Source organism: Pseudonocardia sp. D17 (genome assembly GCF_036984265.1).
Lineage (GTDB): Bacteria > Actinomycetota > Actinomycetes > Mycobacteriales > Pseudonocardiaceae > Pseudonocardia > Pseudonocardia benzenivorans.
Genome location: NZ_BPRG01000217.1, coordinates 285,068 through 341,534, shown reverse-complemented (window position 1 = coordinate 341,534; position 56,467 = coordinate 285,068). Strand labels below are relative to the sequence as shown.

Annotated in this window: 58 protein-coding genes (2 of these 58 cut by a window edge); 28 read left to right on the top strand and 30 right to left on the bottom strand. The window is 73.9% G+C overall.

The features are described 5' to 3' along the window. Positions 1-85, top strand: the 3' end of a protein-coding gene (locus PSD17_RS31100) for an MSMEG_0568 family radical SAM protein (RefSeq protein ID WP_339125952.1). The gene continues 1,142 nt to the left of window position 1, outside the view; only the last 85 of its 1,227 coding nucleotides appear in the window; the start codon falls outside the window, past its left edge; its stop codon occupies positions 83-85. Positions 86-152: 67 nt separating this feature from the next. Here the strand turns inward: PSD17_RS31100 and glmS are convergent, their stop codons facing one another. Both glmS and PSD17_RS31090 read right to left on the bottom strand, forming a co-directional pair. Further along, positions 153-1,988 (bottom strand): glutamine--fructose-6-phosphate transaminase (isomerizing), encoded by a 1,836-nt coding sequence (gene glmS, locus PSD17_RS31095; RefSeq protein WP_013677150.1) that lies wholly within the window; start codon positions 1,986-1,988, stop codon positions 153-155. Between the two features lie 9 nt (positions 1,989-1,997). Next, a complete protein-coding gene (locus PSD17_RS31090) occupies positions 1,998-2,372 on the bottom strand; it encodes a hypothetical protein (protein ID WP_428835525.1) in 375 nt (124 codons plus the stop codon). A 461-nt stretch (positions 2,373-2,833) separates the two neighbouring features. Here PSD17_RS31090 and PSD17_RS31085 point away from each other — a divergent pair, with 461 nt between their 5' ends. After that, positions 2,834-3,532 carry a DUF559 domain-containing protein gene (locus PSD17_RS31085; RefSeq protein WP_339125951.1) on the top strand — a complete coding sequence of 233 codons (699 nt, stop codon included), beginning with the start codon at positions 2,834-2,836 and terminating at the stop codon, positions 3,530-3,532. Positions 3,533-3,729: 197 nt separating this feature from the next. Here PSD17_RS31085 and PSD17_RS31080 read toward each other — a convergent pair whose 3' ends face one another. Beyond that, a complete protein-coding gene (locus PSD17_RS31080; RefSeq protein WP_132975756.1) occupies positions 3,730-7,545 on the bottom strand; it encodes an ABC transporter ATP-binding protein in 3,816 nt (1,271 codons plus the stop codon). A 243-nt stretch (positions 7,546-7,788) separates the two neighbouring features. On the opposite strand from PSD17_RS31080, the gene PSD17_RS31075 reads away from it, so the two are divergent. The 6 genes from PSD17_RS31075 (at position 7,789) to PSD17_RS31050 (ending at position 16,241) form a co-directional block, all read left to right on the top strand. Continuing rightward, positions 7,789-9,348 (top strand): long-chain-fatty-acid--CoA ligase, encoded by a 1,560-nt coding sequence (locus PSD17_RS31075; RefSeq protein WP_013677154.1) that lies wholly within the window; start codon positions 7,789-7,791, stop codon positions 9,346-9,348. A gap of 64 nt (positions 9,349-9,412) precedes the next feature. Next, positions 9,413-10,237 carry a DUF427 domain-containing protein gene (locus PSD17_RS31070; RefSeq protein ID WP_013677155.1) on the top strand — a complete coding sequence of 275 codons (825 nt, stop codon included), beginning with the start codon at positions 9,413-9,415 and terminating at the stop codon, positions 10,235-10,237. A 60-nt stretch (positions 10,238-10,297) separates the two neighbouring features. Beyond that, a complete protein-coding gene (locus PSD17_RS31065) occupies positions 10,298-11,329 on the top strand; it encodes an LLM class F420-dependent oxidoreductase (protein WP_041762390.1) in 1,032 nt (343 codons plus the stop codon). Positions 11,330-11,342: 13 nt separating this feature from the next. Continuing rightward, positions 11,343-11,960, top strand: coding sequence for a histidine phosphatase family protein (locus PSD17_RS31060; protein ID WP_013677157.1), 618 nt, complete (start codon positions 11,343-11,345; stop codon positions 11,958-11,960). A gap of 274 nt (positions 11,961-12,234) precedes the next feature. Next, positions 12,235-15,969 (top strand): multifunctional oxoglutarate decarboxylase/oxoglutarate dehydrogenase thiamine pyrophosphate-binding subunit/dihydrolipoyllysine-residue succinyltransferase subunit, encoded by a 3,735-nt coding sequence (locus PSD17_RS31055; RefSeq protein ID WP_445261045.1) that lies wholly within the window; start codon positions 12,235-12,237, stop codon positions 15,967-15,969. A gap of 101 nt (positions 15,970-16,070) precedes the next feature. Continuing rightward, on the top strand, positions 16,071-16,241 hold the full coding sequence (locus PSD17_RS31050) for a DUF6104 family protein (RefSeq protein ID WP_013677159.1): 171 nt from the start codon (positions 16,071-16,073) through the stop codon (positions 16,239-16,241). Between the two features lie 51 nt (positions 16,242-16,292). Here PSD17_RS31050 and PSD17_RS31045 read toward each other — a convergent pair whose 3' ends face one another. The 7 genes from PSD17_RS31045 to PSD17_RS31015 form a co-directional block, all read right to left on the bottom strand. Next, complete coding sequence (locus PSD17_RS31045) at positions 16,293-16,706, bottom strand: hypothetical protein (RefSeq protein WP_013677160.1); 414 nt, start codon at positions 16,704-16,706, stop codon at positions 16,293-16,295. Beyond that, a complete protein-coding gene (locus PSD17_RS31040; protein WP_339126005.1) occupies positions 16,703-19,579 on the bottom strand; it encodes an FtsK/SpoIIIE domain-containing protein in 2,877 nt (958 codons plus the stop codon). The genes PSD17_RS31045 and PSD17_RS31040 overlap by 4 nt, the downstream gene beginning before the upstream one ends. A gap of 13 nt (positions 19,580-19,592) precedes the next feature. Next, on the bottom strand, positions 19,593-19,841 hold the full coding sequence (locus PSD17_RS31035; protein WP_013677162.1) for a hypothetical protein: 249 nt from the start codon (positions 19,839-19,841) through the stop codon (positions 19,593-19,595). Between the two features lie 30 nt (positions 19,842-19,871). Next, positions 19,872-20,132 (bottom strand): hypothetical protein, encoded by a 261-nt coding sequence (locus tag PSD17_RS31030; protein ID WP_013677163.1) that lies wholly within the window; start codon positions 20,130-20,132, stop codon positions 19,872-19,874. Positions 20,133-20,342: 210 nt separating this feature from the next. Beyond that, positions 20,343-21,002, bottom strand: coding sequence for a DUF5134 domain-containing protein (locus tag PSD17_RS31025; RefSeq protein ID WP_013677164.1), 660 nt, complete (start codon positions 21,000-21,002; stop codon positions 20,343-20,345). Positions 21,003-21,176: 174 nt separating this feature from the next. Further along, positions 21,177-22,745 carry a multicopper oxidase family protein gene (locus PSD17_RS31020; protein WP_339125949.1) on the bottom strand — a complete coding sequence of 523 codons (1,569 nt, stop codon included), beginning with the start codon at positions 22,743-22,745 and terminating at the stop codon, positions 21,177-21,179. Beyond that, entirely contained in the window at positions 22,742-23,182 is a 441-nt protein-coding gene (locus PSD17_RS31015; protein WP_049803507.1) for a hypothetical protein, read from the bottom strand. Before PSD17_RS31015 ends, PSD17_RS31020 begins: the two co-directional genes overlap by 4 nt. A gap of 98 nt (positions 23,183-23,280) precedes the next feature. Here PSD17_RS31015 and PSD17_RS31010 point away from each other — a divergent pair, with 98 nt between their 5' ends. Both PSD17_RS31010 and PSD17_RS31005 read left to right on the top strand, forming a co-directional pair. After that, the gene (locus PSD17_RS31010; RefSeq protein ID WP_103380005.1) at positions 23,281-23,619 is read left to right on the top strand and encodes a PadR family transcriptional regulator; all 339 of its coding nucleotides are present in this window, start codon (positions 23,281-23,283) and stop codon (positions 23,617-23,619) included. Continuing rightward, complete coding sequence (locus tag PSD17_RS31005) at positions 23,601-24,263, top strand: permease prefix domain 1-containing protein (RefSeq protein WP_339125948.1); 663 nt, start codon at positions 23,601-23,603, stop codon at positions 24,261-24,263. Before PSD17_RS31010 ends, PSD17_RS31005 begins: the two co-directional genes overlap by 19 nt. 49 nt (positions 24,264-24,312) lie before the next feature. On the opposite strand, the gene PSD17_RS31000 is transcribed toward PSD17_RS31005, so the two are convergent. Together PSD17_RS31000 and PSD17_RS30995 are read right to left on the bottom strand one after the other, a co-directional pair. Further along, on the bottom strand, positions 24,313-25,512 hold the full coding sequence (locus PSD17_RS31000) for an LLM class flavin-dependent oxidoreductase (RefSeq protein ID WP_013677169.1): 1,200 nt from the start codon (positions 25,510-25,512) through the stop codon (positions 24,313-24,315). A gap of 29 nt (positions 25,513-25,541) precedes the next feature. Beyond that, positions 25,542-26,612 carry a helix-turn-helix domain-containing protein gene (locus PSD17_RS30995; protein WP_013677170.1) on the bottom strand — a complete coding sequence of 357 codons (1,071 nt, stop codon included), beginning with the start codon at positions 26,610-26,612 and terminating at the stop codon, positions 25,542-25,544. Between the two features lie 175 nt (positions 26,613-26,787). On the opposite strand from PSD17_RS30995, the gene PSD17_RS30990 reads away from it, so the two are divergent. Then, positions 26,788-27,711 (top strand): SDR family oxidoreductase, encoded by a 924-nt coding sequence (locus PSD17_RS30990; RefSeq protein ID WP_339125947.1) that lies wholly within the window; start codon positions 26,788-26,790, stop codon positions 27,709-27,711. Here PSD17_RS30990 and PSD17_RS30985 read toward each other — a convergent pair. The 8 genes from PSD17_RS30985 to PSD17_RS30950 all read right to left on the bottom strand — a co-directional run bounded on the left by PSD17_RS30985 (position 27,702) and on the right by PSD17_RS30950 (position 37,028). Continuing rightward, positions 27,702-28,124, bottom strand: a complete 423-nt coding sequence (locus tag PSD17_RS30985) for a PadR family transcriptional regulator (RefSeq protein WP_234027998.1) — start codon at positions 28,122-28,124, stop codon at positions 27,702-27,704. The genes PSD17_RS30990 and PSD17_RS30985 overlap by 10 nt on opposite strands. A 146-nt stretch (positions 28,125-28,270) precedes the next feature. Beyond that, complete coding sequence (locus PSD17_RS30980; RefSeq protein ID WP_013677173.1) at positions 28,271-29,191, bottom strand: ABC transporter substrate-binding protein; 921 nt, start codon at positions 29,189-29,191, stop codon at positions 28,271-28,273. Between the two features lie 33 nt (positions 29,192-29,224). Next, on the bottom strand, positions 29,225-29,941 hold the full coding sequence (locus tag PSD17_RS30975) for an ABC transporter permease (RefSeq protein ID WP_013677174.1): 717 nt from the start codon (positions 29,939-29,941) through the stop codon (positions 29,225-29,227). Continuing rightward, on the bottom strand, positions 29,938-30,600 hold the full coding sequence (locus PSD17_RS30970) for an ABC transporter permease (RefSeq protein WP_013677175.1): 663 nt from the start codon (positions 30,598-30,600) through the stop codon (positions 29,938-29,940). Before PSD17_RS30970 ends, PSD17_RS30975 begins: the two co-directional genes overlap by 4 nt. Positions 30,601-30,611: 11 nt before the next feature. Continuing rightward, positions 30,612-31,694, bottom strand: coding sequence for an ABC transporter ATP-binding protein (locus PSD17_RS30965; RefSeq protein WP_013677176.1), 1,083 nt, complete (start codon positions 31,692-31,694; stop codon positions 30,612-30,614). A 144-nt stretch (positions 31,695-31,838) separates the two neighbouring features. Continuing rightward, positions 31,839-34,616, bottom strand: a complete 2,778-nt coding sequence (locus PSD17_RS30960; RefSeq protein WP_339125946.1) for a putative bifunctional diguanylate cyclase/phosphodiesterase — start codon at positions 34,614-34,616, stop codon at positions 31,839-31,841. A 219-nt stretch (positions 34,617-34,835) separates the two neighbouring features. Further along, the gene (locus tag PSD17_RS30955; protein WP_339125945.1) at positions 34,836-35,999 is read right to left on the bottom strand and encodes an NAD(P)-dependent malic enzyme; all 1,164 of its coding nucleotides are present in this window, start codon (positions 35,997-35,999) and stop codon (positions 34,836-34,838) included. Between the two features lie 240 nt (positions 36,000-36,239). Continuing rightward, on the bottom strand, positions 36,240-37,028 hold the full coding sequence (locus tag PSD17_RS30950) for an alpha/beta fold hydrolase (protein WP_013677179.1): 789 nt from the start codon (positions 37,026-37,028) through the stop codon (positions 36,240-36,242). A gap of 95 nt (positions 37,029-37,123) precedes the next feature. On the opposite strand from PSD17_RS30950, the gene PSD17_RS30945 reads away from it, so the two are divergent. Continuing rightward, positions 37,124-37,498, top strand: coding sequence for a VOC family protein (locus tag PSD17_RS30945; protein ID WP_013677180.1), 375 nt, complete (start codon positions 37,124-37,126; stop codon positions 37,496-37,498). A gap of 4 nt (positions 37,499-37,502) precedes the next feature. On the opposite strand, the gene PSD17_RS30940 is transcribed toward PSD17_RS30945, so the two are convergent. Continuing rightward, positions 37,503-37,847, bottom strand: coding sequence for a putative quinol monooxygenase (locus PSD17_RS30940; RefSeq protein ID WP_013677181.1), 345 nt, complete (start codon positions 37,845-37,847; stop codon positions 37,503-37,505). A gap of 185 nt (positions 37,848-38,032) precedes the next feature. Here PSD17_RS30940 and PSD17_RS30935 point away from each other — a divergent pair, with 185 nt between their 5' ends. From PSD17_RS30935 to PSD17_RS30920, 4 genes are all read left to right on the top strand, one after another. Continuing rightward, entirely contained in the window at positions 38,033-38,425 is a 393-nt protein-coding gene (locus PSD17_RS30935) for a hypothetical protein (protein WP_013677182.1), read from the top strand. Continuing rightward, positions 38,422-38,595: a hypothetical protein gene (locus PSD17_RS30930; protein WP_013677183.1), complete on the top strand. Its 174-nt coding sequence runs from the start codon at positions 38,422-38,424 to the stop codon at positions 38,593-38,595. The genes PSD17_RS30935 and PSD17_RS30930 overlap by 4 nt, the downstream gene beginning before the upstream one ends. Positions 38,596-38,674: 79 nt before the next feature. Further along, entirely contained in the window at positions 38,675-39,349 is a 675-nt protein-coding gene (locus PSD17_RS30925; RefSeq protein WP_103380068.1) for a response regulator, read from the top strand. 221 nt (positions 39,350-39,570) lie between these two features. After that, positions 39,571-41,049 (top strand): HAMP domain-containing sensor histidine kinase, encoded by a 1,479-nt coding sequence (locus tag PSD17_RS30920; protein WP_339125944.1) that lies wholly within the window; start codon positions 39,571-39,573, stop codon positions 41,047-41,049. On the opposite strand, the gene PSD17_RS30915 is transcribed toward PSD17_RS30920, so the two are convergent. Further along, positions 41,024-41,353, bottom strand: coding sequence for a S26 family signal peptidase (locus tag PSD17_RS30915; protein ID WP_013677186.1), 330 nt, complete (start codon positions 41,351-41,353; stop codon positions 41,024-41,026). The two genes, PSD17_RS30920 and PSD17_RS30915, sit on opposite strands and share 26 nt — an antisense overlap. A gap of 98 nt (positions 41,354-41,451) precedes the next feature. Here PSD17_RS30915 and sodN point away from each other — a divergent pair, with 98 nt between their 5' ends. The 5 genes from sodN to PSD17_RS30890 all read left to right on the top strand — a co-directional run bounded on the left by sodN (position 41,452) and on the right by PSD17_RS30890 (position 45,517). Then, positions 41,452-41,865, top strand: a complete 414-nt coding sequence (gene sodN, locus PSD17_RS30910; RefSeq protein ID WP_013677187.1) for a superoxide dismutase, Ni — start codon at positions 41,452-41,454, stop codon at positions 41,863-41,865. 941 nt (positions 41,866-42,806) lie between these two features. After that, a complete protein-coding gene (locus PSD17_RS30905; protein ID WP_013677188.1) occupies positions 42,807-43,565 on the top strand; it encodes an RluA family pseudouridine synthase in 759 nt (252 codons plus the stop codon). Between the two features lie 90 nt (positions 43,566-43,655). Then, a complete protein-coding gene (locus PSD17_RS30900) occupies positions 43,656-44,147 on the top strand; it encodes a pyridoxamine 5'-phosphate oxidase family protein (protein WP_339125943.1) in 492 nt (163 codons plus the stop codon). A gap of 59 nt (positions 44,148-44,206) precedes the next feature. Further along, positions 44,207-44,881, top strand: a complete 675-nt coding sequence (locus PSD17_RS30895; RefSeq protein WP_103380069.1) for an SAM-dependent methyltransferase — start codon at positions 44,207-44,209, stop codon at positions 44,879-44,881. Between the two features lie 27 nt (positions 44,882-44,908). Beyond that, on the top strand, positions 44,909-45,517 hold the full coding sequence (locus PSD17_RS30890) for an acid phosphatase (RefSeq protein WP_013677191.1): 609 nt from the start codon (positions 44,909-44,911) through the stop codon (positions 45,515-45,517). A gap of 15 nt (positions 45,518-45,532) precedes the next feature. On the opposite strand, the gene PSD17_RS30885 is transcribed toward PSD17_RS30890, so the two are convergent. Continuing rightward, positions 45,533-46,063, bottom strand: a complete 531-nt coding sequence (locus PSD17_RS30885; RefSeq protein ID WP_339125942.1) for a L,D-transpeptidase — start codon at positions 46,061-46,063, stop codon at positions 45,533-45,535. A gap of 121 nt (positions 46,064-46,184) precedes the next feature. On the opposite strand from PSD17_RS30885, the gene PSD17_RS30880 reads away from it, so the two are divergent. Continuing rightward, positions 46,185-46,733 (top strand): GNAT family N-acetyltransferase, encoded by a 549-nt coding sequence (locus tag PSD17_RS30880; RefSeq protein ID WP_013677193.1) that lies wholly within the window; start codon positions 46,185-46,187, stop codon positions 46,731-46,733. Here the strand turns inward: PSD17_RS30880 and PSD17_RS30875 are convergent. Next, positions 46,678-47,118 (bottom strand): hypothetical protein, encoded by a 441-nt coding sequence (locus PSD17_RS30875; protein WP_013677194.1) that lies wholly within the window; start codon positions 47,116-47,118, stop codon positions 46,678-46,680. The genes PSD17_RS30880 and PSD17_RS30875 overlap by 56 nt on opposite strands. Before the next feature lie 33 nt (positions 47,119-47,151). Here PSD17_RS30875 and PSD17_RS30870 point away from each other — a divergent pair, with 33 nt between their 5' ends. After that, positions 47,152-48,081, top strand: coding sequence for a diacylglycerol/lipid kinase family protein (locus PSD17_RS30870; RefSeq protein ID WP_013677195.1), 930 nt, complete (start codon positions 47,152-47,154; stop codon positions 48,079-48,081). Between the two features lie 416 nt (positions 48,082-48,497). Further along, the gene (locus tag PSD17_RS30865) at positions 48,498-48,749 is read left to right on the top strand and encodes a WhiB family transcriptional regulator (protein WP_013677196.1); all 252 of its coding nucleotides are present in this window, start codon (positions 48,498-48,500) and stop codon (positions 48,747-48,749) included. A gap of 236 nt (positions 48,750-48,985) precedes the next feature. On the opposite strand, the gene PSD17_RS30860 is transcribed toward PSD17_RS30865, so the two are convergent. Then, on the bottom strand, positions 48,986-50,485 hold the full coding sequence (locus PSD17_RS30860; protein ID WP_013677197.1) for a sensor histidine kinase: 1,500 nt from the start codon (positions 50,483-50,485) through the stop codon (positions 48,986-48,988). A 105-nt stretch (positions 50,486-50,590) separates the two neighbouring features. Here PSD17_RS30860 and PSD17_RS35495 point away from each other — a divergent pair, with 105 nt between their 5' ends. Further along, a complete protein-coding gene (locus tag PSD17_RS35495; RefSeq protein ID WP_103380071.1) occupies positions 50,591-50,665 on the top strand; it encodes a 50S ribosomal protein bL37 in 75 nt (24 codons plus the stop codon). A gap of 76 nt (positions 50,666-50,741) precedes the next feature. On the opposite strand, the gene rsrA is transcribed toward PSD17_RS35495, so the two are convergent. Together rsrA and PSD17_RS30850 are read right to left on the bottom strand one after the other, a co-directional pair. Then, positions 50,742-51,086 carry a mycothiol system anti-sigma-R factor gene (rsrA, locus tag PSD17_RS30855; protein WP_013677198.1) on the bottom strand — a complete coding sequence of 115 codons (345 nt, stop codon included), beginning with the start codon at positions 51,084-51,086 and terminating at the stop codon, positions 50,742-50,744. Beyond that, entirely contained in the window at positions 51,083-51,763 is a 681-nt protein-coding gene (locus tag PSD17_RS30850; protein WP_041762412.1) for a sigma-70 family RNA polymerase sigma factor, read from the bottom strand. Before PSD17_RS30850 ends, rsrA begins: the two co-directional genes overlap by 4 nt. Before the next feature lie 192 nt (positions 51,764-51,955). On the opposite strand from PSD17_RS30850, the gene ybaK reads away from it, so the two are divergent. Further along, complete coding sequence (gene ybaK / locus PSD17_RS30845; protein ID WP_339125940.1) at positions 51,956-52,432, top strand: Cys-tRNA(Pro) deacylase; 477 nt, start codon at positions 51,956-51,958, stop codon at positions 52,430-52,432. A gap of 38 nt (positions 52,433-52,470) precedes the next feature. On the opposite strand, the gene PSD17_RS30840 is transcribed toward ybaK, so the two are convergent. The 3 genes from PSD17_RS30840 to PSD17_RS30830 are packed head-to-tail and all read right to left on the bottom strand — an operon-like array spanning position 52,471 to position 54,272. Beyond that, complete coding sequence (locus PSD17_RS30840; RefSeq protein ID WP_013677201.1) at positions 52,471-52,785, bottom strand: YbjQ family protein; 315 nt, start codon at positions 52,783-52,785, stop codon at positions 52,471-52,473. Positions 52,786-52,827: 42 nt separating this feature from the next. Next, a complete protein-coding gene (locus PSD17_RS30835; protein WP_339125938.1) occupies positions 52,828-53,463 on the bottom strand; it encodes an alpha/beta hydrolase family protein in 636 nt (211 codons plus the stop codon). Beyond that, entirely contained in the window at positions 53,460-54,272 is an 813-nt protein-coding gene (locus tag PSD17_RS30830; protein WP_013677203.1) for an SOS response-associated peptidase, read from the bottom strand. The genes PSD17_RS30835 and PSD17_RS30830 overlap by 4 nt, the downstream gene beginning before the upstream one ends. Before the next feature lie 41 nt (positions 54,273-54,313). On the opposite strand from PSD17_RS30830, the gene aroA reads away from it, so the two are divergent. Further along, positions 54,314-55,579, top strand: coding sequence for a 3-phosphoshikimate 1-carboxyvinyltransferase (gene aroA, locus PSD17_RS30825; RefSeq protein WP_173400068.1), 1,266 nt, complete (start codon positions 54,314-54,316; stop codon positions 55,577-55,579). Positions 55,580-55,586: 7 nt separating this feature from the next. Next, on the top strand, positions 55,587-56,467 hold the 5' portion of the coding sequence (gene rsgA / locus PSD17_RS30820; protein WP_339125935.1) for a ribosome small subunit-dependent GTPase A. Its footprint extends 121 nt past the window's final position; only the first 881 of its 1,002 coding nucleotides appear in the window; the start codon lies at positions 55,587-55,589; its stop codon lies beyond the right edge, outside the window.

Sequence of the window (56,467 nt, the reverse complement as noted above, 5' to 3'; positions counted from 1 at the left end):
GCCCGCGTGTGGCTCGTTCGGCGCTCCCGCGGGAGGCGCGGCGTCGGCCCCGCTGCTGCAGATCGGCAAGCGGCCCGGCGCCTGAGCCACGCCGCACCACGAACGAGGGGCGGGTCCGCGACCGCGGGCCCGCCCCGTTCCATTCCGGACCGCTACTCGACGGTGACGCTCTTCGCCAGGTTGCGCGGCCGGTCGACGTCGCGGTCGAGCGCCACGGCCGCGTGATAGGCCAGCAGCTGCAGCGGGACCGACATCAGGATCGGGTCCAGCTCCGGCTCGTTGGCGGGGATGACGATCGTCCTGTCGGCGAGCTCCGCCGCGAGCTCCCGGTGCGCGACCGCGTAGATCGGGCCGCGCCGGGCCCGGATCTCGGCGAGCGTCGAGGTGTTCTTGTCGAGCAGGTCGTCGTCCGGCACGACGGCGACCGTCGGCAGCTCGGGGCTCACCAGCGCCAGCGGGCCGTGCTTGAGCTCGGCCGAGGCGTACCCCTCGGCGTGGACGTAGGAGATCTCCTTGAGCTTCTGCGCGCCCTCGCGGGCCACCGGGAAGCCCCGGCGGCGGCCGATGAACAGCACGCTGTCGCGCGTCGCGATCTCCTTGGCGACCGCCTCGATCGCGCCCGTGTCCCGCTCCGCGTCGAGGATCTCGGTGATCTGCGCCGGCAGCTTCGCCAACCCGGCGAGGATGCGCGCACCCTCGGTCGGCGAGAGGTCACGGATGCGGCCGAGGTGCAGGGCCAGCAGTGCGAACGCGGCGACCGTCGAGGTGAACGACTTCGTCGCCGCGACCGACATCTCCGCACCCGCGTGCAGGTAGATGCCCCCGTCGACCTGGCGCGCGATCGTCGAGCCGACGACGTTGATCACGCCGATGACCTTGCCGCCCTTGCGCTGGATCTCCTGCACCGCGGCCAGGGTGTCGCTGGTCTCGCCGGACTGGCTGACCGCGACGTAGAGGCTGTCGGGCTCGACGACCGGATTGCGGTAGCGGAACTCCGACGCCGACTCGGACGATGCCGGCACCCGCGCCAGGTCCTCGATGAGCTGGGCGCCGAGGTCGCCGGCGTAGCAGGCCGACCCGCAGCCGAGGATCTTCACCCGCTTGAACTCACGGGCCTCGCGGACCGTCAGGTTGAGACCGCCGAGGTGGGCGGTGGAGAAACGCTCGTCCAGCCTGCCCGACAGCGTCCGCTCGATCGACCGCGGCTGCTCCTCGATCTCCTTGATCAGGAAGTGCGCGTGGTCGCCGATCTCGGCGCCGATGATGTCCCAGTCGATCGTCGACGGGCTCTTGGCCGTCGAGCGGTCGTCGATGGTGAAGGTGCGGTAGCCGGTCGCGGTGATCGTCGCGAGCTCGCCGTCGTCGAGGTAGACGACCTGACGGGTGTAGCCGACGAGCGCCGCCGCGTCGGACGCGACGAACATCTCCTTCTCCCCGACCCCCAGCAGCACCGGCGAGCCGTTGCGCGCCACGACGATCCGGTCCGGGTGCTCGGTGTCGAGCACCGCGAGCCCGTAGGCCCCGACGACCTGCAGCAGCGCCAGCCGGACCGCCTGCTCCAGGGTCTGCGCGCCCGCGGTGAACGCCGCGGCGATCAGGTGCGCGACGGCCTCGGTGTCGGTCTGGGACGTGAACTCCACGCCGTCGGCCGCCAGCTTCGCGCGCAGCTCCTCGGCGTTCTCGATGATGCCGTTGTGCACGACCGCGATCCGGCCCGTCGCGTCGGTGTGCGGGTGCGCGTTCTCGGCGTTGGGCTCACCGTGGGTCGCCCAGCGGGTGTGCCCGATTCCCGGCGCGCCCTTGAAGCGGGCGGGCAGGTCGTTCGCGAGGTCGGCAACCCTGCCGCTCACCTTGCGCACCTTCAGCGCGCCGCGGTGCAGCACCGCGAGCCCGGCCGAGTCGTACCCGCGGTACTCCAGCCGGCCCAGGCCCTCCAGCAGGATCGGGGCCGCGTCCTGCGCCCCGACGTATCCGACGATCCCGCACACAGGCGGCTCCTATCCGTAGACGATGCGTCGCAACTGGCGGGCGGACAGCGCCGGCGGCACCACCCGGCGGACGGCCAGCTCGGCGCCCACCCGCTCGAAGATGCGATCGTTGGTCATCCCCCGACGTTGCAGCTCGCCGTGCCGACGCCGCACGAAGTGCTCCGTCGACTCGCCGAAGTAGCCGAGCATCTCGGCCACCACGCGCCCCGCCTCCCCTTCCGACAGCGGCGTGCTCCGCACCAGATGCTCGACGAGCTCACGGTGGGCATCGAGTTCTCCGGCGGGCACGGAGCCCGATCGTGCCCGGCCGACGTCCGACACGCCAGAATCCTGCCCGAAATCGGGCAGGATCGCGCCGCTGCGCGCGTCGAACCGGCCGTTCACCGGGTCGAGGGTCTCACGCGCGCTCCCGCCCAGGGCCGCGGGGTGGCCGGGCCCCCTGCGTTCTCCGACGACGCCCCGGCTGTCCCCTGACCGACGATCACCGCTCTGCACCGCGCGCTCCGAGACGAGCCCGCCGGGCGCCGTGCCCCTCTCAGGTGATCGGCGAACCAGGGACATGAGCGCCCCCGAGTGCGCCGGCGTCCCGCGAATTCCGGCTCGTCCGACGATGCGCAAGCGCGAACGTCTGCCCGAGACGGGCTTCCCATCTGCCACCGTTCGTCACGATGCACCGATGCCGATCGACGATCTGCTGCGGCGCCAAGGCGGGCTCGTCTCCGACGCGCAGGCGCGGGAGATACGGTGTCGCGCCGCGGACGTTGCAGCAACGGGCCCGATCCGCGGGATGGGCGAGGCTGCACCCGGGTGTGTACCTCGCGGCGGGTCATCGGCTCACCGACGAGGTGCGCGTTCGAGCGGCCTGGCTCTGGGCGGGTCCCGACGCCACCGTCTCGGGGCCCGCGGCCGCGTACTGGCTCGGGATGCTGCCGTCGGCTCCGGACCCCGTGGAGCTGACCGTGCCCGCCCGGACGAAGCCGCGAGCACAGCCCGGCGTGCGGATCCGGCGACGCGACCTCAGCCAGCTGGACCGCATCGGCCAGCGCGGCATCTGGCTCACCGGCGCCGCGCTGACCGTCCTCGACACAGCGGTCACGCTTCCCGACGGTGCGGCGTTCCTCGACCGGGCGCTGCAGCGACACATCAGCTTCGCGGCTCTGCACCACGCTCATTGCCGAGCGATCGGACGACGGGGATCACCGAGAGCCGGGAAGCTACTCACCGCGGCTGCCGACCGGGCAGGCTCGGTCGCAGAGCGCTTGCTGGTCAGGTTGCTGCGGGAGGCGGGGATGCGCGGCTGGCGGGTCGACCATCCGTTCCAGGAGTTCCGGATCGACATCGCGTTCCCGGCCCGCCGGCTGGCGATCGAGGTCGACGGCTGGGCCTGGCACGTCGACCCGGCTCGCTTCCGGGCCGACCGCCGCAAGGGCAACGCATTGGTCACGCAGGGCTGGACGCTCCTCCGCTTCACCTGGCACGACCTCACGACGGACCCCCAGGCCGTGCTCGCCACCATCCACGCCGCGCTCGCCCGTGCCGCGTGACGTTGATCGAGGTGCACGGGACATCGGCGCACCAGGATGCGCTCGAGTCCCGCAGATGGTGATCACCCCGGCGCCGAACGGCCCCGCCGGCACCGCCGGGGCACCCAAGGTCGTGACGCCGAGGCGCCGGCGGGGCAGGGTGCGCTCCCGACTTTGCGCCCGCAGGACGTCCGGCAGGGCGAGGAGGGCGGTCCGGGTCAGGCGGAGCGGGCGGCGGGGCGGTCGTCGGGGGTGGGCTCGTCGGGCGCGGCGGGCTCCAGCTCGCCCGCGGCCCAGAGGGCGGCGTAGCGCCCACCCGCAGCGAGCAGCTCGGCGTGTGTGCCCTGCTCGACGACGCGGCCACCGTCGAGGACGACGATCCGGTCGGCGCGGGCGGCGGTGGCCAGCCGGTGGGCGACGACGAAGGCGGTGCGCCGCGAGGTCAGGTGGTCGCCCGCGGCGAGGACCGCGGCCTCGGTGGCGGGGTCGAGGGCGGCGGTTGCCTCGTCGAACACGAGGATGTCGGGGTCGACCAGCTCGGCCCGGGCCAGCGCGACGAGCTGGCGCTGCCCCGCCGAGAGCCCCTGCCCGCGTTCCCCGACTGGGTGCCGGAACCCGCCGGGCAACGATCTGACCAGCGGCAACGCTCCGACGGCCCGGGCGGCGCGTTCGATCCGGGCCGGCGAGGCGTCGGGCCGGCCGTAGGCGATGTTGGCGGCGATGTCGCCGGTGAACAGGTGCGGCTCCTGGGGTACGACGCCCAGGTGCTGCCGGTAGTCCGTCAGCGGGAAGCGGCGCACGTCGACGCCGTCGACGAGCACGGCGCCGGCGCCGACGTCGTAGAACCGGCTGATCAGCTTCACCAGCGTCGACTTCCCGGCACCGGTGGCCCCGACCAGTGCGACGGTCTCCCCCGGCTCGACGGTGAGGGAGATTCCGACGACGGCGGGGTCGGCGGCCGCGTCGTAGCGGAAGCAGACGTCGCGCAGCTCGACCCGGCCGCGCAGCCGGGCCGGGACCGCCACCGCGGGTCCGACGCGCTCGTCGGGTCGGGCGGGGACGGAGGTCGGGGTGCGCAGCAGCTCCGAGATGCGGGTGAGCCCGACGCGGGCCTGCTGGTACCCGTCGAACACCTGCGAGAGCTGCTGGACCGGGGTGAAGAACATGCCCAGGTACAGCAGGAAGGCGGTGAGGACGCCGGGGGTGAGGTCGCCCGCGGCGACCCGGGCCGCGCCGACGCCCAGGACGAGGGCCTGCGCGATGTCGGACAGGTAGGCGACGCCCGGGAAGTAGGTCGCGATGTAGCGCTGGGCGCGCATCCGGGTGCGGCGGTAGGCGTCGCTGCGGGCACCGAAGGCCCGGGCGCTGTGCTCCTCGCGCACGAACGCCTGCGCGACCCGCACCCCGGACACGTTCTCCTGCATGTCGGCGTTGACGGCGCTGACCTTCTCCCGGGCCTCGGCGTAGGCGCGGGACGAGAGGCGTCGGAACACGACGGTGGCGGCGGCCAGCAGCGGCACGACCGAGAGCGCGACCAGGGCCAGCTGGGCGTCGGTGACGAGCAGCGCGACGGCCACGCCCACCACCGTCAGCAGGCTGACGACGGCCTGCACGAGCCCGGTCTGCAGGAACGTCGACAAGGCGTCGACGTCGGTGGTCATCCGGGTCATGATCCGGCCGGACAGCTCGCGCTCGTAGTAGTCGAGCCCGAGCCGCTGCAGGTGCGCGTAGCTGCGGACGCGCAGCGAGTACAGCAGGCTCTCGCCGGTCCGCGAGGTCACGACCGTCTCGGCCGCGACGACGAGCCAGCTGACCGCGACCAACCCGATCCCGAGCAGCGTCGCGACGACGATGGCGCGCCCGGACCCGCCGGTGATCCCGGAGTCGACGGCGTAGCGGGCGATGCTCGGGAACGCCAGCGAGCTCAGCGCGTCGAGCGCCACGAGGACCAGGCCCAGCGCGAGCAGGCCCCGGACGGGACGCAGGATGCGGCCGAGGCGGGCACCGTCGAGCGGCGAGGTGGGGTCGGTGTCGCCGAGCCGGGGCTCGTCGGTGGCGGGCGGCAGGGCCTCCACCCGCTCGAGGAGCTCGGGCGTCGCCGGGATTCCCCCGACGAGCGCGCTTGCGCCCGCGCTGCCGCGCACCCCGCCGCTCGACGCCGCGGCCGCCCGCACCGCACGGGCCGACCCGGCCCGGTCCTCGACGACGTCCGGCCAGAGCTCCGGGGTGACGCCGTCGGCGGTCGCCGCGGGCAGGGCCCCTCGGACCGCCTCCGGGGCCGGCGCGTCGGGAACAGCGGGACCGTCGAGATCTGCACCGTCGAGATCAGCACCGTCGAGATCAGCACCGTCGAGGTTTGGGCCGTCGGCGGCGAGCAGCGTCCGGAACAGCGGGCAGCGCGCCATGAGCTCGGCCTCGGTGCCGACGTCGACGACGCGCCCCTCGTCGAGCACCGCGATCCGGTCGGCCAGCGCCAGCGTCGACCGGCGGTGGGCGACGAGCAGCGTCGTGCGGTCCGCGGTCAGCGAGCGCAGCGTCGAGTGGATCGCGGCCTCGGTGGCGGTGTCGACGGCCGACGTCGCGTCGTCGAGCACCAGCACCCGGGGGTCGGTGAGCATCGCGCGGGCCAGCGCGATCCGCTGCCGCTGCCCGCCCGACAGCGTCAGCCCACGCTCGCCGACGAGGGTGTCGTATCCCTCGGGGAGCGCCTCGACGAACCCGGCGACCTGCGCGGCCTCGGCCGCGGCCCGGATCTCGGCCTCGGTGGCGTCGGGGCGACCGTAGCCGATGTTGGCCCGGATGGTGTCGGAGAACAGGAACGCCTCCTCGAACACCACCCCGAGCTCGGAGCGCAGGTCGGCCAGCCGCAGCCGGCGCAGGTCGACCCCGCCGAGGCGCAACGCGCCCACCTGGGGGTCGTAGAACCGCGGCAGGAGCAGTGCGACCGTGGACTTCCCGGACCCCGCCCCGCCGACGAGCGCCATGGTCTCGCCGGGCTGCACGTGCAGGGACACGCCGTCGAGCACCGGGTCGCGGCGGGTGTAGCCGAACACGACCTCGTCGAGCTCGATGTCCAGCGGCCCCGCGGGCAGCGACGCCGGCTCGTCGGGGTCGGTGACCTCGGAGGTGGCGTCGACGAGGTCGTACACCCGCTCGACGCCGGCCCGCGCGAGCTGCGCGGACACGATCAGGGAGCCCACCAGCCGGGCCGGCCCGACCAGCTGTGCGACGTAGGTGGTGAACGCCAGGAACGTGCCGATGGTGATCGACCCGCCCAGCGCGAGCGCCCCGCCGAGCCCGACGACCGCGACCTGGCCGAGGGTGGGCAGGGCGAGCAGCGTCGGGTTGAGCCGCGCGGTCATCCGCGCCGAGCGCATCCGCTCGGCGAACAGCCGCCGCGAGATCCGTTCCAGCGTGCGGACCTCGCGCTCCTCCTGCCCGAACCCCTTGACGACGCGCACGCCCGTGACGGTCTCCTCGACCTGCTGCGCCACGTCGGCGGCGCGCTGCTGGGCCGACCACGTGGCCGGGAACAGCACCCGCCGCGTGCGGTTGGTGACCAGCGCCGCGAGCGGCAGCATGATCAGCGCGACCACGGTGAGCAGCGGGGACAGCCACAGCATCGCGCCGATGGAGACGACCACGAGCACGACCGTCCCGGCGCTGAGCGGGACGATCTGCAGCAGGCTCTGCACGAGCTGCAGGTCGGTGATCGCCCGCGAGACGACCTGCCCGGTGCGCAGCTGGTCCTGCCGCTGCCCGTCGAGCCGCTGGACGGCCGCGAACACCTGGCGGCGCAGGTCGTGCTGCACGTCGAGTGCCATGCGGCCGGCCAGGTAGCGCCGCGCGAACGACGCACCGAACCGGACCGTGGCCAGCGACAGGACCGCAACGACGACGGGGACCAGCACGTCGGTGATGCCGCGGACCGCGTCGTCGATCGCGACGCGCGCGAGCAGCGGCCCCGCCGCATCGAGGCTCACGCCCAGCACGGACGCGACGAGCGCCCCGATCGTCACCCCGCGGTGACGCATGCAGGCGCCACCGAGCTTGCGGATCCAGCCGGTGCGCCCGTCCGTCGTTCCGTCCGCGGGTGCCTCCGCGGTGCGCGCTGCCGGTGCCACACGATCAGGCTATGCCCGCTCCCCGACATCCCGCCGACGTGCATCCACAGCCGTCCCGCGGTGCACGATCCGTGCCGATCGTCCCGTTCCGGTGATCGTCGGTGAGTACTAGCGTGGCGTGGGACACACCATCGCCGGACCCGGGAGCGCTCGATGACGCCGCACTTCCCCGACATCCCCTCGCTGCTCGCGCACTGGGCCACCGAGCGGGCCGACGACGAGGTCGTCCGGTTCGACGGTCGCACCTGGACGTGGCGGGAGCTGCAGGAGCGTGTGCACCGGCTCGCGGGTGCGCTGCGCGCGGCGGGTGTCGGCCCCGGCGACCGGATCGCGGTGCTCGACCTCAACCACCCGTCCTGCCTGGAGCTCACGCTGGCGTGCGCGCAGATCGGCGCGGCGAACGCCGTCGTCAACTTCCGGCTGGCACCGCCCGAGATCGTCTACGTGATCAACGACGCCGAGGCGAAGCTGCTGTTCGTCGGCCCCGAGTTCGCGGCGGCCGCGGAGTCGCTTCGCGAGAAGGTGCCGACGGTCGAGCGGCTGGTCCGCATCGGGGGCGCCGACGACGAGTACGAGGCGCTGCTCGCCGCGCACGACCCCGACCCGGAGGTCCACCCGGTCGCGCCGGACGACTGCTTCGTCCAGCTCTACACCTCCGGGACGACGGGCTTCCCCAAGGGCGCCATGCTCACCCACCGCGGGATGCTCGCGCACGCCGCGAACGTCCTGGCCGAGGTGCCGATGGAGGCCGGCGCCGTCGTGCAGGTCGCGATGCCGCTGTTCCATGTCGGCGGGACGAGCTACTCCTTCGTCGCGATGACCGCCGGGGCGCGGATGGTGATCATGCGCATCCCCGACCCGGCGGGCGTCCTCGACATGTTCGTCGCCGAGCGCATCACCCACACCTTCCTGGTGCCGGCGCTCATGGCCGCGCTCGCCGCCGTCCCGGACGCCGCCGACCGCGACTACTCGTCGCTGAAGATCCTCTCCTACGGCGCCTCGCCGATCCCGCTGCCCGTGCTGCGGGCCTGCGTCGCGCTGTTCCCGGGCACGTTGCAGCAGGTGTACGGGATGACCGAGGCGTGCGGCGTCGTCACCACGCTCGGGCCGGCCGATCACGAGAACCCCGACGTCGCGCACCGGCTCGTCTCCGCGGGCACGCCGATCCCGGGCGTGGAGATCGAGATCCGCGATCCCGCCACCGGCGACCGGGTGCCGACGGGCGAGCCCGGCGAGGTGTGGGTGCGCACCGAGCAGCTCATGGCCGGCTACTGGCGCAAGCCCGACGCGACCGCGGCCGCCATCACCGACGACGGCTGGCTGCGCTCCGGCGACGGCGGTCACGTCGACGCCGACGGGTACGTCTACGTCACCGACCGGATCAAGGACATGATCATCTCCGGGGGCGAGAACATCTACCCCGCCGAGATCGAACGCGTCCTCGCCGAGCACCCCGACGTGGGCGACGTCGCGGTCATCGGGGTGCCCGACGACCGGTGGGGCGAGGTCGGCAAGGCGGTCGTCGTCGCCGCGCCGGGCGCGACCGTCGACGAGGAGTCGCTGCTCGCCTACTGCCGCGAGCACCTGGCGTCGTTCAAGTGCCCCAAGTCGGTCGACGTCGTCGCGGAGCTGCCGCGCAACCCGACGGGCAAGGTGCTGAAGAAGGACCTCCGGGCGCCGTACTGGGAGGGCCGCGAGCGCCAGACCGTCTGACCCCGGGCGTCGGCACCCACGTCACCCGTCATCACCCGACCCGACCCAGCGGACGGAGGCCGTCATGGCCCTGCGCGTCGGAGACCATCTCGCCGCGAGCCTGCCCGCGCTGCGCCACGAGCCGATCGCCCGCCGGGTACGGGCGTGGTCGGGCGGGACGCTGCTGCTCGACTCCTCGCGCGCGGCGCTGGTGTGGGAGCCGGGCCGGGTCGTGCCGCAGTACGCCGTCCCGGTCGACGACGTCGTCGCCACGCTCACGCCCGACCCGGGTTACGCCGGCCGTCGCGACGGGCCCGGCGCCGTCCCCGTCGGGCCCGCCGGCGCCCAGGTGCTGACGCCCGAGACCGGGTTCGGCGTGCACAGCACACCGGGCGCGGTGCTGACGATGAGCACCGGGGCGGCGCCGTTGCGCGGGGCCGCGTTCCGCCCCGAGGACCCCGACCTCGCCGGGCACGTCGTCGTCGACTTCGCCGGCCCGGACACGTGGTGGGAGGAGGACGAGCCGGTCGTCGGCCATCCGCGCGACCCGTACCACCGCGTCGACGCGCGGCGCAGCTCCCGGCACGTGCGGATCTCGGCGGACGGGGTGCTGCTCGCCGAGAGCCGGACGCCGACGGCGGTGTTCGAGACCAACCTGCCGGTACGGCACTACCTCCCGCGGGCCGACCTCGTCGCCGACCTCGCGCCGAGCGACACCGTCACCACCTGCGCGTACAAGGGCGTGGCGAGCTACCTGTCCGCCGGCGGCCTGCCCGACGTCGCGTGGACCTACCCGCAGCCGCTGCCCGACGCCACCCCGCTCGCCGGGCTCGTCGCGTTCTTCGACGAGCGCGTCGACGTCGAGATCGACGGCGTCGCGCTCGCCCGGCCGCGCACACCGTGGTCGTAGCCGCAGCCGGGTCGCTTGACTCGTGAGTAACTTGTGGGCTACTCAACGGGCATGGCGTCGATGAAACTGTCCACCCAGATCTCCTACGGGGACGACCCGCGCGCGACGGCGGAGTCCGTCGTCGAGATGGAGAAGGCGGGACTCGACATCGTGTGGGTCGCGGAGGCCTACAGCTTCGACGCCGTCTCGACGATGGGCTACCTCGCCGCGCGCACCGAGCGGGTGGAGATCGGCTCGGGCATCCTCCCGATCTACAGCCGCACGCCCACGCTGACGGCGATGACGGCCGCGTCGCTCGACGCGCTGTCGGGCGGCCGCTTCGTGCTCGGCCTCGGCGCGTCCGGACCGCAGGTCATCGAGGGCTTCCACGGCGTGCCCTACGACAAGCCGGTCGCACGGACCCGCGAGGTCGTCGAGATCTGCCGCAAGGTCTGGGCGCGCGAGCGCGTCACCCACCACGGCCTCTACGAGATCCCGCTGCCGGAGGACCGCGGCACCGGGCTGGGCAAGCCGCTCAAGCTGATCAACCACCCGGTCCGCGCCGACATCCCGGTGTGGATCGCCGCCCTCGGCGAGCGCAACGTGGCGATGACCGCGGAGATCGCGACGGGCTGGCTGCCGCACGTCGTCGTGCCCGAGAAGGTGCGCGAGGTGTTCGGTCCCGCGCTCGAGGAGGGCTTCGCCAAGCGCGACCCGGCGCTGGGTCCGCTGCAGATGACCGGCGGCGGCTTCCTCGCCGTCGACGACGACATGATCGTGCACGCCCGCAACGCCGCCCGTGCGATGTTCGCGCTCTACATCGGCGGGATGGGCGCGCGCGGTCGGAACTTCTACAACACGGTCTTCGCCCGGCAGGGCTATCCGGACGCGGCGAGGACCGTCCAGGACCTCTACCTCGACGGACGCAAGGAGGAGGCCGCGGCGGCCCTGCCGGAGGAGTTCGTCGACGGCATGACGCTCACCGGGCCGCCCGGGAAGCTCCGCGAGCGGATCGCCTCCCTGGCCGAGGCCGGGGTGACGCACCTGCACGTCTCGCCCGTCTCGAAGGACCCGGTCGGGCTGCTGGGCCAGGTCCGGGAGTGGCTCGGCTGACCGGCGCACCCCAGTGAGCGCCGCAGCGCCCGCGAGCGCCCGCCTCACCCTCGTCACGCACGCGTCGACGGCCGCGACCGCGGCGGCCGCCTTCGCCGCCGACGAGCCGCTCGAACCCCGGGGGGCGGCGGCCGCCGGGGCCGCGCGGGGCGCGCTGTCCCGCGTCACGGCCGCGGTGTGCTCCCCCGCGCAGGCCTGCGTCGCGACGGCGGCCGCGCTGGGCCTCGCGGCCCGCCCCGCCGACGTGTGGCGCGACTGGGACCTCGGCCGCTGGCGCGGCTCCACCCTCGACGAGGTCGCCGCCGCCGAGCCGGCCGCCGTCGGGACGTGGCTCGCCGATCCCGACGCCGCCCCGCACGACGGCGAGTCGCTCACCGCACTTGCCGCGCGTGTCGCCGCCACGCTCGCCGACCCCGGGCTCGTCCCTGCGGAGGGGCGCGCGGCGCACCTCGTCGTCGTCACCCACGCGGCCGTCGTCCGGGCGGTGGTGCTGGCCGTGCTGGGTGCGCCCGCGACGGGCTTCTGGCGGCTCGACGCCGCTCCCCTCACCGCGACGGTGCTGCGCGGTGTCCCCGGCCGCTGGACGGTCCGTGCCACGGCGACCCCGCTGGTCCCGCCGCCGAGGGGGTGACCCGCCTCCCCCGCCCGCACCCCCGGACGGGGGAGGGCCGAACGGTCGGTGCCGGGCGCCGACCGGCCGCCACGGAGCGAAACGTCCGGAGCGACGAACGCGACAGGGTCAGTGAGGCTCCGTGCGGTACCTCCCCGTTCGGGGGAGGACTACTCTCGAAGGGTCCCGGCGAAGAGACGACAAATCGAGCGAACCGAGGCGATTCAGCGTGTCCACCAGCAGTACCTCCGGCCAGACGAGCCAGTTCGGCCCCAACGAATGGCTCGTCGAGGAGATGTACCAGCGTTTCCTCGACGACCCGGATGCCGTCGACGCCGCCTGGCACGACTTCTTCGCCGACTACCGGCCGCCGTCAGGTGACGACGAGACGGAGTCGAACGGAACCACCTCCACCACGACGACCCCGACCGCCTCCGCCTCCGCCTCCGCCGCCGCTCCCCGTTCCGCCGCCGCCTCCGGGACGGCCGCGGCGAACGGCTCGGCACCGGCCCCCGAGGACAAGGCGGAGAAGACCACCGAGAAGACCGTGCAGCAGCCCGCCACGCAGAAGCCGGCCCAGCAGGCCGACCGGTCGGCGAACGGCGCCGCCCCCGGCAAGCCCGTCGCGGGCACCACGTCGCGTGCCGCCGCCAAGCCCGCGCCCGCCGCCGCCGAGGGCGAGGTGCTGCCCCTGCGCGGGGCGGCGAACGCCGTCGTCAAGAACATGAACGCCTCGCTCGCCGTGCCGACCGCGACGAGCGTGCGCGCCGTGCCGGCGAAGCTCATCGCCGACAACCGCATCGTCATCAACAACCAGCTCAAGCGCACGCGTGGCGGCAAGCTGTCGTTCACCCACCTCATCGGCTACGCGGTGGTCAAGGCGCTGGCCGACTTCCCGGTGATGAACCGGCACTTCGTCGAGGTCGACGGGAAGCCCACGGCCGTCCAGCCGGAGCACGTCAACCTCGGGCTCGCGATCGACCTGCAGGGCAAGAACGGGCAGCGTTCCCTCGTCGTCGTGTCGATCAAGGGCTGCGAGGAGATGACCTTCGCGCAGTTCTGGTCCGCCTACGAGAGCATGGTCCACAAGGCGCGCAACGGCACGCTCGCCGCCGAGGACTTCGCGGGCACCACGATCAGCCTCACCAACCCGGGCACCCTCGGCACCAACCACTCGGTGCCGCGGTTGATGCAGGGCCAGGGCACGATCGTCGGTGTCGGCGCGATGGAGTACCCCGCCGAGTTCCAGGGCGCCAGCGAGGAGCGGCTCGCCGAGCTCGGCATCAGCAAGATCATCACGCTGACGTCGACCTACGACCACCGGATCATCCAGGGCGCGGAGTCGGGCGACTTCCTGCGCCGGGTCCACCACCTGCTGCTGGGCGGCGACGGGTTCTTCGACGACATCTTCCGCTCCCTGCGCGTCCCGTACGAGCCGATCCGCTGGGTGCAGGACTTCGCCGAGGGCGAGGTCGACAAGACCGCGCGCGTCCTCGAGCTGATCGAGTCCTACCGCACGCGCGGCCACCTGATGGCCGACACCGACCCGCTCAACTACCGCCAGCGCCGTCACCCCGACCTCGACGTGCTCAGCCACGGGCTGACGCTGTGGGACCTCGACCGCGAGTTCGCGGTCGGCGGCTTCGCGGGCCAGCTGCGGATGAAGCTGCGCGACGTGCTCGGTGTGCTGCGCGACGCGTACTGCCGCACCATCGGCACCGAGTACATGCACATCGCCGACCCGGAGCAGCGGGCCTGGCTGCAGGAGCGCATCGAGGTCCCGCACCAGAAGCCGCCGGTCGTCGAGCAGAAGTACATCCTGTCGAAGCTCAACGCCGCCGAGGCGTTCGAGACCTTCCTGCAGACGAAGTACGTCGGGCAGAAGCGGTTCTCCCTGGAGGGCGGCGAGACCGTCATCCCGCTGCTCGACGCCGTGCTGGACAAGGCTGCCGAGCACGAGCTCGCCGAGGTCGTCATCGGCATGCCGCACCGCGGCCGGCTCAACGTGCTGGCCAACATCGTCGGCAAGCCGATCAGCCAGATCTTCCGCGAGTTCGAGGGCAACCTCGACCCGGGCCAGGCCCACGGCTCCGGCGACGTCAAGTACCACCTCGGCGCCGAGGGCAAGTACTTCCGCATGTTCGGCGACGGCGAGACGGTCGTGTCGCTGGCGTCCAACCCGAGCCACCTCGAGGCCGTCGACCCCGTGCTCGAGGGGATCGTCCGGGCCAAGCAGGATCTGCTCGACCAGGGCGACGGCGCCTTCCCGGTGCTGCCCCTGATGCTGCACGGCGACGCCGCGTTCGCCGGGCAGGGCGTCGTGGCCGAGACGCTGAACCTCGCCCTGCTGCGCGGCTACCGCACCGGCGGCACCGTGCACGTCGTCGTCAACAACCAGGTCGGGTTCACCACCGCGCCCGAGCAGTCGCGCTCGTCGCAGTACTGCACCGACGTCGCGAAGATGATCGGCGCGCCGGTCTTCCACGTGAACGGCGACGACCCCGAGGCGTGCGTGTGGGTCGCCAAGCTGGCGGTCGAGTACCGCGAGCGCTGGAACAACGACGTCGTGATCGACATGATCTGCTACCGGCGCCGCGGCCACAACGAGGGCGACGACCCCTCGATGACGCAGCCGGCGATGTACGACGTCATCGACGCCAAGCGCAGCGTCCGCAAGATCTACACCGAGTCCCTGATCGGCCGCGGCGACATCACCGTCGACGAGGCCGAGGCCGCGCTGAAGGACTTCTCCAACCAGCTCGAGCACGTGTTCAACGAGGTCCGCGAGCTGGAGCGCACGCCGCCGACGCTCTCGCCCTCGGTCGAGAACGAGCAGTCGGTGCCCACCGACCTCGACACCTCGGTGCCGCTGGAGGTCATCCACCGCATCGGCGACGCCCACGTGCAGCTGCCGGAAGGCTTCACCGTGCACCAGCGGGTCAAGCCGGTGCTGGCCAAGCGGGAGAAGATGTCGCGCGAGGGCGACGTCGACTGGGCCTTCGGCGAGCTGCTCGCCATGGGCTCGTTGGCGCTCAACGGCAAGCTGGTCCGGCTCTCCGGGCAGGACTCGCGGCGCGGCACGTTCGTGCAGCGGCACTCGGTCGTCATCGACCGCAAGACCGGCGAGGAGTACTTCCCGCTGCGCAACCTCGCCGAGGACCAGGGCCGCTTCCTGCCCTACGACTCGGCGCTGTCGGAGTACGCGGCGCTCGGCTTCGAGTACGGCTACTCCGTGGCCAACCCGGACGCGCTCGTCATGTGGGAGGCGCAGTTCGGCGACTTCGTCAACGGCGCGCAGTCGATCATCGACGAGTTCATCTCCTCCGGTGAGGCCAAGTGGGGGCAGATGGCCGACGTCGTGCTGCTGCTGCCGCACGGCCTCGAGGGCCAGGGCCCCGACCACAGCTCCGGACGCATCGAACGGTTCCTGCAGCTGTGTGCCGAGGGGTCGATGACGGTCGCGATGCCGTCGGAGCCCGCGAACCACTTCCACCTGCTGCGCCGGCACGCCCTCGACGGGGTGCGCCGCCCGCTGGTGGTGTTCACGCCGAAGTGGATGCTGCGCGCCAAGCAGGTCGTCAGCCCGCTGTCGGACTTCACCGGTGGCCGCTTCCGCACCGTGATCGACGACCCGCGCTTCCGCAACTCCGACAGCCCCGCCCCCGGGGTGCGCCGGGTGCTGCTGTGCTCGGGCAAGATCTACTGGGAGCTGGCGGCGGCGATGGAGAAGCGCGGCGGGCGCGACGACATCGCGATCGTCCGCATCGAGCAGCTCTACCCGGTGCCCGACCGCCAGCTCGCCGCGGTCCTCGAGCGCTACCCCAACGCCGACGACATCCGCTGGGTCCAGGAGGAGCCGGCCAACCAGGGCGCGTGGCCGTTCTTCGGCCTCGACCTGCGGGAGAAGCTCCCGGAGCGGCTCTCGGGCCTGACCCGCGTGTCGCGGCGCCGGATGGCCGCGCCCGCGGCCGGCTCGTCGAAGGTCCACGAGGTCGAGCAGGCCGCGATCCTCGACGAGGCGCTGAGCTGAGCTGATCCGGGCTGACCGTGAGTGGCGATGGTCGCCATGGCGACCATCGCCACTCACGAGGTCCGACCGGCGGGCGGTAGGCCCACGCCTACTATGCGGGCGTGTACTTCACCGACCGGGGCATCGAGGAGCTCGTCGACCGCCGGGGCGAGGAGCAGGTCAGCATCGAGTGGGTCGCCGACCGGCTGCGCGCCTTCGTCGACCAGAACCCGGCGTTCGAGGACGCCGTGGAGCGGCTGGCGAGCTTCCTGGCCCGCGACGACGAGGACTGATCCGCACCCGCGCCCGGCGGGCGGCCCCGTCCACGACGGGCGGACGCCCGGTCAGCGGCGCAGGCCCAGCCGGCGGCGGTGCACGGCGTCGGACAGCTCGGCGAACCGGGCGGCGACCGCCTCGTCGAGCTCGTCGAGGCTCGCCCGCTGGCCGGAGCCGGGCGGCGTCGGCTCAGGGGACGGCATGGGGCGCAACGTCATCCAGGACTCCGACCACAGCGCCTCGAGCGCGGCCTCCCAGTGCAGCTCGACGGCCAGCCGCGACAGCGCGACCCGGTCACCGACGCGCGTCATGGCGTCGTCGAGCTCGGCGAGGACGCGGGTGAGCTCGGCTGCGCGCGCCCGGTCGCGTTCCCGGACGGCCTCGACGGCGCCGGTGATCTCGGCCGTGATGGCCTTGTAGCGGTCCGCGGGGCTCGCCGCGTGCGCGGGTTGCTGCTGCTCCGAGGGCTCGTCGAACGTCATCCCCGGTCCTCCCGTGACACGTCACCGGCCGCACCGGACAGCGGCACGTCACCGGGCGCACTCGGCAGCGGCCCCTCGCCCGCCGCACCCGACAGCGGCACCTCGCCCGCGGCACCGGATCGTGATGCCTGGTCCTGCTCCGGCTCCGGCACCAGGACGACCTGCGGCCGGGCGTGCTGCGCGCGGTCGAAGAACAGGCCGCGGCCGGGCCGCGGCGCCCACTGCAGCAGCCCCGGCCCGAGCGGCCCGAGCTCGCTGCCCTGCACGTCGAGCGCCACCCAGGCGCCGATGTCGTCGGGAGCGGCGCCGAGGGTGAGCAGTGTCCGAAGCCGTCCGACGCTGCGCCACCACCCCAGCACGTGCACGCCCGTCTCCGGGCCGAAGTGCAGGATGCGCCGCAGCGCCTCGGTCCCCGGCCGGTCGAGGACGTGGTCGGCGGCGTCTCCACCGAGGAGGACGAGGTGGACCGGGCGGCGTGGGCCGCCGGAGAGCCGGGCCGTCACGTCGGCCGCGAGCGTCTCGACCCGCTCACGGACCCCGTCGAGCCCGACGGTCGTGACGACGTGCCCCGCCAACCGGGCGGCCATCCGCCGCGCGGGCTCCACGGCCTCGACGACGAGCGGCACCAGCACGACGTCGACCTCCCCCGGCGCGTACTGGTCGCGCAGCGACGCCGTGGCCGCGGCCAGCACCGCGAGCGCGTCGGACGCCCCGGCCCCGAGGACGGCGATGTTGCGGGCGGGCGCGTCGGGCAGTGCGACGGTCGCGGGGCTCGCGGCGACGTCGATCACCTGGCCGACGAGCGCCCGCGGCGTCGCGCCGCCGCCCGCGGCCGGGAGCCGGTCGGCGAGGTCGGCGTAGCGCGGGGCGCGGGCCCCGTCGAACAGCACGGGCGGGGCGAAGGCGGCGGCGTGGTCGTCGTGCAGGCGCTGCTGCAGCAGGGCGAGGGTCGACTGCGCCGCGTCGGGGATGCGGACGATCTCGTTGCCGTGCTTGATGCCCGACTCGTGGTTGAGCACGGCGTGCCAGCGCGGGAGGTCGAGCGCGGCGTCGTTGAGGTCTGCGAGCACGCGGCGCGCCCGCGGCAGCGCGACCCGCAGGACGAACTGCTCGAAGATCGCGGGGCGGCCCCAGAACGCCTCGATGCCCGACACGTCCTGGCTGGCGAGGACGAGGTGGATGCCCTGCGAGCGACCGCGCCGGGCCACGTCCTCCAGCAGCTGGGTGGCGGCCCGGGTCACGTCGTCGCGCTCGGCGAACAGGTACTGGAACTCGTCGATCACGGCGACGATGCGCGGCCAGTGCCCGTGTGGGTCGCGGTGGCGCAGCTCCTCGAGCTTGGTGACCTCGTGCTCCTTCGCGGCGTCGGCCCGCCTGCGCATCTCGTCGGACAGGAACCGCAGCAGCGCCAACCCGAACTCGCGGTCGGTGTTGACGTTGACCCCCACCAGACGCGCGTGCGGCAGCCAGGTCGTGTCGCGGCGCCCCGGCGCGAATTGCGCGAACGACACGCCCTCCTTGAAGTCGAGCAGGTAGAACTCCAGCTCGTGGGGGCTGTAGCGGGCCGCCATCGAACCGATCATGGTCAGCAGCAGGTTGGTCTTGCCGGTGCCGCTCGGGCCGCCGATCAGCGCGTGCGGGGAGCCGTCGGCCAGTACGAGGTCCTTGCGCAGGCCCTCGGCGAACCCGACGGGCGCGTGCACCCCGGCCGCGGTGCCGCCGCGCTCCCCGCGGCCGGTCCCCCACTCCGCGGGGGGCGGCAGCAGGTCCGCGAAGGTGCCGACCCGGCTGCGCCACTCCTCGTGCGCCCGGCTGATCGCGATCCCCGCGGCGACGACCTTGTCCCGGGGCAACGGCCGGTCGAGCCGGACGTCGACGTGCGGGCCGGTCATCGACGTCCGCACCTGTCGCGGCGGTCGCATGTCGACGGTCTCGACCGCGGCGTTGAGCGTCACCGGCACGTCGAGCAGGACCAGCGAGATGCCGCAGGCCAGGCCGCCTCGGGCCACGCGCTGGAGCTGGCGGTGGTCGTCCTCGGACAGGGCGGTCCGGTTGCCGACGAGCACCGCGACGAGCCACGGTTCGGTGCGCCTGCCGTCGGTCTCCGCGGCGAGCGCGCGCAACGACGGGTGCCCGTCGACCAGAACCCGGGTGTGCACCCGCCGGATCCGGTCGGAGAGCTCCTCCAGCAGGGCCGGCAGCCGGCCGGGATCGTGCACGGTGAGCAGGCCGGTGCTGGTCAGCGGGTAGAGCCCGGGCAGCGAGCCGGTGAACTGGCCGACGTCCCAGACGTGCACGGCCACCAGACCCGGCCGGAAGTACGACAGCACCCGGACCAGCAGCGCCTCGACGAGCGCCTCGGCGGTGGCGCGGCAGTCGGGGGCGGAGACGACCTGCAGGTGCGAGTCGTCGAGCAGCGGCACCCCGACCGGGAACGACTCGCCCCCGGCGACCGACGCGTGGCCGATCCGCCACAGCCGCGGGACGCCGTCGGTCCCGTCGTCCTTGCCCGCGTCGCCGATCCAGCGGTCCGGGTCGTCGCCCGCGGCGCCGGGGGCCGCCTCGTCGAACACCGCACGCAGCGCCGCGGGGCCACCGGCCTGCCAGGTGTCGAACGCGGCGGCGTGGTCGGCCTCGACACGCGCGACGACGGGCGCCAGCTCGGCCGACGCGAACGCGGCGGCGAGGCCCTCGTCGGCCCGTGCGGCGTCGAGCCCGTCGGTGCGCAGCCAGAGCTCCAGCATGGCGCGGGCATGGGCGCGCACGGCCTCGTCGCGGGCAGCCCCCGCACCGCGCAGTGCGGCCTCGACGGCGTCGGCGAAGTCTGCGAACGCCGAGACGATCCGCTCCCGGCGACCCGGCCTGCGCGCCATCACGACCCGGCCATCAGAGCCGCGCGTCGAGGTCGCCGACGGCGGTCAGCGCGGTGGCCAGGTGCCCGTGGCCGCGGTCGAGCTCGTCGACGGCACCGGCCAGACCCTTGGGCACCAACGACTCCGGGTGCTGCCTGCTCAGCTCGGCCAGGACCCGTACCGCAGCGTCGATCCGCTCGCGGGCCAGCGCGGCCAGCTCGCCCGCCGTGCGCGTCAGCTCGGCCACCTCGGCCAGCGCGGCCCTCACCTCAGCGACGGACACCGTCTGCTCCCGCTCCGCAGGTCGCCGCCCTCACAGCCGGGCCGCGACGCCCTCGGACTCCTGGATGGCCGACGCGACGGCCTGCTGCACCGCGGAGATGCTGCGGGCCGCCTCGGCGTAGGCGGCGTTGGCCTGGTCGACGTCGGACTGGCTGCTGCCCGCGGTGACCTGCTGCAACGCCGACTGCGCCTGCTCGATGCAGGACTGCGCCTGCTGCAGCGCCCCGAGACTCTCCGAGGCCTTGTCGTTGGCCAGTGCGATACCGGCCCGGACCTCTTCGATGCTCGCCATGAGGAGTGTGCCTCGCTTCCGCTCGTCGGCCGGACGATCGGGGGCTCGCCGGCGCAGGCGTGAAATCTAGCGGTCGCCCGCCGCCCGATCCGTCCGGGTGGCCCGGTCGCGCGGGCTCGGGTCGCGGGTCCCCCGACGGCCCCGAACCCGTTGCGATGCTACGTCGCCGACGCCGCGGCGGCCTGCCCGTCACCCACGCGGAGCAGGACGTCAGAGCATGCCCAGGCACATCACCGTCATGGCCCCGGCCATCGCGATGTGGGCCCCGGTGGCGGTGCGCACCGACCGCACCCGGGCCAGCCGGCCGGGCGCGACCGCCTCGCCCGCGGTGAGCGCCCGCGTGGCGGCCGTCGGCCCCGCCGTGGCGCGCACGACGGTCCCCGCCGCGTGCACCGGCGGCGGCGCCTCCGGCGCGCACTCGCACGAGGCGCCTCCACGCGCGGCGGCGACGAGCCGGTCGCCGCAGCGCAGGGCGTGCCACGCGAAGAACCCCGCGAACAGCAGGGCCGCGACGGACAGCAGCGCGACGTCGGGGTGCCCGCCGTGGCCGCCCGGCGTCCCGTGCCCGCCCGCGGTCAGCACGAACAGCATCGCGACCGCGCAGGCGACGTGATAGCCCGCGTCGCGGGTGCCGATGCCGGCCCGGACGGCAAGCGCGGCGAACCACAGCCCGGTGCCGGCGAACACCACGATCCACACCGGTCCCGGGACGGGATCCCCGAGCGGCGAGTACATCGCCGCCATGCCGAGCCCCATCGCGGCGTGCGAGGCCTCCCCGACCCGGTCGCCCCGCATCAGGGCGAGCCGCGTCAGGTGCAGGGCACCGAGCCCCAGACAGCAGACGGCGAGGATGACGTTGACCCACTGCATCGGCGGGAACCCCCTCACCCGTCCAGGCCTGCGTTACCGAGAACGGTAGGGAGCGGGCCGCGGCGAATCCATACGGTGCGGGGGTAGTGACTTCGTGGCCCTGACGTGCAGATCACCCACAACGGTGACGGTCCCGGCTACCCTCACGCTCCGCAACCGTCCAGGTCGCGGCCGTCAGACGGTGCGGATCGTGGCCATCATCGCCATGTCCTCGTGCTCGAGGTTGTGGCAGTGGAAGACATAGCGGCCCGCGAGGTCGGTGAAGCGGACGGCGACGTCGACGATCTCCGCCGGCAGCACGTCGACGGTGTCCTTCCACCCGACGTCGGTGGGGCGCGGGGGTCTGCCGTCGCGCGCGAGCACCTGGAACGGGTCGAGGTGCACGTGCACCGGATGGTGGACGTCGCTGCGGAACCGCCACGTCTCGACCTGGCCGAGCGGGATGTCGGCGAGCGAGGAGTTCGGGTCGAACGCGCGGCCGTTGATCGTCCAGCCCCGGGTGTCGCCGACCGCGCCCCGGCCGAACGCGAACTCGCGCACGACCGGGCCCGGCACCAGCGGGGCGACGTCGTCGGCGAGCCGGGCGGGGACCCGGCTGTCGTCGCGGGCCGCGCGCACGACGTGGAAGCGCACGACGTCGGCGGTCGACCCGGTGCCGAGCGTGTTGACCATCGTGACCTCGGTGCCGACGGGGACCGCGGCGAAGTCGACGACGACGTCGAACCGCTCGCCGGGCGCGGCGTCGAGCGCGGTCTGCCGGACCGGGGCGGCGAGCAGGCCGCCGTCGGACCCGACCTGGGTGAACGGCAGGTCCGGACCACCGGGGACGCGCAGCGCGAACGAGTAGCGGCGGGCGTTGGACCCGTTGACGATCCGCAGCCGGTACCGGGTGCCGTCGACCTCGTGGACCGGCCACGGCGCGCCGTTGACCAGTACGACGTCGCCCAGCACGCCGGACATGTAGCGGTCCTCGACGCCGGGGACGGTGCGCAGCGTCCGGTCGAGCGACGGGTAGTCGAACGACCCGTCGGCGGCGAACGCGCGGTCGCAGACGAACAGCGGGAGCTCGTGGTCGCCCGCGGGCAGCCCCAGCGCGTCCTCGACGTCGTCGCGGACGAGGTGCATCCCGGCGAGCCCGCGGTAGACGTTCGGAGCGGTGAAGTCCATCCGGTGGTCGTGGTACCAGAGGGTCGCCGCGCGCTGGCTCATCGGGTAGTGGTGCTCCCGGGTACCGGCGATGGTGTTGCCGACCATCGGGACCCCGTTGTGCACGTGCGCCCAGTTCGACGTGTCGCCGACCGGGAGGACGAGGTCGAGCGGCCAGCCGTCGGAGTCCGACGGGGTGTGCCCGCCGTGCAGGTGCACCACCGTCGGGACCGGGAGCCGGTTGGTGTGCCGTACGACGACCGGACGCCCGGACCGGGTCTCGAACGTCGGTCCCGGGAAGGTCCCGTCGTACCCCCAGATCGTGGTGCGCAGCCCGGGGATGATCTCGACGTCGGCGGCGAGCTGGGTGATCTCGTAGAGGTCGGCGCCCCCGAGGGTCCCGGTCGGCCGCGCGACGGCCGGGATCGGCAACGGCACCCGGTAGGGCGCCGGCAGCGGGACGGCGCTGGTCAGCATCTCGCCCGTCTGCCCGGCGGGGGTGTCGAGACCGACCGCGCCGCAGCCCGCGAGACCGGCGACGGCCACCGCTCCGCCGAGCACGCCGAGGAACCCGCGCCGGGACAGCCGGGGCGTCATGCCCGGCCGCCGCGCGCCCGCGTGGCCGACGGCAGCCAGGCCCAGATCGCGAGCAGCACCGCGGCGACGACGATCGTCACCCCGAGCGGGATGTGGAACTGCAGCATCCGGGCGTAGCCGAGGAAGATCTGCAGGCCCTCGGCGAGGAAGAGCACGACGGCGACCGGCAGCACCCAGATCCGGCCACGGCCGCCGGTCACGTACCCGATCGCGACGGCGATCGTCCCGAGCGTCAGGAAGCCGACGACGTCGGCGACGGTCGCGTGCATCTCGATCGCGGCCACGTCTCCGGTGAGGAAGAGGCCGGCGAGGACGGGCTGGCAGACCACCGCGATGAGGTGTGCGGTGACGGTGCCCCGCAGCAGCCAGAGCGTGACTCGGGGACGGCGGGCCGACGCCTCGGGCACGGCCTCCGGTGCGGTTACGGCGATGTCCACGCAGCCCACGCTATAGGTTGGCTGTCTACATATTCATCAGGGATGTCCCTGATGAACCCCTATGCAGAACCCCGGGCTCGTACGTAGAATCGCTACTCGTGCGACCCGACAGCGTACGCGGCCATCTCGACGGCCTGATCCTCGCCGTGCTCGAGACGGGACCGCTGCACGGCTACGCGATCATCGAGGCCCTGCAGGCCCGCAGCGGCGGCGCGCTCGACCTGCCGACCGGCACCGTCTACCCGGCTCTGCGCCGGCTGGAGCGGGCCGGGAACCTCGCCGGGTCGTGGAGCACCGTGGGCGGCCGGGAGCGCCGGACCTACAAGCTCACCCGCGCCGGCCGGCACGCCCTGGCCGCGCAGCGGGGCGAGTGGAAGGAGTTCCGCGACGTCGTGAACCGCGTGCTCGGAGGTGAGCCGTGGCCGGCCACCGGATGACCGCGCCGGTCGTGGACCCGATCGACGCGCACCTCGGCGCGCTGGGTGCCGCGCTGCACGGGCCCGGTCGGCTCCGCGCGAGCCTGCTGGCGGAGGCTCGTGACGGGTTGGAGGACGCAGCCGAGTCGCTGTCGGACAACGGTGTCCCGCGCGCCGAGGCCCGGCGCCGGGCGGTCGCGGAGTTCGGGGAGGTCGCCGAGCTCGCGCCGGGGTACCAGCATGAGCTCGCCGCCGCGCAGGGCAGGCGGACCGCGACCCTGATCGCCGTCACGTTCCCGGCCCTGGTGCTCGGCTGGGCGCTGTTCTGGACCGGTACGCCGTCGCCGCCGGAGCAGACGTGGGCGTCGACGCTGCTGTTCCACGTCGAGCCCGGCGCGAGCCTGGTCGCGGCCGCACTCGCGATCGGCACCCTCGCCGCGCTGCGGCGGGCGCGGCCGATCCGGGCGCTGGGCCTCATCACGCTGGTCGGGACGATCACGCCGCTGGTCTGTGTCGCCGCCGGGCTGGGCATGGCAGTGCTGAACCCGGCGCACTCCGGCAGTCACCTGCCCGGCTACCTCGCGACGTCGGTCGTGCTGGTGGCGCTGGTCTCCTCGCTCACCCGGGCCCACCGCGTCCTGGTGCGGACCCGGCGGGTCGGCTGACCCCTCGTGAGTGGCGATGGTCGCCATGGCGACCATCGCCGCGCACGGGTCAGGCCTGCCCGGCGGCCTCCGTCTTCTCGGCCGCGTACTTGTCGGCCCACGCCTGGATCGCGGCGCCGTTCTTGGCGTCGAGCTCGCCGTGGCGGCTGCGCGCCCACTCCTCGGCCGCGAGCAGCCGGCGCTGCGACGGCTGGAACGCCGGCATGACGTGGCGGGCGAACAGCTCGTAGTGCCGCTGCGTCGCCTCCCAGTTCGCCCAGTCGTGCTGCATCATCATGTAGCAGCCGAACCCGCCGTCGGACTGGTCCATCAGGCGCTGGATCTGGGTGATCGCCTCGTCGGGGGTGCCGATCACGCCCAGCCCGGTCTCGTTGATCCAGGCCACCCGCTCCTCGAAGGTGTCGCCCTCGGCGCGGAACGTCGGCAGCGCGAGCGTGCGCTGGGTGTACTCGCAGAACTTGTCGAAGCCGTAGCGGACGTCCTCGATCGCCTGCTCCTTGGTCTCCGCGATGTGCATCGGCCCGACGAGCCGCCACCGGGACCGGTCGGTCGTGCGGCCGTGCTTGGCCGCCTCCGCCTCGACGACGTTCCAGTGGTGGGCGAGTACGTCGAAGCCCTCGCGCGTCGTCGCCCCGATCGAGAGCAGGCTCAGGCCGTGCGTCCCGGCGAGGATCGGGCCGGCGGGCGAGGCCGTCGCGGCCACCGCGATCTCGAAGCACGGGTCGGAGTACGGGGCGAGCTGCGTGCGTGCCTCGACGACCTGGTACCGGTCGGTGCGGTGGGTGACGCGCTCGTCGGTGCGCAGCAGCCGGAGCAGGACGTCGAGGTCCTCCCCCAGCGCGGGGCGCAGCTGCGCCGGCTCGAGCCCGACCATGGCCGCGTCGGTCGGCAGGGACCCGGGGCCGACCCCGAGCATCAGGCGGCCACGCAGCAGGTGGTCGACCAGGATCGCGCGGTCGGCGATCCACAGTGGATGGTGGTAGGGCAGCGAGACGACGCCCGTCCCCAGCTTGATGTGCCGGGTCAGGGCGCCGACGTGGGCGATGAACGTCAGCGGGTCGGCGATGATCTCCGTGCCCGCGCTGTGGTGCTCGCCGATCCACGCCTCGTCGTAGCCGAGCCGGTCGAGCAGCTGGATGGTCTCGACGTCGCGCTGCAGCGACGTCGTCGCGTTCTGCGTCGGCGGGCTGTTGAACGGGGGCATGAAGATCCCGAACCGCAGCTTGTTGACGACGGGCGTCGCGGGCATGGCTCTCCTGTCTCGCGGGGTCAGGTGGATCAGACGGGACGGTGCGCGCCGCGGGTCGGCGCGGCCGTCAGGTGGTAGCGGCGGATCTTGGCGTAGAGGGTTCCTCGGGAGATACCGAGCCGGGCCGCGGCCGCGGCCTTGTTGCCGCCGCACTCGGCGAGCACACCCGCGACGACCTCGGCCTCCGCGTGCTCGAGCGGTCCGAGACCGGCGCGCGGGTCGCGCCCGCCGGCGGGCGCGACGGCCGCCGGGTCGGGGCGCAGCGTCAGGACGACGCCGTCGGCCGTCGTCCCCGCGGTGACCGGCCAGATCTGGGCACGCAGCCCGTCGGCCACGTCGATCTCGCCGCCGGGCCCGGCCTCGACGACGACGGGCCACAGCTCGGCGTGGTCCAGGCCCACTCCCCCGGCGCTGTCCGTCGCCAGCAGCATCGCCCCGTCCACGGCGACGACCGGCGCCGTCGTACGGGACCTGGCGGTGAGGAACGCCTCGAGCAGCCGGCGTTCGGATGCTCCGGCGTCGGACTTCAGCGCGTCCGAGACCCCCTGCACCATCGCCGAGGCGGCGAGGGTGAGGAACCGGCTGGCGTCGGCGGCGCGGCAGGTGATGTTCACGGCGCCGAGGACCTTGCGCGTCACCGGGTGGACGACGGGCGCGGCGACGCACGCCCAGCGGTGGAACGCCTCGACCCAGTGGTCGGCGCCGAGCACGACGGCGGCGCCGCCGCTCTCGAGCGCGGTGCCGATGCCGTTCGTGCCGATGGCCTCCTCGGCGAACATCCCGCCGCGGACGACGCCGACGTCGTCGAGCTCGCCGGCGATCCCCCGGTCCGACACCCAGCGCCAGACGACGGTGCCGCGCGGGTCGGCCAGCGCGAGGCAGCTCGACGCGCCCGCGAACTGGTCGGCGAGGCTCAGCATCACCGGGGCGGCGACGCGCACGAACGGCGTGTCGGCGTCGACGGTGACCTGCGGGATGTCGGTGTGGGCGGGATCGACCCCGCTCCACCGCGAGCGCCGCCAGGAGTCGAGCAGCCCCGATTCGACGTCACCGGGATCGTCGCCGGACTGGAACGCCTCCCACGCGTGCCGCCGATCCATCGCACCCCCGCCCGGCGGTCCGGTACCGGTCGTCGGTGACCGGGGACTCCCGTCCCGCCTCCTCGTCGAGTATGCAAGGTCACACGCGCGGCGACCTGTTCAATTCCTGCACGCCGGGGCCGGTTCACGGGTCGGCTGACGGGAACTGTCAGGTGATTGCACGCAGGATGTCCGGATGACGACAGCTGATCGACCACTCGCCGGCCGCATCGCCCTCGTCGCCGGGGCGACCCGGGGCGCGGGCCGCGGGATCGCCGTCGAGCTCGGCGCCGCCGGGGCGACCGTCTACGTCACGGGGCGCAGCCGCCGCGGCGCGCCGTCGGAGTACGGACGGGCCGAGACGATCGAGGACACCGCCGACCTCGTGACGGCCGCGGGCGGCACCGGCATCGCCGTCCCCACCGACCATCTCGTGCCGGAGCAGGTCAGGGCGCTGGTCGAGCGCATCGACGCCGAACAGGGCCGGCTCGACGTGCTGGTCAACGACATCTTCGGCGGCGACCCGCTCACCGCGTGGCACGCACCGGTGTGGACGCACTCGCTCGACGACGGCCTGCACCTGCTGCACCTCGCGGTCGACACGCACATCATCACCGCGCACTTCGCGCTCGCGCTGATGGTGCGCCACCCGGGCGGGCTCGTCGTGGAGGTCACCGACGGCACGGACGAGTACAACGCCGACAACTACCGGCTGACGGTCTACTACGACCTCGCCAAGGTCGCGCCGATCCGGCTGGCCCGCAGCTGGGCGCACGAGCTGCGCGACCACGGCGGCACCGCCGTCGCGATCACGCCGGGCTGGCTGCGGTCGGAGACCATGCTCGACCACTTCGGCGTCACCGAGGACGACTGGCGCGCGGCGTGCGAGACCGAGCCGCACTTCGCGATCTCGGAGACGCCGAGGTTCGTGGGCAGGGCCGTCGCCGCGCTGGCGGCCGACCCCGACCGGCGGCGGTGGAACGGCCGGTCGCTGTCCTCGGGCGGGCTGGCGAAGGAGTACGGGTTCACCGACCTGGACGGATCGGCGCCCGACGCGTGGCGCTACGTCGTCGAGGTGCAGGACGCCGGCCGTCCCGCCGACGTGACCGGCTATCGCTGAACCGGACCGCCCGCACCGAGCCCGGCGCCGTTGCGCGGCCGGCCGTCGGCAGGACGGTCGGCCCGCTCCGGCGAGTCGGGCGCACCGCAGATCCGGGCGTAGCGCTGCAGGAAGACGTGCAGCGCCGCGTCGACCCGGCGCAGCCCGCGGGCCTGCGCGTCGAGGCACGCCTCGCCCTCGGGGGTGACGTGGTAGGTGCGGCGTGCGGGACCGGCACCGGAGGACTCCCACTCCGACCGGACGAGCCCCTGCCGCTCCAGCCCCCGCAACGCGCGGTAGACCCCGCCCGCGTCGCCGTCGCCGTCGTGCATCGGTCGAAGCCGCGCGGCCAGCTCGTAGCCGTGGTCGGCCTGCTCGCGCAGCAGGAGCAGCAGACACGGCTGAAGGAAGTTGCGCGGTTCGAGCTCGGCCAACGGTGGCCCCCTGGATCGGCGGTGGTGGACGCCTGCCGGGGCCGATGATTGCATCAGGTGAGACGCCTCACAACCGCAGGTGATGAGGCGTCCCGGCGGAGCCGCGGCGCGGGGCGGACGGGCGTCCGCCCCGCGCCGTCCCGTGATCAGAAGCCGTTCTGCGACAGCCAGTTCTTCGCGACGGTCGCCAGCGACGGCTTGGCGTCCGACGAGGCCTCGGCGTTGAGCTGGGTGAGGCCCTCGGTGGTCAGCTTGGCCGAGATCTGGTTGAGGACGTCGGCGGTGGTGCCGGTGCCCTTGGCCTTGTTGATCAGCGGGACGACGTTCTGCGCGGCGAAGTTGTCCTTCGGGTCGGTCAGCACGACGAAGCCGTTCGTCGGGATCGACGCGTCGGTGGTGAAGATGTCGGCGGCCTGGATGTCGCCGTTCTTCAGGGCCGCGACCGTGAGCGGGCCGCCGGCGTCGAGCGCCTTGTACTCCTTGAACGTGCAGTTGTAGGTCTTCTGGATGCCCGGGATGCCGTCGGGACGGGTCTGGAACTCCGGCGGGCCGCCGAAGGTCAGCTGGCCGCAGTTCGGTGCGAGGTCGGCGATCGACGTCGCGTTGTACTTCGTGGCCGTGTCCTTGGTGACGACGACCGCGTCCTTGTCCTCGGCCGCGGCCTTGTCGAGGACGGTCAGGTTGTCGGGCAGCGCGGCCTTCAGCGCCGTGTACACGGCGTCGGGCTCGGTCTCGGTGGCGTTCTTGTTGAGGTACTGCAGCAGCGTCCCCGTGTACTCGGGGATGAGGTCGATCGAGCCTTCCTTGATCGCCGGGAAGTAGGTCTCGCGGCTGCCGATCGGCGGCCGCAGGTCGACCTTCACACCCTTGGCCTGCAGGGCCTGGGCGTAGATGTTGGCGATGATCTGGCTCTCGACGAAGTTCGCCGACCCGATGACGACGGTGTCGGCGGAGCCGGAGCTCCCCGAGCCGCCGTTCTGCAGCGGGTCACTGCCCCCGCCGCACGCGGCGAGCGCCAGTGCTGCGGTCGCGACCAGCGCGAACCGTGCGATCAGCGAGCGTCTCATTGTTGGTCCTCCGTGCGGGTTTCTGTGCGGGGCTCACGCCGCCCGGGCGGCGTTGTCGGTGGGCCGGGTGGCGAGTGCGCGCACCCGGCGGCCCGTGCCGGCGGTCTGCAGGCCGGGCGAGACGAGCAGCTTCTGCAGGCCCGCGAGCGCCAGGTCGGCGACGACGGCCAGCAGCGCGACGAGGATGGAGCCGGCGATCATCTGCGGGAAGTCGCGGGTGGACAGGCCGTCGATGATGTAGCGGCCCAGTCCGTCGAGACCCACGTACGCTGCGATCGTCGCGGTCGAGATGACCTGCAGCACCGAGCTGCGGACCCCGCCGATGATCAGCGGCAGTGCGTTGGGCAGCTCGACGCCGAACAGCACGCCGCGCCCGCGCATGCCCATCCCGCGGGCCGCGTCGACCACCGCGGCGTCGACATTGCGCACCCCGGCGTAGGTGCCCGCGAGCACGGGCGGGATCGCGAGCAGCACCAGCGCGACGAGCGGGCCGATGATGCCCAGCCCGGTCCACTGCACGAGCAGGACGAGCACGCCCAGCGTCGGGAGGGCCCGCAGCCCGTTGGCCGACCCGACGACGAGGAAGCCGCCCTTGCCGGTGTGCCCGATCCACGCGCCGAGGGGGACGGCGATCGCGATCGCGATGATCATGACCAGCGCGGTGTAGCCCAGGTGCTCGACGAGCCGCTGCGGGATCGAACCCGGTCCCGACCAGTGCGCGGGATCGACGAGCCAGCCGAGGAAGTTCACGCCGTCGCTCCCTGACGGGTGGCCCGCGCCGCGCGGTCCCAGGGTGTGAGCAGCCGGCCGACGAGCAGCAGCAGCCCGTCGACCACCAGCGCCAACGCCACGACCAGCACGATCCCGGCGACGACCTCGGCGGTGATGTCGCGCTGGAAACCGTCGGTGAACATCTGGCCGAGCCCGCCGAAGCCGATGACCGAGCCGACCGTCACCAGGCTGATCGACGACACCGCCGCCACCCGCACCCCCGCGAGGATCACCGGGACCGAGACGGGCAGCTCGACGGCGAGGAACCGGCGGACCGGCGCGTACCCCATCGCCGTGGCCGCGTCGACCAGCACGGGCGGCACCGCCTCCAGCGCGTCGGCGACCGTCCGCACCAGCAGCGCGAGGCTGTACACGGTCAGCGCCACGATCACGTTGACCGGGTCGAGGATGCCCGTGCCCAGCACCACGGGCAGGAACACGAACAACGCGAGCGACGGGATCGTGTAGAGCAGGCCCGCGAGGTTGACGACGACCGTGCGCCCGACGCCCGCGCGGTTGGCGAGCCAGCCGAGCGGGATCGCCAGCACCAGCCCGATCACGACGGGCACGAGCGAGAACACGATGTGGTCGGACAGCAGCCCCGCGATGAACCCGAGGTTCTGGGAGACCCAGTTCACGACGGCCCGCCTCAGGCCACGTTCTCGTCGCTGCGGGCGTCGGCCAGCGCACGCAGCACGTCGTCGGCGCCGATCGAGCCGAGGACCCGACCGTCGCCGTCGACGGCCACGCCGCGGCCCGCGGGCGACGAGAGCGCCGCGTCGAGCGCGGCGCGCAGGGAGCCGGAGCCCGCGTCGTACAACGAGCCACCGGGGACGAGCGCGGCCTCGTCGACCGGACCGCTGCCGCGGTCGACCCAGCCGAGCGGGCGATGCTCCCCGTCGACCACCAGCGCCCAGCCCTCCGACGGCAGCCGGTCGCCGAGCGCGACCGTCGGCAGGTCGCCGATGGGCAGCCCGGCAGAGGACAGGAAGCCCAGTCCGCGGTAGCCGCGGTCGCGCCCGACGAAGGAGTCGACGAAGTCGTCGGCCGGGCGGGACAGCAGCACGCCCGGCTCGTCGTACTGGGCGAGCCTGCCGCCGGTGCGGAACACCGCGACCTTGTCGCCCAGCTTGATCGCCTCGTCGATGTCGTGGGTGACGAACACGATGGTCTTGCCCAGCTCGGACTGCAGCCGCAGCAGCTCGTCCTGCAGCGTCTCGCGGACGATCGGGTCGACGGCGCTGAACGGCTCGTCCATCAGCAGCACGGGCGGATCGGCGGCGAGCGCCCTGGCGACGCCGACCCGTTGCTGCTGGCCGCCGGAGAGCTGCGCCGGGTACCGCTTGGCCATCTCGGGGGCGAGCCCGACGGTGTCCATCAGCTCCGCGGCGCGCTCGCGTGCCTGCTTCTTGTTCCACCCCAGCAGCAGCGGCACCGTCGCCACGTTGTCGAGGATCGTCCGGTGCGGGAACAACCCGGCCTGCTGGATGACGTAGCCGATGCCCCGGCGCAGCTCGGCCGCGTCGCGGGACATGATGTCGGTGCCCTCGACGGAGATCGAACCCGAGCTCGGCTCGATCATGCGGTTGATCATGCGCAGCGACGTGGTCTTGCCGCAGCCCGACGGCCCGACGAACACGGTGATGCGGCCGGAGTCGACGACGAGGTCGAGCGCGTCGACCGCGACGGTGCCGTCCGGGAAGCGTTTGGTCACGCCCCGGAACTCGATCATCCGGGTCCCCCCTCGTCGCCGACGGTCTCGGGCGGGCCGTCGCAGCTCCGCGAATCTAGCCCGCGGCACCGACGGTCGCGACCGATGTGATCGGACCGCGACCCGGCGCCTCCCTTCGGCAGGCGGGCCGGTGGGCCGGACCGATCAGGCGACGTCGGTCGACGGCGGCACCCGCAGCCGGCCCGACCGCAGCACCTCACGCATCTGCTCGACGGGCAGCGGGCGGGCGAACAGCCAGCCCTGGAAGGCGTCGACACCGATGCCGCGCAAGGCCTCGAACTGCGCGGCGGTCTCCACCCCCTCGGCGACCGTGCTCCGCCCCATGGCCCGCGCCATGTCCACCACCGCGCGCGCGACCGCGTGGTCGACGGGGTCCTCCGCGATGCCGGTGACGAACGCGCGGTCGACCTTGACCGTCTGGGCAGGGAGCTCCTTGAGCCGCGCGAGCGAGGAGTAGCCGGTGCCGAAGTCGTCGACGGCGAACCGGACGCCGCGCCCGACGAGATCGGCCATGGCCGCGAGCGCGTGCGGCGGCAGCGCGACGAGGCTCGTCTCGACGAGCTCGAGGATCAGCCGGGAGTGGTCGAGCCCGGTCGCCTGCAGCGTCCCGGTCACGAGCTCGGCGAACTCGGGGTCGCCGGGGAGCAGCCCCGCGAGGTTGACCGCGACCGCGATCTCGCCCTCCGACTGCCAGCCCGCGGCCTCGCGGGCGGCCGTGCGCAGCACCCAGAGATCGAGCTCGCGCATCAGCCCGCCGCGCTGGGCGACCGGGAGGAACTCACCGGGCGGGACCAGCCCACGGTCGGGGTGCGGCCACCGGATCAGCGCCTCGGCGCTGCGCACCCGGCCGTCGGCGGTGACCACGGGCTGGTACTCCAGCACGAGCCGGTCGTCGGCGATCGCCGCGCGCAGCTCGGCCTCGAGGCCCAGCTGGCTCGTCGCGGTGCGCACGACGACGTCGGTGGCGACACCGACCCCGCCGCGCGAGCGCTTCTTCGCCTCGTACATGGCGACCTCGGCGAACCGCAGCAGGTCCGCGGCACGCAGGTCCGGGTCGGGCGCGGGCGTCGCCAACCCGACCGACGCCGTGACCTCCACCGGGCGGCCGCCGACGGTGATCGACGTCCGCAGCAGGGCGGCGACGGTGTGCGCCAACGCCTCCGGCCCACCGGCCTCGGTGTGGTCGGAGCAGATCACGACGAACTCGTCGCCGGAGAGCCGGGCCGCGGTGCAGCCGAAGGGCAGCTCGCGCTGCAGCCTGCCCGCGAGCGTGACCAGCAGGTCGTCGCCGGCGTCGTGGCCGAGCGAGGAGTTGACGCGGGAGAAGTCGTCGAGGTCGCCGCAGACGAGCACCACGCCGTCGCGGCCGGGGCCGGCGAGCAGCCCGTCGACGAGGTGCAGCGCCGCGGCCCGGTTGGGCAGCCGGGTCAGCGCGTCGACGGTGCCCGCGCTGCGCAGCACCTCGGCCGCGCGGCGGCGGTCGGTCACGTCCTCGCAGACGACGAGGAACAGCGGGGCGCCGTCGTCGGCGCGGGTGACGGTGACCCCGACGCCGCACCAGACGCGGGTGCCGTCGCTGCGCAGCAACGGCAGCGCGTCGAGCCGGTAGCCGTTGTCGACGCCGGGCGGGACGCGGCGCAGCCAGTCGGGCAGGCCGTCGGGGCTCAGCGGCTCCGGCTCGGCCGAGAGGGCCGCCGCGGTGGTGCCGCGCAGGTCCTCCGGGACGGTGTCGAGGATCTCGCACACCGCAGGGTTGGCGTCGATCACCCGGCCGGTGGCGTCGAACAGCAGCACGCCGGTGGGCAGCAGCGCGACCAGGTCGGCGAACCGGGCACCCGCGGCCCGGTGCCGGTTCTCGGCGAGCCGCTGCGCGGACAGGTCCCGCACCGTGCCGACGAGCCGCACCGGCGTCCCGTCGTCGGCGCGCTCGACGCTCGCGCGGCAGCCGAGCAGCCGGTCGCCCGGCAGCTTGAGGTCGACGTGGTGGTCGCCGCCGCGCACCCCGTTGCGCAGGCCCTGGCACAGCAGCGCCACCTGCTCGCCCTCGATCGGGCCGTCCGGTCCGTCGGGGTCGATGCCGGCGCCGCGGTAGAGGTCCTGCAGCGACGCGCTGCGGCGCAACGTCGCCGACGCCAGCTCGTAGGTCCACGTGCCGACCCGGGCCATCCGCTCGAGCTCGGCGATGCGTCGCGCGTCGGACCCCGAGCCCAGCTCGACGAGCATCACGACCTGGAGGTCGGCGCCCACGTCCCAGCGGACGACCCGCACCCGGACGAGCGTCCCGTCGGCGCGGATCAGCCGGGCGTCGCCGTCGGGCCCGACGACCAGCCGGCGCAGGTGCAGCCCCTGCGGCCCGCTGTCGGCGTCGCCCGGTGACCGCCCGGCGAGCTGGGTGAACGCCGGGTTGGCCCGCACCACCCGGCCGGTCCGGTCGCACACCAGCGTCGGCGCGCCCGGCAGCGGGAGGGCGTCGGCGCCGCCCGGCAGCGGGCGGCCGAACGCGGTCTCCCGGACCCCCGGGCCCACCGGACGAACCGGCAGCTCGGGACCGGCGCCCGGCCGTGCCGGACCCGGCCGGTGCGGCGCGGGGTGACCGGTGTGGACGGTCTCCGGCCCGGTCCCGGGCGGCGCCAGCAGGCTGCCCCGGCGCGGGTCGGTCGCCGGGTCGGCGGCGGCCGGGGCCGGCGCGGCGACCGCGACGACGGCGTCGTCCGTTCCGTCCGCGCCGTCGTCCGGCGTACCGGGGGTCCGGTCGATGGCCCGGGCGAGCTGACCGGCGAAACGCGCGGCCTCCGGGTCGACGGGCCCGCCCGCGGCCTGCCTCGAGCGGCGCAGATCGGCCCGCGCGACGGCCTCGGTCGCGGGGGCGTCGACCCCCGCGCCGTCCCGCTCGCCGCGGGGACCACGTCCGAACTCGCTCACGGCTTCCCCCACCGAAGTGCGTCGACTCTGCACCGGGAACAACGAGTGACTGCTCCACTCGATGCGCGAATCTCACTCGGACGGACTACGCCGCCCCGAGTGAGGTACCGGGAGAACACGCACTGACGGTGATCGCCAGGGCCGACCGGTGGAAAACCCCCTGGTGAGGGACGTGAGTTGGTTCACTGTCCGTCGACAACCGGAAGTGAGCCCGGACCGTCAGCCCCGCTCCGCCGCCGTCGCGACGGCCGTGGCGACCGCCGTCGCCACCCGCGGGTCGAACGGGCTGGGCACGATCCGGTCGGCCGCGAGCTCGTCACGGGCGACGGCATGGATCGCGTCGGCCGCCGCCAGCTTCATCGCCTCGGTGATCCGGCGCGCGCCCGCGTCGAGGGCCCCCCGGAAGACACCCGGGAACGCGAGCACGTTGTTGATCTGGTTCGGGAAGTCGCTGCGGCCGGTCGCGACGATCGAGGCGTACCGCGCGGCGACGTCCGGGTGCACCTCGGGGTCCGGGTTGGACAGTGCGAAGACCATGCCGCCCGGGGACATCGCGGCCAGCAGGGACTCGTCGAGCAGCGCGCCCGACAGTCCGACGAACACGTCCGCGCCCGCCATCGCCTCGGCGATCCCGCCCGTGATCCCCCGCGGGTTGGTGATCGCCGCGAGCGCGGCCTTCTCGCCGCCGCGCGCCGCGTCGACGACACCGCGCGAGTCGAGCAGGACGATGTCGCGCACCCCCGCCGCCAGCAGGATCCGGGCGCACGCCACCCCCGCCGCGCCCGCGCCGGAGACGACGACGCGCAGCGATCCGAGGTCGCGGTCGGTGACCACGCACGCCCCGCGCAGCGCGGCGAGCAGCACGATCGCGGTGCCGTGCTGGTCGTCGTGCATGACCGGGCAGTCGAGCGCCTCGACCAGCCGTCGCTCGAGCTCGAAGCACCGCGGCGCCGCCACGTCCTCCAGGTTGACCGCGCCGAAGCTTGGGCGCAGCCGCACCAGCGTCTCGACGATCTCGTCGACGTCGGTGGTGTCGAGCACCAGCGGGATCGAGTCCAGCTCGGCGAACGTCTTGAACAGCGCCGACTTGCCCTCCATGACCGGCAGCGCCGCCCGCGGGCCGATGTCGCCCAGCCCCAGCACGGCGGTGCCGTCGCTCACGACGGCGACGAGGCGGTCGGCCCACGTGTGGGTGCGGGCGACGGCGGCGTCGGCCGCGATCGCGCGGCTGACCTCGGCGACGCCGGGGCTGTAGGCGATCGCCAGGTCGCGCTGGTCGCGCAGCGACGCGGTGAGGCCCGTGGCGAGCTTGCCGCCGCGGTGGGCGTCGAAGATCTCGTCGCGGGTGGGCGTGGACAGGGGCCGCTCGGGAGCGGTGGTCATGACGGGTCCTTCGTCCTCGGGGTGCGGATGATGTGCGCGCGATCGCAGGGATCGTCGACGCGTTCCGTGCACCGGAGGTCGCGGGTGTCGGCCCGTTCGCGGTGCCGGACGGCCCCGCCGCGCCGGTCACCGCGGATGTCGCGGTCACAGCCGTGCGGTCGGGCAGTCGGGTACGGCCGAGAATGCTACCCACGCCGGGCGGCGACCGGCACGGTCGGCTGCGTCACGCCGTCCGGAGGGTCAGGCCGTCACGGACGGGCCGATCGGGTGCGCGGCGAGGAAGTCGAGGACGACGGCCGTCGCCTCCGCCTCCTGCTCCTCGAAGTACCCGTGCCGGGCGCCCGGGATGCGGTGCACCCTCGCGTCCGGGATCCGCGAGGCGAGCAGGTCCGCGTTCTCGACGACGTTGAGCAGGTCGTCCGTGCCGTGCAGGCACAGCGTCGGCGCGGTGATCGACGGCAGACCGTCCCACGAGTCGTGGCCCTGGCTCGCGCGGTAGTGCTTCGCCGCGACGGCCGGCGGGGTGCCGACGCGCCAGTCGTGGCACACGTCGATCCGCAGCCGCCGGCGCGCCCACTCCGGGCTGTGCAGGAACTCGGTCAGGTCGCCGTTCGCCGCCAGCCGCTCGTCGACGTGCGCGGGCCGCGGGACGCCGTGTGCGTCGCCGGGCGTCGTCCCGCCGAGGACGAGCGCCCCGACCCGGTCCGGATGGTCGATCGCGACCCACTGCGCGACGCGCCCGCCCATCGAGAACCCGTAGACGTGCGCCCGGTCGATGCCGAGCGCGTCGAGGACGGCGACCGCGTCGGCGGCGAAGTCCCGCGTCGTCCAGCCGCCCTCCGGGGTCTCGCTCCCGCCGGTGCCGCGGTAGTCGAACGTGACGACGCGGTGCCGCGCCGCGAGCAGCCCGGGCACCCGGCCCCACATGAGCCTGCTGGAACCCTGGCCCTGCAACAGGATCAGCGGATCGCCCGATCCGGTCTCCTCGACGTCGAGAGCGGTCCCGTCGGCGGCGTGGGCGGTCGGCATGCACCCACCCTGTCACCCCGGGTCGGAGCCGGCCGCGGGAGGCGTGCGCCACACCCCGCTGCCACCGGAGGTCGTCGGCAGGACAGGATCGACCGATGACGACTCCGGAGAACCCCGCCCGCATCGGCAACGTCCTGCACCCCGTCCCCGACGTCGCCGCGGCCGTCGAGTTCTACGGCTCGGTCTTCGGCTTCGCGACGAAGTTCGTCGACGGCGGCCGCTACGCCGCGCTCGACGCCGGCGGCACGACGCTGGCGCTGGCCGCTCCGGAGGAGGACGTCACCGGCGGGGTCCCGGCGGCGTCGATCAAGGTCGCCGACGTCGCCGCCGCGCTCGCCGCGCTGGTCGAGGCGGGCGGCACCGTCGTGCGGGAGGCGGAGCAGGGCCCGCACGAGGTGCGCGCCGTGGCCCGGGACCCGTGGGGCAACACCGTCGTCGTCTACGGGCCGCGCCAGGACTCCCCTGGCTGACCGGCTACGCGGGTTCGGACTCGCGCGGCTCCATCACGACCTCGCCCATCGGCCCCCAGCCCTCGCCGGGGAGCTCCTGGAAGACGATCTTCGGCTGTTCCGTCACCACCGACGGCAGCCAGCCGAAGAACCACTTGGCGTGCCCGGACGTCACGTGCGCCTCGCCGGCCGCCTGGTCGACGTAGTTGGCGAGGACGGTGAACTCGTTGGCCCGCTCGACGCTCTCGTAGCAGCTGAACACGAGGTTCCCGGGCTCCTCGCGCACCTGCCCGGAGTAGCGGACGATCCCCTCCAGGAAGTCCTCCCGCTTCTCCGGGCGGACGTCGATCCTGATCACGATGAAGATCACGGTGCCTCCTGCGTCGGGACGGGCCACAGACATACCGCACTCCCGGCGTTCCCGACGTCTCAAATCCGAGACACGTCCTGACACGATCCGAACATCGCCCGCACCGCCGGTTCATCCGCGCTCGGCATCGTCGGCGGCGTCCGGCACTCCTCACATCGCGCCGGACCCGGACGCAGGAGGAACGGATGCGAGTCAACCGATGGGTCGGTGGCCTGGTCGCGGCGGGCGTCGCCACCGGAGCACTGGTCGTCGGCACGGGAACGGCGTTCGCCGACGCCCCGCCGCCCTCGACCGCCGCGGCCTCCGCCGGACCCGCGACCCAGCGGACGTGCACGGACCGGATCCCGGCGCTGCTGGCGCGCATCGACAAGGTCACCGCGCGGATCACCGGCGACGCGGCCACCCGGGGGTCGACGGCGTGGCTGAAGGACAAGGAGTCGAAGGCCCGCGCCGCCGGTGACGACGCACTCGCCGATCTCCTCGACGCCCGCGTCGCGCACCGCCAGGAGCGGCTCGACCAGCTGGCGGCGGCGAAGCGGACCGTGCAGGACATCCAGCAGAAGGACTGCTCGTCGTGAGGTCCCTGCTCGCGCTCGCCGCCGTCGGTGCCGTGCTGCTCGCGGGCTGCGACCGCGGCGGGTCCGGCGCGTCCGACCAGGTGTCCGCCGCCGACCGGGCCACGCTCTCGTCGGTGGAGGCGACGGTGGGGGCCGTCGAGTCCCAGGTCGCGAGCGACGGTGGCGGGTGAGCCCGGGACGGTCGGTGGCACGATCCACGCCACCGGCCGTCCCCGGCTCGTCGTGTCCGCGCCCGGAGGTGCATCGCAGGTGGCAGGACTGGTGCTGGTCGTCGAGGACGAGCCGGCGATCGCCGACCTCATCCGCCTCTACCTGCGCAAGGACGGATTCGGTGTGCACGTCGAGCACGACGGCGCCGCGGGCCTCGACGCGGTCCGGCGGCTCGCCCCCGTCGCGGTCGTCCTCGACGTCGGGCTGCCCGGCCTCGACGGCGTCGAGGTCTGCCGGCGGCTGCGCGCCGCCGACGACTGGACCCCCGTCTTGTTCGTCACCGCCCGCGACGACGAGGTCGACCGCATCCTGGGCCTGGAGATGGGCGCCGACGACTACGTCACCAAGCCGTTCAGCCCGCGCGAGCTCGTCGCCAGGGTGCGGACGGTGCTGCGCCGCTCCGGCACCGGCCCCCCGCGCGAGGAGGTGCTGCGGGTGGGCGAGGTCGAGGTGCAGGTCGACCGCCGGCGGGTGCGGGCCGGCACGACGGAGGTGGCGCTGACGGCGACGGAGTTCGCCCTGCTCGCCCACCTCATGCGCGCGCCGGGCCGGGTGTACTCGCGCGACCAGCTGCTCTCGGCGGTCTGGGGCTACACGGCGTCGTCGGGGGCGCGGACCGTCGACGTCCACGTCGCGCAGCTGCGGGCGAAGCTCGGGGACGCCAGCCCGATCCGGACGGTGCGCGGCGTCGGGTACGCGGCGGACGCCCCGTGACTCCTCAGGTCCCCGGCGGTTCGGGAGCCGGTGGTCCGGCCGCCGGCGGTCCGCGGGCGGGCGGTCCGGGAGCCGGCGGTCCGCGGGCGGGCGGTCCGGCTGATGGCGGACCAGGTGCCGGCGGCCCCGGGCCGGGCGGTCCCGGGGCGCGCGGTCCCGGAGCGAGCGATCCACGGGCGGGCGATCCGCCGGCGGGCGATCCGCAGGCGGGCGCAGCCGGCGTGGCGGGTGCCGGGCCTGCCGCCGGAGCTGCGGCATCCACCGCGGGCGGGTCCGGCGGGCCGACCGCGCCGGCGGCCGCGGGACGGCGGCGCCGCACGTCGCTGGCGTTCCGCGTCACGGCGAGCTGCCTGCTGGTCGCGATCGTGGCCGTCGTCGTCGCGGCACTGGTCGGGCTGCGGCTCGTCGGTGCCACGGCCCGGCAGGTCACCCGTGACGTCCTCGCGCAGCAGGCCGACGTCGTCGCGGCCCAGCTCGCGGACGCCGACGCCGCTGCGGCCCCGGTCCGGACCCTGGCCGGGCTGCGCACCGTCGTCCAGGTGCTGCAGGGGCAGGACGTCGCCGTCGTCGGGCTGGGTGCGGGCATCCGCGGCGACCGGCTGACCACACCGGACCCCGCGGTCGCCGCGGCACTGCGCCGGGCCGACGCCGACCGTGCGCTCACCGGCACCCCGGTGTCCGCCGTCGTCAGCTCGGGTGGCCGGACCTGGATCGTCGAGGCCCGGCCGACGCCTGCCGGCGCGTTCGCGCTGGCCCGCACCACCGACACCGGACCGCTGGGCACCGGGCTGGTCCGTCGCAACATCGTCTTCGCGCTCCTGGCGGGGGCGGGGGTGGCGGTGCTGGTCGGCGGGGTCGTCGGGACACTGCTGGCGCGACCGTTGCGCCGCACCGCCTCCGCCGCGCACGCCCTGCGGACCGGACGGCGCGACGTGCGGGTCCCCGTCGCCGGGCCCGGGGAGGTCGCGGAGGTCGCGGCAGCCGTCAACGAGCTGGCCGACGCCCTGTCGCGCAGTGAGCAGCGGCAGCGGGAGTTCCTGCTGTCCGTGTCGCACGAGCTGCGCACCCCTCTCACCGCCGTGCGCGGGTTCGCCGAGTCGTTGGCCGACGGCGTCGTCACCGGCGACGACGCCCGCGCCGCCGGCACGACGATCCTGCGCGAGGCCCAGCGGCTCGACCGGCTCGTCGGCGACCTCATGGAGCTCGCCCGGCTGGAGGCCGACGACTTCCGGCTCGACGTCGGCACCGTCGACCTCGGCGCCCTGCTGGGCGAGGCCTCGGCGGTGTGGCGGGCGCGCTGCGCGGAGCAGGGCGTCGACTTCCGGGTGGACGCGCCGGCGCACCCGGTCCCGGTGCGCGCCGATCCGCGCAGGCTCCGCCAGGTCGTCGACGGGCTGGCGGAGAACGCGCTGCGCGTCCTCCCGCCGGGCGCGCCGCTCGTGCTGGCCGTCCGTCCCGGTCGCGGTGCCGGCGTCCTGCAGGTGCGCGACGGCGGCCCCGGGCTCGCGGCCGAGGACTACCCGCTGGTCTTCCGACGCGGCGCCCTGCACGCGCGGTACCGCGGGCACCGGCCCGTCGGCGCGGGGGGCGTCGGGTTGGCGCTGGTCCACGGCCTGGTGACGCGGATGGGCGGCACGATCACCGCGGCGCCCGCACCCGAGGGCGGGGCGTGCTTCACGGTGACGGTGCCTTCGGCCTGAGCCGTCCCGGCCTGGGCCACATCCGCGCGACGACCACCGCGTCCACCTCGGCCGGCCCGAGCGTGCGCGAGTCCGTCGAACCGAAGGGGTTGTCGCCCTCCACCCACCAGCCCTCGCCTTCGGGCCGCCGGGCCCGCTTCACCGACAGCTGCCCCGGCCTCGACGCCCACCGCACCAGCACGACGTCGCCCGCCCGCACCGGCGCGCCGAACCGGACGATGACGACGTCGCCGTCGGTCAGCGCCGGTGACATGGACGGACCGCGCACCGCCACCCTGCGCCATCTCGCCGGTCGTCGCCGCACGCGCACCACCTCCCGCCGTCACGCTGAAGCCCGCAGGCGCTGAGGGTAGGGTTGGCGACGCCAGAACGATCACCATGGACCCAATCTTGGGAGGACCTATGCGGCTGTCCCGCATCTTCCGACCGCAGCTCGAGGCCACCGCGCACTGCGACCTCCCCTGCGGCGTCTACGACCCCGCCCAGGCCCGCATCGAGGCCGAGTCGGTCAAGGCGATCCAGGAGAAGTACCAGGGCAATGACGACCCGGTCTTCCGGGAGCGGGCCATCGAGATCAAGGAGCAGCGCTCCGACCTCGTCAAGCACCACCTGTGGGTGCTGTGGACCGACTACTTCAAGCCGCCGCACTTCGAGAAGTACCCGGAGCTGCACGAGCTGTTCAACAAGGCCACCAAGAAGGCCGGCGGCGGCCCCGGTGGCACCAAGTCCTCGGTCGACCCGAAGGACGGCCAGGAGCTGCTCGACTACATCGCCCAGATCGACAAGATCTTCTGGGAGACCAAGCAGGCTGCCTGATCCAGGCGTCGAAAGCGGCGCTGACCAGCGGGGATCGCTTCCCGTGGGTCAGCGTCGTTTTTCGTTGTCGGGCGACTCCTCGCGGTCCGCCAACGCCTCGGCCCTGGGGCGGCGCCCCGGACGTAGCGGCTGTCGGTCGAGTTCGCTCGCTGGGCGTGTCCCCCTCGGGTGATCGCGGATCGAGGGACAAGAGCGCGTCTCACGAGGCCCATGTCCCTCACATGGCGATCACGGCTTGAGGTCTTCGCTCCGCGCCGCGGCTCGCCGACGTGGTGATCATCGACGATCGGCCATGACTGCCTCTCACGACGCCGCGTCCCCGGAACCGCGATCACGGGCCTCGGGCCTGCCTCTCGCCCCCGGTCCCCGCGTCCCCTCGGCGCCGGGCGTTCTGCCCAGTGATCATCGATTTCGGGACATGAACGCCGCACGGCGCGGCCATGTCCCCCGAATCGCGATCATGACGTCCAGTCCGTCCGCCGCAGCGCGCCAGACCCTCGAGGCCCGCGCCCTCGGTCGTCGCCCGCCCATCCCGTGTCGCTCCGCGGTGATCACCGACTGCGGGACATGGCCGCGCCCCAGAGCGCCCGTGTCACGCAGACCGTGATCACGAGCCGCCCAGGCCGCCATCGACCCTGCCCTCGCCGCGTGATCGCGGACAACGGGACATGAACGCGCCACACGGCGCCCATGTCCCGAGAATCGCGATCACGGCCCCGGCGGCGCCGGGCCGCTCCGGCGCCCCGGTCGGGCACGGTCGCCCGGGATATCGGCGGCGGGCAGCCTCCGGGAGCAGCTCGTCGGCCGCGACCGGGGAGACGAGCGAGCCACGAGCCATCACGCCGACGCATACTCGCCCGGCCGCATCGACCCCGGGGCGCGGGAACCGGCGACGCTCACGCGCGTCCCGGCGGGGTCCCGGCGTCGGCTACCGTCCTCCGGTGCCGTCGTGGTCCGAGCTGCGGAGCGCGATCGTCCTGTGGGAGGACGAGTCGTGCCTGGTCGTCGACAAGCCGCCCGGGCTTTCGGTCATGGGCGAGCGGCACGACACCGATCTCGTGACGATCGCGGCCGACGCCGGGGAGGACCTGCGCTGGGTCAACCGGATCGACAAGGTGACCTCCGGCGCGGTGCTGCTGGCGAAGTCGAAGGAGGCCCACGGCGCGCTGACGCGGCAGTTCCAGCAACGGACCGTCGCGAAGTCGTACCTGGCGATCTGCCGCCCCGGCGGCTTCCCCACGCGCGCGACGATCGACCTGCCCCTGATGACCGCCGGCAGCGGCCGGATCCGGGTGGCGGCCGACCGCGAGCACATCCGGCTCGACGACTCCCGCTGGCACGTCCGGCCCGAGGACGAGCACGCGCGCAAGCACTTCCCGTCGCGCACGGAGTGCAGTGCGATCCACGACGACGGCGACACGGTCGTCGTCCGGGCCGACCCGGTGACGGGCCGCAAGCACCAGATCCGCGTGCACCTGGCCTGGGTGGGGCACGCGATCGTCGGCGATCCGCTGTTCCTGCGGAAGACCGATCCGCCCGAGGCGCGGACGTACCTGCATTCGTTCCGCGTCGGGTTCCGGGCCCCGAGCGACGAGGAGGTCACCGTCGAGGCACGCCCTGCCGACGACTTCTGGGCGCCGCTGGCCGGCGGCGTGGTCCCCGAGGACGTCCTGGACCGTGCGCGGGCGCAGGTGCACTGACCCACCTCGCCGGGCGGCGGGGCGCGCCGACCGGCACGACCGGGACCGGCATCGACCTCCCGCTATGACGTACGCCACTACCGTGCCCGCATGGCCTCCTGGACCGAGTTGGCGGCCGTGGCGCCGCGCATCGCCGAGGTGTTCGGCCGACGTCACGCCGCCACGGGCGCGCTCTGCATGCTCGCCACGCTGCGGCCCGACGGCTTCCCCCGGATCAGCCCGATGGAGCCGCAGTTCTTCGAGGGCGAGCTGTGGATCGGCGGGATGCCGGGGACGGCCAAGTTCCGCGACCTGCTCGCGGATCCGCGGTACTCCCTGCACACCGCGACGGTCGACACGCAGGTGTCCGACGGCGACGCGAAGATCTGGGGCACCGTCGAGGACGTCGCCGACCCGGACCTGCACCAACGGTATGCCGCCGACCTCTACGCCCGTACCGGCCTCGACCTGCGGGGCAGGGCGTTCCCCTACTTCTTCCGTGCCGACGTCGTCGGGGCCGCATCGGTGTGGGTCGGCGAGGGTCATCTCGACATCACGACGTGGCGGGCCGGCGGGGCGGAGCGCGTCGTCCGCAAGCACTGAGTTTGCCGTTCCGGCACGGACGCTTGCCGTCCGCACCCGGCTCGCGCGACGGTCGGGTCGTGAACGAGACGCACGCCGACCACCGCGACATCCGCGAGGTCCCCGACCTCGCCGACGTCGTCTTCGACGAGACGTTCTGGGACGGCCGGTACCGGGCCGCGCCGTCGGTCTGGAGCGGACGGCCCAACCCCCAGCTCGTCGACGAGACGAGCGGGCTCACCCCCGGCACCGCGCTCGACGTCGGCTGCGGTGAGGGCGCCGACGTCGCCTGGCTGGCCGGACGCGGCTGGACGGTGACGGGCGTCGAGATCTCCCGGGTCGCGCTGGAGCGGGCCGAGGCTCACGCCCGCGAGGCCGGCCTCACCGGCCGCACGAGGTGGCTGCACCTCGACGCGACCCGGGAGCCGGTGCCCGGCACGTTCGACCTCGTCAGTGCCCATTTCGTGCACCTGCCGCCCGGGATGCGCGACGACCTGCACCGCCGGCTCGCGGCCGCGACGGCACCCGGCGGGACGTTGCTCGTCGTCGCGCACCATCCGCTCGACCTCGACAACGGTGTCCCCCGTCCGCCCGTGCGGGAGCTGTTCTTCACCGCCGACGACGTCGCGGCGGTCCTCGACCCTCGCGAGTGGACGGTCGTCACGTCGGCGGCACGACCGCGCCGATGGACCGACGCCGACGGTCGCGAGTGGACGCTGCACGACACGATCCTGCGCGCGCGACGTCGCGGCTGAGCACCCGCACCGCATACGCTGCCGCGCGTGGGGACGAGCACCGGCCGGGTCTACCTGCTGCGCCACGGGGAGACGGAATGGTCGCAGTCGGGCCGGCACACCGGGCGCACCGACATCGAGCTGACCACGCGCGGCCGGGAACGGGCGGCGGCAGCGGGCAGCGTGCTGCCCCGGCTGCGCGGGACGACCGACCCTCCCGCGCTGGTGATCGCGAGCCCGCGGGTGCGTGCCCGCGACACCGCCGAGCTGGCCGGGCTGCGGATCGACCGGATCGACGAGCGGCTCGCCGAGTGGGACTACGGCGACTACGAGGGCGTCACGACGCCGACGATCCGCGAGACCGTCCCCGGCTGGACGGTGTGGACGCATCCGACGCCCGGGGGCGAGACGGCCGAGCAGGTCACCTCACGTGCCGACTCGATACTCGCCGAGGCGCGCGACCACCTGGACGCGGGCGACGTCGTCCTGGTCGGCCACGGCCAGTTCAGCCGGGTACTGATGGCCCGCTGGATCGGTCTGCCCGCCGCGGGCGGCCAGAACATCGCGATGGATCCGGCCGCGTGGTCGGTCCTCGGCTTCGAGCGCGAGGCCGCCCAGCTCGCGGCGGTCAACGTGACGCCTGCCGTCGCGGGCTGAGTGTCCGCGCCCGCGTCAGTGGACCTGGACCTCGTCGCCGACCTGCAGGACGTCGTAGTAGTGCACGGCGTCGTCGTGCGAGAGGTGCACGCAGCCCTCGGAGTAGCGCTGCAGGCTGCCCTCGTGGAAGGCGACGCCGCCGTCGGCGAAGAACGTCGAGTACGGCATCGGCTGGCCCTGCGTGTTGACGTGGTGCGGGTCCTTCCACTGGACCGTGAAGGTCCCGACGGGCGTCGGCTGGTCGGGCGCGCCGGGCATGATCGGCACCGGGCCGCCGAGGATCTTGCCGTCGGCGATCAGCCAGGACTGCCGCGTCGCGAGGTCGACACAGGCCTTTGCGGTGACCGTGCAGGGCGTGCCGGCGACCAGCGCCGGGTCGCTGCCCGCGGGAGCGGCGCTCGTGCCCGCGCCGGGGCCGGCCGGCGCCGTCGCGGCCTGCGCCGCCGGGCCGAGCAGCAGCGTCCCGAGCCCGACACCCGCACCGACGGTGAGCGCCGTGATCCGGCGCGACCGCCGTCCGGTCGCCTTCGAGTGCCGTCCCAACACGAGACCCCTTTCGCTTCGCCCGTCCTGTAGACGAGCCGCGAGCCTCCGGGGTTGCGCCGTACGGCTCACAGGTTTCGCCCATCTTGCTCCGCGGTGATCACCCACCTGCCGCCGGACTACCGTGCCCGGGGTGACGACCACCGATCCCCGGGTCCGCCGCATCGAGCCGGGCGACGTCGACGCCGTCGTCGGGCTCGTCCACGAGCTGGCCGACTACGAGCGCGCACCCGAGTCCTGCCACCTGACCCCGGGCCTGCTGACGGACGCATTGTTCTGCCCGGAGCCCGCGGTCTTCGGGCACGTGGCCGAGGTCGACGGCGAGGTCGTCGGGTGCGCGCTGTGGTTCCTCACGTTCTCGACGTGGGAGGGCGTGCACGGCATCCATCTCGAGGACCTCTACGTCCGCCCCGCCCACCGCGGCGCCGGTCTGGGCACCGCACTGCTGGCCGCGCTGGCCGCCGAGTGCACCGCACGCGGGTTCGCCCGGCTGGAGTGGTCGGTGCTCGACTGGAACACCCCGTCGATCGGGTTCTACGAGGCGCTGGGCGCCGTCGGGCTCGACGAGTGGACGAACTTCCGGCTCGACGGCAGCGCGCTGGCCGCGCTGAGCGCGCTCAGCGGGTCGAGCGGTCGTGCAGGTCCAGCGCCCACAGCCGGGACCGCTCGCTGATCAGCAGCAGGAACGTCGCGATGACCACGACCCCGACGATGATCCCCCACACGATCTGCCTGGACGGGCCCAGCAGCGAGTAGACGACGGGGATCAGCAGCAGCTCGGCCACGATCGCCGGGGAGCGCGACCAGCGCTTCCCCCGCAGCAGCCCGATCCCGACGACGACGAGCGCCGCCCCGATCAGGACGAAGTAACCCGTCTCACCCAGGACGTAGCGGATGCCGTCGCCGATGCCGAGCCCGCGCACGAGCAGCACGATCCCGAACACGATCCCGACCAGGCCCTGCAGCGCCACGACCACGCCCGCCACCCGGATCTGCGGCGGGGTCCGTGGCCGCGGGCGCTCGTCGGGCGCGCGGGTGGGGTCGGGCTCGGACGTCACCGGAGCAGGATAGGCCCGACTATCCTCGGGGCGGTGCGCGCGCTGCTCGTGGTGAACCCGCAGGCCACGTCGACCACTCCGGCCGGACGTGACGTGCTGTTCCACGCGCTCGCGAGCGAGCTCAAGCTCGACGTCCTGCTCACCGACTACCGCGGCCACGCCGCCGAGGCCACCGCCCAGGCCGTGGAGGACGGGGTGGATCTGGTCGTGGCGCTGGGCGGTGACGGCACGGTCAACGAGGTCGTCAACGGGCTGCTGGGCCGCGGGCCCACGCGCGATCCCGACTCGGTGCCGGCGCTGGCCGTCGTGCCGGGCGGGTCGGCCAACGTCTTCGCCCGCTCCCTCGGGATGCCGCGCGACGCGGTCGAGGCCACCGGCCACATCCTGCAGGCGCTGGAGGAACAGCGCAGCCGGCTCGTCGGGCTCGGGCGGGCCGCCGACCGCTGGTTCACCTTCAACGCCGGCCTCGGGCTCGACGCGGAGGTCGTGGCGGCCGTCGAGCGCGCCCGCGCGCAGGGCCTGGAGGCCACGCCGATGCGCTACGCGCGCACGGCCCTGCGGGAGTACGTGCGCCAGCGCAGGCGCCCGCCGGCCATGACGGTCGAGATACCCGACGCGGCACCGCTGGAGGGCGTGCGCCTGGCGTTCGTCAGCAACACCGACCCGTGGACCTACCTCGACGGCCGCGCCGTGCGGCTCAACCCGGGCGCGTCGTTCACCGACGGGCTCGCCCTGTTCGCGCTCAAGGACCTCGGCGTGCCGACGATCGCGGGCGTGCTGCGCCAGGCGCTGCGCCCCGACGGCGACCCGCGGGGCCGGCACGTCGCCCGTCAGGACGCCGTGGCCTGGGTGCGCGTGCGGTCGGACCGGCCGTTGGCGCTGCAGATCGACGGGGATCACATCGGCGCCCGCACCGAGATGGAATTCCGGGCGGTACCCCGGGCGTTGCGCGTCGTCGTGTGAGAAGCGCTGCTCGTCGTAGCCGAACGGCGCCGTCACGCGACAGAGTGACCATGCGGGGCCATTCACCGCTCGGCGTGGACCGTCGAGCCGCACGGGTCTCGCACCAGGGGAAACAGTCCTTCAATCTAGATGAGCACCACGGCACCAACGCGGGAACCCCCCGCGGACATGGATCGTTGCGGACGGGGTACCCGGAAGCAGCGAACCGGGCAAGGGTTTGTCGCTCTTCGTGACGGAACGGCAGCCGGTAACCGAAACCGGTGGTCATCGTTGGGATGAGTGGGTGAGGATGCTCACCTGGGCGGACCTGAGCCCTTGAAGACCCGCCGCGCTCGTGAAATCCTTCACAAGCGCGGAAACACCGTGACAGACGATCGGCGCGACCCCGATCGCGCATTACGAGGAGCAGAAGAACCATGGATTGGCGTCACCGCGCTGTATGCCGCGACGAGGACCCGGAGCTGTTCTTCCCTGTGGGGACCAGCGGGCCCGCGCTGCTGCAGATCGCCGAGGCCAAGACCGTCTGCCGTCGCTGCCCCGCCGTCACCGAGTGCCTCGAGTGGGCCCTCGAGAGCGGGCAGGACGCGGGCGTGTGGGGCGGCATGAGCGAGGACGAGCGTCGTGCGCTCAAGCGCCGCAACGCTCGCACCCGCGCTCGTACGGCCTGACAGTCCCAGGCCCGGCGTCCTCGGAGCGAGTCTTCGAGGCACCGAGAAGCACGAACGAGAAGTAGATCGAGCATCGCGCTCCCTGACCGCGGGCCCGAACGCCGGACGCCACCGGCTTCGGGCCCGCGGTTCGTTCACCGGGCGCTCACCTCACGGGAGCGCTCCAGGTGCGGGGCGATCCCGGGCAACGGAACCAGCGCGACCACGGCACCGGTACCTGGGATCACACCGTCAGGCTATCTCCCCACCAACGGGAGCTCGATGACGGCCTCCGTACCGCCGCCCGCACGCGGCCTGAGCTGCAACGACGAGTCCAGCTCCGAGTGCAGCAGCGTGCGCACGATCTGCAGGCCGAGACCGTTGGCACCGTCGGGGTCGAAACCGTCGGGCAGGCCGCGCCCGTCGTCGGCGATGGCGACGACGAGCCGGCCGGCTGACCGCCGGGCCGACACGACCACCTCACCGGCCTGGTCCGACGCGAACGCGTGCCGCAGCGCGTTGTGCACCAGCTCGGTCACGACGAGCACCAGCGGCGTGGCCATCGCGGCGGGGTGGGTCCCGAAACTGCCCTCACGGCGGACCTTGGCCCGCACGTCGGCCGTCGCGCCGTCGCCGATCATCGGCAGCACGGTGTCGATCAGCTGGTCGAGGTCGACCTGCTCGGCCACCGAGTAGGCCAGCGCCTCGTGCACGAGCGCGATCGAGCTGACCCGCCGCACGCTCTCGGCCAGCGCGAGCTTGGCCTCGGGGATCGACGTCCGGCGCGCCTGCAGGCGCAGCAGGGCCGCGACCGTCTGCAGGTTGTTCTTGACGCGGTGGTGGATCTCCCTGATCGTCGCGTCCTTGCTGAGCAGCGCGAGGTCCCGCCGGCGCAGGTCGGTCACGTCGCGCACCAGCACCAGCGCGCCGGCCGCGTCGCCACGGGGGCGCAGCGGCAGTGCGCGGACCAGCATGACCGCACCCCGGGCCCGGATCTCCAGCCGCAACGACGAACGGCCCGACAGCGCGGACTCGATCCGCGCCGCCACCTCCGCCGCGTCGAACGGGTCCCGGACGAGCTTGCGGGTGGCGTCGGCGAGCGGCAGCCCGATGAGGTCGCTGGCGTGACCCATGCGGTGGTAGGCCGACAGCGCGTTGGGACTGGCGTAGGCGACGAGGCCGCGCGAGTCGAGGCGGATGAGCCCGTCGCCCGCGCGCGGGCTGGTGTCGGCCCCCGCGACGCTCGCCGCGGGCGGGAACGTGCCGTCGGCGATCATCTGGCAGAGGTCCGACGCGCTGCCCAGATAGGCGATCTCCAGCGGGCTGGGCACCCGCGGCATCGCCAGGTTCGTGTCGCGGGAGAGCACGGCGAGGACGCGTCCGTTGTGCCGCACGGGGATCGTCTCCCGACGGACGGGCACCTCGAGGTGCCAGCGCGGATCCTCCTCGCGGCAGATCCGGCCCTCGACGACCGCGCGGCGCAGCTGCGGGTTGTCGGCCGCGGTCACCCGGGCGCCGACCATGTCCTCGGGATGCGCCGTGGGCGCGGTGTCGGGGCGGGCCTGCGCGACGCACAGGAACTCGGTCGCGCCGCCGGCCAGCGCGTGGTCGCCGTCGGGCAGCGGGATCCAGAGCAGGAAGTCGGCGAACGACATGTCGGCGAGCAGCTGCCACTCGGCGACGACGCGCTGCAGGTGATCGACCGCCTCACCGGGCAGCTGCGTGTGCGCCGCGAGTAGCTCACTCAGCGTCGACACCCGTCACCGTCCCGTCTCGTCCGACCAGCCCCCACCCGGGCAAGGCCCATCCAACCACGTGAAAGACTGGGCCCAGTTCACGACGAGATGGTGTGAGGAGGATCCATGTCGAAGCGTGCTCGCAAGAAGCGCGACCGCAAGAAGAGCGGCGCCAACCACGGCAAGCGTCCCAACACCTGACGCGCCGGCCCGAACGCGGAGAGCCGGTCCCCCACTGCGGGGGACCGGCTCTCGCGTCGTGTGCGGGGTGCGGCGATCAGCCCCGGCGTTCGACCCGCTCGAACCGGGTCGCGCGGACCTCGACCGTCGTGCCCGACGGACCCTTCTCGACGGTCACCTGGGCCTGCTCGAGCACCGCGTGCCGGATCTGCGTGCGCAGCCGCTCGCGCAGCCCGTCGGGCGCGTGCTCGCCGCCGCACTTGCTGGCCAGCAGCGCCTTCAGCTTCTCGTCGATGCCGTACTCCGCGAGGCAGGGCGCGCACTCGTCCAGGTGCTGGGCCAGCAGCGCCCGCCGCTGCGCGTCGCACTCGTGGTCGAGGAACAGCCAGACCTCCGCGAGTACCTCCGAGCAGTCGGTCTCGTGGGAACCACCGCAGTTCATCGGCTCGCCTCCTGCTGCTCGCCGCGGACGAAACCACGCTCGCGCGCGGTGTCGGTCAACATGTCACGCAGCTGCCGGCGGCCGCGGTGCAGCCGCGACATCACCGTGCCGATCGGAGTCCCCATGATCTCCGCGATCTCCTTGTACGCGAAGCCCTCGACGTCGGCGAGGTAGACGGCCATCCGGAAGTCCTCCGGGAGTGCCTGCAGGGCCGCCTTGACGTCGTCGTCGGGCAGATTGTCCATGGCCTCGACCTCGGCCGACCGCAGACCCGTCGAGCTGTGCTCGCCCGCCTGCGCGAGCTGCCAGTCGGTGATCTCCTCGGTGGGCGACTGCTGCGGCTGGCGCTGCCGCTTGCGGTAGCCGTTGATGTAGGTGTTGGTGAGGATCCGGTAGAGCCACGCCTTGAGGTTCGTGCCCTGGCGGAACGTGTGGAAGGCCGAGTAGGCCTTCAGGAACGTCTCCTGCACCAGGTCCTCGGCGTCGGCCGGGTTGCGCGTCATCCGCAGCGCCGCGCCGTAGAGCTGGTCGAGCAGCGGCATCGCGTCGCGTTCGAAGCGCGCCGCGCGCTCCTCGGTGGTCTCGTCGACCGGGGCACGCTCTGCCGAGGTGCTCGCGTCGTCCGTGACCGGCTCCGTCGCCGCAGACGGTTCCGATGACGCCGGGGTGGCGGGCACCGCGCTCCTCTCGAGGGGGCTCAGCACCCCCGTCAACACGTCGGGCCCGGTCACGTCTGCCGCGACCAGGTCTGCCGGGAAGGGTACGCCCCTCCCCCGGGCCGGAGGATCCATCACTGCGTGCGTCACGCCTGTGCGAACGCGGCCCGGGTCCTTCGGATTCCCACTGCGACGCCGCTTACGCTTCCGCGCGTGGCCGGAAAGGGAACACCAGCGACGGCGCTGCTGGGCAGGCAGCGGATCGCACACACCGTGCACACCTACGTCCACAGCGACGGGCAGGCGTACGGCACCGAGGCCGCGGAGGCGATGGGCGTCGAGCCGGCGCGGGTGTTCAAGACGCTGGTCGCCGAGGTCGACGGCGTCCTCACCGTCGGCATCGTCCCGGTGGCCGGGAGCCTGGACCTGAAGGCACTCGCGGTAGCCGTCGGTGGCAAGCGGGCGAAGATGGCCGAGGTCGCCGACGCCGAGCGCGCGACCGGCTATGTCGCGGGCGGCATCTCCCCGCTGGGCCAGCGCAAGCGGTTGCGCACCGTGCTCGACGCGTCGGCCGACCGGTTCGAGACGGTCTTCTGCAGCGGCGGCAGGCGCGGGCTGGAGATCGAGCTGGCTCCTGCCGACCTCGCCCGCGCCGCCGGCGCGACCGTCGCCCCGATCGCGGCGTCCTGAGCCGACCGCCGCCCGGGCGCGTCCCGAGCCGACCGGCCTCAGCCGACGGTGCAGGCCGTCCCGTAGGCGCAGACCTCGGTCCAGGTGTCGCCCATCTCGGTGGTGTCGAACCGCATCGCGACGACGGCGTTGGCGCCCAGCGCCTCGGCCGCGGCGGTGAGCCGCGCGATGGCCTCCTGCCGGCTCTCCTCGAGGTTCTTCGTCATGCCCTTGAGCTCGCCCCCGGCCAGCGACTTGAGCGCCGCACCGAGCTGCGAGCCGACGTGGCGCGACCGGACCGTCAGGCCGAACACCTCGCCGTGCACCTGCTGGACCGTCCGCCCCGGGACGTCGTTCATCGTCGTGATCAGCATGGCTCCCCCTCGCCCCGGCCGCCTCGTCGCAGTGCAGCGACCCTAGCGGCGCAGCCGCGCGTCGAGCCAGGTCCCGACGGCGGTCCGCAGGCCGCTCACGTCGGACTTCAGCGAGTGGTCGCCCCTGATGACGACGACCTCGCGGCCCGGCGCCGGCCCCGGCCGGCCGAACGGGTCGCGCTCGCCCTGGACGACGAGCACCGGGACGGTGACCGCGTCGATCTCCCCGGCCCGTGTCTTCTCCGGCCTGCCCGGCGGGTGCAGCGGGAACGCCAGGCAGAGGACCCCGGCGGCACCGGTGGCGGCGGCCGTCCGGCAGGCGACGCGCGCCCCCGAGCTGCGACCGCCGACGAGCAACGGTGCCGCGTCCCAGCCGGCCTCGAAGCCGCTGACGGCCGCGCAGACGGCGGTCCAGGCCGTGTCGAGCTGCGCCGCGGGGGCGGGTGCGCGCCGGCCCGCGACCCGGTAGGGCTGCTCGACGAGCCCGACGTGCAGGCCCGCCGCGTTGGCGACGCCGGCCGCCGCGACGATGTCGGGCGCCCCGACGCCACCGCCCGCGCCGTGCCCGACCAGCAGCACTCCGCGGACGTCGCCCGGCGCGGGATGCAGGTGGACGCGGGCGGGCCCGTGCGGCGTCGCGACCTCGCGGATCTCGGTCGCCTCCGCGAGTGCGGTCATTCCGGGTTCCGGCCGGAGTTGAGCAGGTCGAGCTGCAGGGCCTCGTCGACCTCGTCCGGACGCAGCGCCTCGAGCAGCTCGGGGCCGTTGTTGCGCACGTTGTTCACCCGGTTCGAGACGGGCCGCAGCTCCATGCGGTCGACGAGCGCGGCCGACGGCGGGGCGAGCAGCCGGGCGACGGACTCGTCCTTCGCGTCGGTGTCCGGGTTCAGCCAGGCGTCCCAGGCGTCGGGGGCGAGGACGAGCGGCATCCGATCGTGGATGTCGGCGAGCGGGCCGACGGCCTCCGTCGTCAGCACGGCCACGGTGACCAGACCGTCCGGGTACTCCTCGAGCAGCGCGGCGTCCTTGGGCTTCCAGTACTCCCAGATGCCGGCCATCGCGATCGAGGAGCCGTCGCGGTAGCTGGTGAAGTAGGGCTGCTTCGTCTTCCCGGTGTCGGTGTCGCGGCGCTGCCACTCGTACCAGCCGTCGGCGGGCAGCAGGCAGCGGCGCGACGACAGGGCCCTGCGGAACGCGGGCTTGTCCGCGGCGGTCTCCGACCGGGCGTTGATCATGCGCGCCCCGCCCGACGCGTCCTTGGACCACGACGGGACGAGCCCCCAGCGCACCCGGCGCAGGGTCCGCTGCGTCTCGTCGCGGACCGGCTCGCCGTCGTCGTCGCGCGGGTGCCGCTCGACGACGGTGGTGACCTGCTTGGTCGGGGCCACGTTGAAGTCGGGCGCGACGTCGTCCTCGGTCGCGTCGACGGCCCTGAACTCGTCGGCGAGGTCGGCGGGAGCCTTGGTGGAGGAGTAGCGGCCGCACATGGTGCCCATCGTTCCACGGCGCGCGTGAAACCATGGGGCGCGTGAGCAGCCCCTGGTCCGCCCCGCACGCCACCCGTCCCGTCCGCGGGCGCGTCACGGTGCCCGGTTCGAAGTCCGTGACCAATCGCGCGATCCTGCTCGCCGCGCTGTCCGGCGGCCCGGCGTCGGTGTCGGGTGCGCCGGCGACGCGCGACACCGCGTTGATGGTGGATGCGTTGCGCGCCATGGGGGTGCCCGTCTCGGTCGAGGGCGAGCGCGTGGTCGTCGAGCGACACGCGGGGCTCACGGGTGGCGACGTCGACTGCGGGCTCGCGGGGACCGTGATGCGGTTCGTCCCGCCCGCGGCGGCGCTGGCCGACGGCGAGGTCCGCTTCGACGGCGACCCGCGGGCCCGGGAACGTCCGATGGGGACGGTGCTCGACGCGTTGCGTGCCCTCGGCGCCGAGATCGACGGCGACGCGCTGCCGTTCACGTTGCGGGGCTCCGGGTCACTGCCCGGCGGGGTGGTGACGATCGACGCGTCGGCGTCGTCGCAGTTCGTGTCGGGGCTGCTGCTCTCGGCGGCCCGGTTCGACAAGGGGGTCACCGTCCACCACGACGGCAGGCCCGTGCCGTCGCTGCCGCACATCGACATGACGGTCGCGATGCTGCGCGAGGCGGGGGTCGACGTCGACGACTCCGAGGCGAACACCTGGCGGGTCTCCCCGGGCCCGATCGCGGCCCGCGACTGGACGGTGGAGCCCGACCTGTCGAACGCGTCGGTGTTCCTCGCGGCGGCCGCGGTCACCGGGGGCCGGGTCACCGTCGCGGGGTGGCCGCACCGCTCCACCCAGCCCGGCGTGGGGATCCTCCCCGTGCTGGCCGCGTTCGGCTGCATCGTCGAGCCCGAGGGCGACGGGATGACCGTCACCGGCCCGCCCGTCCTGCGCGGCGTCGACGTCGACCTGCACGACGTCGGCGAGCTCACCCCGACGGTCGCTGCCGTCGCGGCGCTGGCCGCCACCCCCTCGCGGCTGCGCGGCGTCGCGCACCTGCGCGGCCACGAGACCGACCGCATCGCCGCGCTGGCCGCGGAGATCGCCGCGCTCGGGGGCGACGTCGAGGAGACCCCCGACGGCCTGGAGATCCGGCCCGCCGCGCTGACCGCACCCGCGGGACGGCCGTGGGGGGCCTACGCCGACCACCGGATGGCGACCGCGGGCGCGCTCGTCGGGCTCGTCGTCCCGGGGATCGAGGTCGACGACATCGGCGCGACCGGCAAGACCTTCCCCGACTTCCCGGGCAGCTGGGCGGCGCTGGTCGGATGACGAGGCGATGACTCCGGCCCGGCCCCGCGAGTACGACGAGTCCGACGTCCGGGTGCGCCCGGGGAGGCGCGGGTCACGCCCCCGAAGCAAGCGCCGCCCCGACCACGCCGACGCGACCGAGGCGATGGTCATCGGCGTCGACCGCGGCCGCTGGACCTGCGCCCCGGACGGCGACGCGACCCGGCGGCCCGTGACGGCGATGCGGGCCCGCGAGCTGGGCCGCACGCCGATCGTCGTCGGCGACCGCGTCGGGCTGTCGGGTGACGTGTCCGGCGACGTCGACACGCTGGCCCGCATCGTCCGAGTCGAGGAGCGTGCCACCGTCCTGCGGCGCACCGCCGACGACACCGACCCCTACGAGCGGATCGTGGTCGCGAACGCCGCGCAGCTGGTGATCGTCACCGCGCTGGCCGACCCCGAGCCACGGACCGGGTTCGTCGACCGCTGCCTCGTCGCCGCCTACGCCGGCGGGCTGTCGCCCGTTCTGTGCCTCACCAAATCCGATCTGGCCGATCCCGGGCCGTTCTCCGCGCACTACGCAGAGCTGGAGTTCCCGGTCGTCGTGACCCGGCGCGACCGGCCGCCCGACGAGCTGGCCGCGCTGCTCGACGGCCAGCTCTCGGCGCTCGTGGGCCATTCGGGCGTCGGCAAGTCGACGCTGGTCAACGCGCTGGTTCCGGATGCCGAGCGCGCGGTCGGAGCGGTGTCGGGCGTCGGCAAGGGCCGGCACACGACGACGGCGGCGCTCGCCCTGCCGCTGCCCGACGGGCGGGGCTGGGTCGTCGACACGCCGGGGGTGCGGTCGTTCGGGCTCGCCCACGTGACGCCCGGCGAGGTCATCGCCGCGTTCGACGACATGGCCGCCGCCGTCGAGGACTGCCCGCGCGG

Coding starts and splice junctions, on each gene's coding strand:
- PSD17_RS31080 (WP_132975756.1), bottom strand. CDS start 7,545: ATGCGTCACCGCGGGGTGACGATCGGGGCGCTCGTCGCGTCCGTGCTG.
- PSD17_RS31075 (WP_013677154.1), top strand. CDS start 7,789: ATGACGCCGCACTTCCCCGACATCCCCTCGCTGCTCGCGCACTGGGCC.
- PSD17_RS31070 (WP_013677155.1), top strand. CDS start 9,413: ATGGCCCTGCGCGTCGGAGACCATCTCGCCGCGAGCCTGCCCGCGCTG.
- PSD17_RS31065 (WP_041762390.1), top strand. CDS start 10,298: ATGAAACTGTCCACCCAGATCTCCTACGGGGACGACCCGCGCGCGACG.
- PSD17_RS31055 (WP_445261045.1), top strand. CDS start 12,235: ATGTACCAGCGTTTCCTCGACGACCCGGATGCCGTCGACGCCGCCTGG.
- PSD17_RS31045 (WP_013677160.1), bottom strand. CDS start 16,706: ATGACGTTCGACGAGCCCTCGGAGCAGCAGCAACCCGCGCACGCGGCG.
- PSD17_RS31040 (WP_339126005.1), bottom strand. CDS start 19,579: ATGGCGCGCAGGCCGGGTCGCCGGGAGCGGATCGTCTCGGCGTTCGCA.
- PSD17_RS31030 (WP_013677163.1), bottom strand. CDS start 20,132: ATGGCGAGCATCGAAGAGGTCCGGGCCGGTATCGCACTGGCCAACGAC.
- PSD17_RS31025 (WP_013677164.1), bottom strand. CDS start 21,002: ATGCAGTGGGTCAACGTCATCCTCGCCGTCTGCTGTCTGGGGCTCGGT.
- PSD17_RS31020 (WP_339125949.1), bottom strand. CDS start 22,745: ATGACGCCCCGGCTGTCCCGGCGCGGGTTCCTCGGCGTGCTCGGCGGA.
- PSD17_RS31000 (WP_013677169.1), bottom strand. CDS start 25,512: ATGCCCGCGACGCCCGTCGTCAACAAGCTGCGGTTCGGGATCTTCATG.
- PSD17_RS30995 (WP_013677170.1), bottom strand. CDS start 26,612: ATGGATCGGCGGCACGCGTGGGAGGCGTTCCAGTCCGGCGACGATCCC.
- PSD17_RS30990 (WP_339125947.1), top strand. CDS start 26,788: ATGACGACAGCTGATCGACCACTCGCCGGCCGCATCGCCCTCGTCGCC.
- PSD17_RS30980 (WP_013677173.1), bottom strand. CDS start 29,191: ATGAGACGCTCGCTGATCGCACGGTTCGCGCTGGTCGCGACCGCAGCA.
- PSD17_RS30965 (WP_013677176.1), bottom strand. CDS start 31,694: ATGATCGAGTTCCGGGGCGTGACCAAACGCTTCCCGGACGGCACCGTC.
- PSD17_RS30955 (WP_339125945.1), bottom strand. CDS start 35,999: ATGACCACCGCTCCCGAGCGGCCCCTGTCCACGCCCACCCGCGACGAG.
- PSD17_RS30950 (WP_013677179.1), bottom strand. CDS start 37,028: ATGCCGACCGCCCACGCCGCCGACGGGACCGCTCTCGACGTCGAGGAG.
- PSD17_RS30945 (WP_013677180.1), top strand. CDS start 37,124: ATGACGACTCCGGAGAACCCCGCCCGCATCGGCAACGTCCTGCACCCC.
- PSD17_RS30935 (WP_013677182.1), top strand. CDS start 38,033: ATGCGAGTCAACCGATGGGTCGGTGGCCTGGTCGCGGCGGGCGTCGCC.
- sodN (WP_013677187.1), top strand. CDS start 41,452: ATGCGGCTGTCCCGCATCTTCCGACCGCAGCTCGAGGCCACCGCGCAC.
- PSD17_RS30900 (WP_339125943.1), top strand. CDS start 43,656: ATGGCCTCCTGGACCGAGTTGGCGGCCGTGGCGCCGCGCATCGCCGAG.
- PSD17_RS30865 (WP_013677196.1), top strand. CDS start 48,498: ATGGATTGGCGTCACCGCGCTGTATGCCGCGACGAGGACCCGGAGCTG.
- rsrA (WP_013677198.1), bottom strand. CDS start 51,086: ATGAACTGCGGTGGTTCCCACGAGACCGACTGCTCGGAGGTACTCGCG.
- PSD17_RS30840 (WP_013677201.1), bottom strand. CDS start 52,785: ATGCTGATCACGACGATGAACGACGTCCCGGGGCGGACGGTCCAGCAG.
- PSD17_RS30835 (WP_339125938.1), bottom strand. CDS start 53,463: ATGACCGCACTCGCGGAGGCGACCGAGATCCGCGAGGTCGCGACGCCG.
- PSD17_RS30830 (WP_013677203.1), bottom strand. CDS start 54,272: ATGTGCGGCCGCTACTCCTCCACCAAGGCTCCCGCCGACCTCGCCGAC.